The organism is Vibrio sp. PID17_43, from assembly GCF_002608565.1.
Classification (GTDB): domain Bacteria; phylum Pseudomonadota; class Gammaproteobacteria; order Enterobacterales; family Vibrionaceae; genus Vibrio.
On record NZ_LIXM01000008.1, the window covers coordinates 115,343 to 164,170 of the forward strand.

Sequence of the window (48,828 nt, forward strand, 5' to 3'; positions counted from 1 at the left end):
GTGCACACCTAGCAGAACGTGAATGGGTGCGTATGAAGCAGAACGATTCTCTGGAATGTCGTAACTGTCACCAGTTCGATTACATGGACTACTCACAGCAAGGTAAACGTGCTGCGGCCCAACACTCAACCGCTTTGGCTTCAGGCGACAAAACTTGTGTAGATTGTCATAAAGGTATCGCACACAAACTGCCTGACATGCACGGCGTTGAAGGCTGGCAATAAGGAGAAATACAGACAATGAGTAATCTTGAATCCTTTATCTGGCACTTCCTTGGATACAGCGCAATGCCAGTCATTATTCTTTCCGGCTTTATCGGAGTAGCAGCAATCTCTCTATGGCTACTCTCACTAGGTAAGGATAAAGAGGTCTAAACCGCCTCTACCAGTCAACTTTTTGCCCATTTTGTTGACGAAAAACGCCAAGCATCCACTTGGCGTTTTTGTTAATAGCACCAACTCCATACCTTCCACTAATAAAAAAGCGGCCGTAAAAGACCGCAATAACTTACTGCTATAGGGAACTGTCTACGCGCCTTCTAATGGCAGCGTCTGCTTAACGTACTCACCCGGTGCAGGGCCAATCAAAGGGTGGTTTTCAGAACCGATAGAGAAAGGCTCAACTTGCTCTTTCGTGTTGAATGTCAATAGCCATTCATGCCAATGCGTCCACCAAGATCCTTCTTTGTAGTCTGCGTTGCTGAACCATTCATCTGCAGAATCATCAAGGTTATCGTTCAGCCAATAGCCATATTTATTCTTTGCTGGAGGGTTTACAATGCCCGCAATATGGCCTGATTGACCAAGCACGAATGTCTTGTTGCCACCTGTATTCAGCGCACCGCGATAGGTACCCTGCCAAAGCGCAATATGATCTTCTTTCGTAGATATAAAATAGCTAGGAATTTTGATCTTATTCAAATCAATCCATACACCACCAATCTTCACCCCTTTATCTTGAACGAGCTTATTCTCAAGGTAAAGCTCTCGAAGCAGGAAGTTGTGTGAAGCCGCACTTACGTTGGTGCTGTCACTATTCCAATACAATAAATCGAAATCTACTGGGCTATTACCTTTTAGATAATTATCTACGTAGTAATTCCAATACAAACTGTTTTCACGTAGCAGACTGAACGTCACACTCAATGAACGACCATCCATGTATCCCTTTGCGTTATTCTGTGCCTCGACCGCACTGATAATGGTGTCGTTAATGTAAGCACCGACTTCACCCGGCTGAGAGAAATCCAACAACGTGGTAAAGAAGGTCGCTGATTTGATGCGCTTTTTCATACGCTTGGCAGCATAATACGCCACAGTACTGGCAAGCACTGTACCACCAATACAATAGCCAGCCGCATTAATTTGCTCTTGTCCTGTGATGTCTTCAATCGCGGCAACCGCTTTAACTACGCCGTCGGTGACGTAATCTCCAAACTCAACATTCGCTTGAGCTTTACCAGGGTTGCGCCATGACATCATAAAGACACTGTGCCCCTGCTCAAGCAACCAACGCACCATCGAGTTCTTCTCGGTCAAATCGAGAATATAATATTTGTTAATGAAAGGTGGTACGATAAGAAGCGGCGTAGCGTTGACCTTCTCCGTCAATGGACGGTACTGAATCAATTCAAATAAATCATTCTTAAATACCACGTCTCCTTTTGTAGTCGCAACATCGTCCCCTAGGCGAAAAGCGTTATTATTCGTCATCCGAACTTTCAAAATGTCCGCACTCGATTCGAAATCCTCTTTTAACTGCTCTAAACCAGTTAAAAGGTTTTCGCCATTTTGCTCTAGCGTAAGCTTAAGTAGTTCGGGATTGGTTGCGATAAAGTTCGAAGGAGACAGTGCGTTGATCGCCTGACGAGAAAAGAAAATGATACGTTCTTTTGTTTTTTCATCTAAACCGTCTAACGATTCAACGGTATCTAAATAGGTTTTGCTAAATAAAAGATAAGATTGCTTGATGAAGCTATACATCGCTTCGTTTTGCCAAGCTTCATTAGAAAAACGCTTGTCGCCCTTTTCTGCCTCAATAATTTGATTCTGGTTACCAATCAAAGCAACATTTTGCCAAATCTGTAACTGTTGCTCCCACCATTGCGCTTGCAAGTTCAAAAGCTTAGCTGGTTGATTCGCCACTTGCTCGAAGAGTTTGGCAGTATCTTCAAGATTCACTTCTTGCATGGCCTTATTCAAAGGAGAGTTCACGGCTGCCTTGTTGAGTTCGAGATCATGCCACCACTGTTGATTGGTTTCCTGAAGCTTAACAAGATAGTCCGAAAAGAAGTGTTGAAACATAGTCTTACTCCTATACTCGGAAAAAACAACGCCGCCCAGAAAACGGGCGGCGAAAATCTGACAAATTACGCAGGAGTAACAGTCTTTAGGTTTTCCGAAGTCATTTTTTCAACGTCTTCTTTGAACTCTTTTGCGATCGACTGCAGCTTATTGCTATCATCCATCATTTGCTGAGAAAGCTTAGTCAGAACAGCTAGCTGCTGGCTGTTGAATGCGGTAAGAGAAGTCACATCTTTGATTTCAGATGCCGATTTCATTTGATTTAAGCCCACTTCGCTGTAAGTACGAATAGCGTTCAGTTGAAGTTCAGTCAGAACTTCAACGTTCTTAGTCACTAGCTTGTTGAACTTCAGGTATGGTTCAAACGTTTTTTCAGTTTGATCACTAAAAGTTTTGAAGAAATCAGTGTACATGGTTTATCTCCTAAAGAAAGAATTAAAAATTTCCGTTTTAATAACTATTTAACGGCTTTTACAACCACAGCCGTGCCCATACCGCCGCCCACACAAAGTGAAGCAACACCGTACTGACCGTCTTGTTTGTGAAGTTCGTGTACTAGCGTAACCAGAATACGGTTACCCGACGCACCGAGTGGGTGACCCAATGCGATAGCACCACCATTAAAGTTGGCCTTATCTTGAATTGAGCTCACTGGTACTTGGTTAGTTTCTGCCAGTTTATGAATTACACCTAGCGCTTGTGCAGCAAAAGCTTCATTCAATTCATAAACATCGATATCGCTGGTTTTCAGCTCAGCTTTTTGCAGCGCCTTATTCACTGATTCCACAGGACCAAGACCCATAATCTTCGGATCTAAACCCGATTGAGCGTAGCTCACCACCTCAGCAATCGGTGTCAAACCGTGCGCTTGAACCGCGCTTTCTGATGCTAGAATGATGGCACTTGCACCGTCGTTAATGCCAGAAGCGTTCCCTGCTGTCACCGTACCTTCTCGGTCAAACGCAGGGCGCAACTTACTCAGACCTTCTAGCGTTGCATTCGCTTTTGGGTATTCATCTGTATCAAATACGACGGTTTCGCGACGTTGCGTGACTTCTACTGGTACAATTTCGTCTTTGAATTTGCCTGCTTCAATCGCTGCTACGGCTTTTTGCTGACTCGCTAATGCGTACTCATCTTGCTGTTGGCGAGATAAACCGACTTCTTTTGCTACGTTTTCCGCTGTCACACCCATGTGATATTGGTTGTAAACGTCCGTCAAACCATCAGCGATAAGAAGGTCTTTCAATTCCATGTTGCCCATTTTGTTACCGTCGCGCACAACGCTAGGCACAATGAATGGGATTTGTGACATCACCTCAACGCCTGCAGCTACAACGACTTCTGCATCGCCACTGCGAATATGAGAAACGCCATCCATGACGGTTTTCATACCACTGCCGCAAACCATATTCACGCCATAAGCTGGAACTGTTTCTGGAATACCTGCATAGAGTGCCGCTTGACGCCCAACCCCCATGCCTTGGCCAGCGGCAATCACATTGCCGACAATCACTTCATCGACCTTATCGGCAGAAAGTGAGGCAGCCTCAAGTGCGCCTTTAATCGCGACCGCAGCAAGATTACCTGCTGAGGTATTTTTTAAACTTCCACCAAATGCACCAATTGGGGTACGTTTCGCAGCAACAATAAATACTTTTTCCATCATCGATACTCCTTAGTGCATATATAGGCCGCCATTCACCGACAATGTTTCGCCGGTGATGTACGCGCCTGCGTCACTTACTAAAAAGCTCACTGATGCGGCAATTTCTTCCGGCGAAGCCAAACGCCCCATTGGGATCTGATTGGTGATAGACTCCAAGACTTCAGGCTTCATTTTCTCGACCATCGGTGTGCCGGTATAACCCGGTGCAATAACGTTTACCGTAACGCCGGAACGCGCACCTTCATAAGCAAGCGCCTTTGAAAAACCAATCATGCCAGCTTTCGCTGCTGAGTAGTTTACTTGTCCGAACTGTCCTTTCAGACCATTCACAGAAGAGATATTGATGATACGACCACTGCCTTTCTCGCACATTGCAGCAAATACCGGTTGAGTAACATTGAACAAACTGTTTAAGTTGGTGTTGATAACGTCGTTCCACGCTTGAGCGGTCATTTTTTTGAAGACGCCATCTCGAGTGATACCTGCGTTGTTAATGACAACATCAATCGTTCCTTCTTCCTGAAGTAACTGTACCAACTTATCAGAACATTCGATTGTGTTCGTCACGTCTAACTCAAAAAGGCGTACTTGATCTTTATCAAACCCTTTTTCATTAAACCATTCGGAAGCCGACTCGTAGTTTCCAGTTGAGTAAGTTGCAATTATGCGAAAACCATCATTGACTAATTGAGAAGTAATAGCAGAACCAATTCCGCCTTTTGATCCAGTGATCAAAGCCACTTTTTTCATTGTAGACCCCATTCTTTGCAGCATTAATAATTAATCTAAGTAGGACAGAGGTAAATAATTTACCAACTAACGTGTTTTTTATTCTATCGGCAACAATTCCTTTGCAGCCCTTCGCTTTAAATTAACCAAAAAATATTACATATCAATTAAAACTCTAATCACTTTGCATAAAATTGATGTAGATCTCATTCGCAATGAAATATTACAGAAATGTTAATTACATCCAACCCGTTGTTTCTAATTAGATTAAATTTAAAATAGCCCCCTTCAAATGCAATAATAAACCTTTAAATTCAGACGCTTATGAATAAAAAATCATTCGTTACATCAACTGGTGACTTGAGTTCTTACTATTATTTATTTGTGTAAATACTCTAACTAAATTATTTACCCATAATTTAAAACGGTCAAATAAACTATATTTATATTAAACTACCGATAAACATCCTAGGTAATTACATTTGTAGCCTCAAACATAACAGACGCATATATCATTTGTACTATATTATATGAATACATTAAACATTTATTGCCTGCCTATATTTGGTGCATTACGCACTAATATGTAACAAATACAAATATTTATTATCGTGTTGGTCTACCGTTATGAATAACATTTACTCAATCAAGTAGGCGGAGGCCTCACCGCCTCCGTCCTCTCACACTACCGTACTAGCGTGGGTCGCATACGGCCGTTCCAAGGTGGGCTAACTTTTGCTAACTTAAGTTCACTATTTAGCTTCAACTCCATTGTGGCTTGTCTCTCTTCGTTAGTAACAGTTCCGTTTCAGACTTCACCGCCATTGCTAACGTAGCTGTAGGATTCCTATTCTTTACAGAGACTCCGTAAACACTGAGAATCTGCTAACTGTTTCCTTAAACCTTGGTTCAGGCCTTCCCTACTTCGTAGGTACTATGCCCTCTGCTGACTTCTTCTCAATCTTCATCCAGCATCACTGCTAGCCTAGTCACAAGGACAAGTGATAAGATCTCCCGAGGTAAGATGCCACCCTTTCCCATCGCTCTACCTGATTTACATAATCACACTTCTGTTCGAGACTTTGGGCGATTCTATCTGTTGCTAGGTTACCCAAGCTGATTATGCTTACTTATCTGATTTTTGTCCGCCAAAGCTATGTTTTGCCATTTGCTTCCTTCAGATTCCACTTCACGATGGACACCCTTGCATCGGCTAACGCTACCTGCTCGACAAGATACTTAGAGGACTTTCACCTCCTAGGTTGACACCATGCTCGGTGCACAATAAACATGCTCGGTGCACAATAAAAAAGCGCCACTCGAAACGAGTGGCGCTTGCACTTTTTTTTACCTTAAATACTCAACCTTATGGCGTAGCGTCTATCTCGACTGGTAAGTAGTGTCTTGGTTCGAGCTTCAACCATTCTGGCAAAACCGTACCAATAGAGATAGATGACCATGTTCCAGACAGTACACCAATAAACATTGCCGTAGAGAAACCAGCCAAAGCTGATCCTCCCATAATCCATAGTGCACCAACAGTGATCAACGTAGTACCCGATGTCACCATGGTACGAGAGAACGTCGCCAAAACAGCTTCATCGTTAATCTGCTCAATTTTCCAATTTTGCTTCGCAACCAGCAATTCACGGATTCGGTCGGCGATGATGATGGAATCGTTCAGTGAGTAACCGAGAATCGCCAGAATCGCGGCAAACACCGTAAGGTTAAATTCCATTTGAGTGATAGCGAAAAAGCCCAACACTAAAATCACATCGTGCGCTAATGCGAACAGTGAACCACTCGCTAGTCGCCATTCGAACCGGAAACATAAGTAACCAAGAATGGTCAGGACTGACACCAACAATGCTAAACCGCCTTGTTCAAACAAATCTTGGCCTACTTGTGCACCAACAATACTGTTACTTACCACTTCCACTTGGTGTGAGATCGGCTTAAGTGTCTCTGCCACGCTTGGTAACGTTTGCCCCTCTGCCGGGACTGAGTAACGAATCACCCAGCGACCATCTTCACCCGAGCGGGTTACCGATGCCGATTCCCCCAACTTAGGCTGCAATGCTTCGAGCAGGTCAGGATTGGTTAATTGTTTATCGACTTTCACTTCGGTAACCATACCACCAGTGAAATCTAGACCTAAATGTAGCCCTTTCATCCAAAGAGCAAGTAAAGAAACGATCGTCAGAGCGACTGAAATGACCGTAGTGAAATAACGAAGTTTACGAATATTTTGTTTTAGCATTTCAACCATGATTAAACCCTCACATCACGACGGCCGTCACGGCCCCAAGCTAGATTGATCATTGCACGAGAAGCGAATACGCCAGTAAACATACTGGTCATCAGCCCCAAACCTAGCGTTAATGCAAAGCCTTGGATTGGACCATTACCGATGGCGTACAAAATCACTGCAGTGATCATGGTTGTGATGTTGGCATCTAGGATGGTTACAAATGCACTATCAAAACCTAAGTCAATCGCCTGAGCGAAACTTCGGCCTTCTCGCATCTTGTCTTTAATACGTTCAAATATGATTACGTTGGTATCTACCGCCATACCCACCGTTAGCACCAAGCCAGCGATACCAGGAAGTGTCAAAACAGCACCAGGAAGTAGCGCGATTAGACCAAGCAAACAAAGCATATTTGCACACAGTGCAACGTTTGCAACCCAGCCCAAACGGCGGTACCAAAGCGCCATGAATGTAAGTGTTAGGCCCATACCTAACGCCAACGCTGCAAAACCATTTTGAATATTTTCGGTCCCTAGAGAAGCCCCGATAGTACGTTCTTCAACGATAGTAACTGGCGCAGTCAATGAACCTGCACGAAGCAACAATGCAAGTTGCTGTGCTTCATCCATACTACCCGCTCCGGTGATACGGAATTGGCTACCTAGTTGAGATTGAATCGTTGCAACACTGATCACGCGCTCACTACGTTCAGTCATACCGCGGTCATTGGTTTTGTACTCACGATATACTGTCGCCATAAGCTTACCAATATGCGTTGCAGAGAAGTCACTCATCTTTTTGCCACCCGCGTGGTCTAGAGAGATGTTCACTTCTGACATGCCCATTTGGTCGATACCAGCACGCGCATCAACAATGTGCTCACCCGTCAGTAATGGACGCTTGGCCAGTATCACGGTTCGGTCATCATTATCTTGCAACACTAAGTCTTGGTTACTGCGAGCTTGACTCGCATCTTTTACTTCGTAAAACGCTAAACTTGCGGTTGCACCAATAACATTTTTCGCTTGCGCAGGATCTTGAACGCCAGGAAGCTCAATACGTATACTATCTTTACCTTGGCGCTGAACCATGGCTTCCGTAATGCCTAGCTCTTCAATACGATCACGCATGATCTTCACGTTTTGTTGCAAGGTCGTGGTTTCAAATTCTTGAATACTCTGCTCACTAGGTTGAAGGTCAAAACCGCGATCTGAGCTCGTCATTTGCCAACCTAGGTAATTTTGACGAATGAATTGGCTAGCCGCTTTCAAAGCATCATCATTATCGCTGTTAACCGCAATATGGTTGCCAGACTCAGCACGTACCTGCACACCACGGATACGCTGTTCACGTAGGTTCGCTTTGATCTCATCGATCAACGCATCACGTTGCTCTTCAAAGGCCTTATTTACATCAACATTAAGTAAAAATTGGACGCCACCGCGAAGATCTAGACCGAGTTTGATTGGACTAAAGCCCATTTCGTTTAGCCAATCTGGTGCGACCGATACGTATGAAAATGTAATGCTGTCACCCTTGTCTAATTCTTCATTGAGCAGAGCACGTGCTTTACTTTGTGCATCTTCCCCATCAAAAACCATGGTTGTTTTCCCGTCTTTCTCAATGATCTTAGACACGGGAATGTTGTGCTTTTTTAGAAGTTGATCGAGTTGAACGACCGACATCGCACTGTTGTTTCGGTCCGCAAACGTCACCTGAATCGATGGTTGCTCACCAAACCAAGTGGGGATTGCACTTAGCGTTAAAATAATGATGGTCGTAACAAGGACGACGTATTTCCATGCTGAGTAATGATTCAGCACTTTTGTTGTCTTTTGTGGTTTTGGTGTTTTCTTCATGTAAACATCATCCCTTCGCTGCTCAGCGAAGACTCAATTAGTTAAATTCAAGACACGACAACACACCCACCTGAACACATTCAGGTACGGAATACCCAGGGCAGTCAAGGCCCTGCAAAAAAGATTGTCATGTTAAGAACGCACGAAGCGTGCAGATTGATGGCGTTTAAATGGAAAACTGGCTATTGAGAGCGACGTACATTGCATTGGTTTCTTTCCAACCCGCAATGCGATGGTCATTAACGAAATGATGAAAAATTGACTGGTTTTGACGCCAGCTGATGTCCATTAAGCGATAAGAATAACCGGCATCAGCATAGAAAGGAGCTGTAAAATCGGTGACCGAATCAACATGTTCGTCATCGATGTTCTCACGCAGATGCGATATCCAGCGTTGAGAGTTAAATATGGCAAGTGAGTCTTGGCTTGCGTGTCCTTCAGAAACAGGTGACGGTACGGTTTCTTCCGTCAGTTCAGAAAAATCGATGGAAGGACTGGAAGTAGAGTCACTCGTCGTGAAGGACTGTAATTTTGATAAGTGAAGTACGTGAGTTTTCTGTTCTTTTTGCACAGCAGAGGCTTGCACTGGCAACAAAGCCATTGCAAGTAGCAGCAAAAACAGTTTTCTAACGTCAAACCAAGACATGGGCTCTCGCTTAAAACACAACGAGCCAAATTGTTTGACTCAGCCCTTTGATAGTATTCCCATTGGTTATTATCCACAACTAAAAAGTTCTAAATCTCTATAGCTGTCTTCGTTCCGGCCAGATCTGATACTTCAGCCCCGCAACATGAAAGAGCCTCGTATTCATCGAGAGAATATTTTGCCTGTATCCACATCTAGGTAAATTTTGTTCTCTTGTTCAAGGCCGCCACAGTAAATAAAATAAATGTTACCCTGCTTGTAAGTCACCGAACGCACCCAGCCACCCAACTCTTCAAAATCACTTGGGACGCAAGCCTGATCATCCAACAGTTGCTGAGTTTTGTTGCGAAACACATCTAAATGCGCTTTCAAATCGTCAGTTTTTTGCAAGTAAGCATCCAAAATCTCTAACCGCTCTTGCTCTTTAATGGCAGGTTCTGAATCTGATAACCCCTTGGAATCTACCCACTCCGCAGTCTCTTCTCCCCCTTCTTCATACAGGATATAATCTGACAGACGGAACCAGCCATTTGCTTTTTCTAACACTGCGACTTTTTCCCCTTTGTACAGGGAGTCAATGACGAGCGCTTGAAGATTTGGTTGGTTATAGACATTGACTCGACGCTCAGTCACATAATATTCCGTAACTTCTGAGACTCGGGACTCTAAATCCATGATAGGTTGTACTTTGTCGTTCATTTTCGGTGACGTAACAGAAGGTTCTTCCACATTTTGCGTTGTTTGTTGCTCTTCTTTCATAAAGACGAAATAGCACCCGGCACCAATACCGCCCAACAAAAACAAAATAGCGAATACGATCAGCACCTTTTTCATGTTCTTTTGATCCTTATGCAATTGAACTAACACTATTTTTGTCGTAAACAGCTATACTCATGCAAAACGAATGGACTGCTACGAAACCTATGATGATTGAGCCAAAATGGATATTAATAATACTGTTGCTTCCACTCTCGGTGCATGCAGCAGTTCAGTGTGACCACAATTCATGGAATGACAATCTTACCCAATTCAACCAGTTAGAGTCCAACTACAATCAATACGTTACGATTTACAATACGCTGTTAAATGAGCACAAGCAACGTAAGCTGTTATCCCAGACCTTTTCCCTCGAAGAACTCACCCTACTCTGGCAGTCCAAAGCCAATCAAAACATTTTCCGCGGCCAGTTGCAGGCTTCCATTCAATATAGAGATGAACTACGGAGTAAAGCAGAGAAACTTAAAAAGCTCAGCAAGGAGTCTAAATGGACGGCAAATGGATGGCAAAAGCTCGCTGCTCTGTGTCAACAATCAGGAGCAACCGCCAACCAAATCAGTGCGGAGTGGTATCGAGAAAACGCAAACCTTCTCGCTGAAGATTATACGCAACTTGCTTTACAATACGCAGGATTGGCTGGCTTATACGATCAAGAGGTCGAGACCTTAAAACAGACTCAAAATATAACTCATTGAGCCTGTTAACACTGGGATTGTTCCCTTTCTCATTACTGCATAAATAGTAATCAAAAAAACCAATAATAGAGATATTGGTCACAATAATACTTTACTTTCGAACAGTTTTTGGATACTTTGCTCATTAACAAAATTTAATAAAAAGTCATATTTGGCTGGAGATGATGCTACAAACATGGTTATCAATCGATTAAGTAACAAGGGATGTCCTAATGCTACTAACGCCAAATTTCTGTCAGTCGTTAGGCACGTTAAAGAGTTCGGTTCTATCAGTGATTTGGACTTATGCAAAATCTTTGGAGAAACAATCTGGTGTGATGGTCGAGAGTACCATTCATCAGCATTCTCATTTAAGGTAGATAGACGCACAGGGAACTGTGAAATATCGAAATACAAACACCCATAAGGCTTAAAAAGTTTACAAAGCGGAATCAGGAAACTGGCTCCGCTTTTTTCGTCTTGGGTCATTGAGGTGGGTTTGACCGAATTGTTTTTGTTCCCAAAGGGTTGGCTCTATATAGATCATCATAATCATCCTTGTCATTGCTTAGATGATCAGATCATGAAACATAAAATGAGTTCAAAAAATCCCCAAGCCGTGGCTTAGGGATTTGTGTATAAGAGACAGGCATCAATGCCACCTTTTTCACTTTAGGTTCGTTCAACCATAAATCGAAGTTTAAAGTCAACAAACGCCTCATGAAGTACTTTTTCTTTAATCGGCTTAAGCAGCACATAATTCGCACCCGCCGCCATAAACGCATCACTGGTCTCTTTTGCAGTATCTGCGGTGCAAGCATAAATTGGCGTACCTAACTTCAAGTGTTGGCGGATCTCATACGTCGTATCAATCCCACCAAGATGGGGAAGCTGATTATCCATTAAGATCAAATCGTAACAGACCTCCTTCAGGCACTCCATCGCTTCCAAACCATCTTTCGCCCAATCGACCTGCATCCTATATTTTTTACAAAACGCTTGAAGAATAAAGGCATTGGTATGGTTATCTTCTACCAACAATACTTTTAAACTTTCATCAAACAGTTCCCCCGGCAGCACTCGATTGTTAACATCATTGGCGTAAAGCGAACATTGGTGCATTTTCACTGGTAGAGTTACGATAAACGTCGTGCCATCGCCTTTACGACTACGAACTTGTACGTCACCTTCTAGTATATCCACCAGATTTTTCACAATCGTCAAACCCAGACCACTGCCTCCATACTTACGAGTTGTGGTTGCTTCTTCCTGAACAAAAGGCTCAAACACTTGTTCAAGCTTGTTAGACTCAATACCAATGCCTGTATCTGTAATCTCGATCACCAAGACACTGTCCGTTGCCCCGTAAAACTGCTCAAGCTCGGCCCGTAAACAAATCTCGCCAAAAGGAGTAAATTTGACCGCGTTGCTGACTAAATTAAATAGGATCTGGTTTAAACGAACTTGATCGGTAAAAATCTTAGCATTAGGTTCGAGCTTATTTTGAATCTTTAAATTCACACCTTTATTAGCACAAATCGGTCGGTAAATATTCTCTAGCGTAGATATTGTGTCAGCAAAGGTGAACGAGTGCTTATGAATGTTAAATTTCCCTTGCTCAATCTTAGAGAAATCCAAAATATCATTCAGAACCCCAAGAAGATGTTCACCGCTATGGCAGAGTACATCTATTTGTTTTTTCTGCTCTTGGGTGCTTAATGTATCCTTCAGCAGTTGAGCAACACCTAATATGCCATTAATCGGCGTTCGTATTTCATGGCTCATTTTAGCAAGAAAGTCCGCACGCGCTTGAGCCGACTTCTCCGCTTCTTGCCGCGCCACATTACTCTGCTTTTCAGCCTCAATAAGCGTTGTAATATCTTGTCCCTGAACAATGATGCCACTGATATCACCATCAACACCGATTGGAGAGAGGTTCCAACGATAAATTTTGTCGCCAATAGGAACATTTACCCCAGTCAGGGTCGCGCCTTGAGCCGCCATGCTCAGGTGAGGTCTAAGTTTATCTTTAAAACTCTGAAAAACGATCGGCATGGATTCATGTGCACTTTCAATCGCCAACTCTTTACGTGCTGCGGGATTGATTTGTATCAGAACCCCTCCCTCTGACCACACCATAATGGGCGATAGCGCAAAGTTAAACAGATCTCGGAAAGACTTTTTCTGCGCTTCAAGCTCTTCAAAGGTGCTTTCTAGCGTTGAACCGATGTGATCGAACTCTTCAATATCGGAACCATCAAAACGTTCAAACCCCTTCTCTTCCTTAGCAGAGCGAGTATAAGACATGAGTGATTCCAACTGCTCTGACACTCTGCTCCCAATCCATTCCTTAATGAGCAATGCCATCATGATCATCCCAACAACAGAAGCGAGCATTGCCAGTATATGTTGGATTTGCAACGTGACGACACCTTGATTGTCTTGTACTGATACAAGGCGCAACTCAGTAGTCGCCGCATTCACTTTAATTGGCGTTTCCGTTATCAACAACTGACCAAGTTTATTCTGTGAACCTCTGCGCGCCACAACCTCAGCCACATCATAATGTTCATCGCCACTCAACGAATGTGCCAACATAGCATCGTTGGCAATCAGAAGCACATTGTCTACATTGCTTTCGCTCTTCAGTTTCTCCATCAAGGCAAAATTGTTATCCAGTACCACTGCATTATAAGAAAAGCCCAGTACTTCACCCGTTTTTGGCATAAGCACTGGCACTCGTCGAATCAATATATGTTTGGAACCAATAGTGGTCTGTACATTAATGTTATACCAATTATCGCTGAAGGTTACTTTGCTGGCTAAGTTATCCAAGATGCGATCATTCACACCATAGAAGTGAGCGTTGCCATCATCCCAAATGATGCCTTTGTGATCGGCTAAAAAACGAAATTCTGGTGTATGTGCTGGGTCATTTTGATCGATGCTCAGAAAAAAATAGTTGAGTGCATCTTGATTATTACGTTTCACATAGAAGTCACGGATAACTTCACTTTTTGAGTTGCTATCGTGATGAATTTGAATGGCAGCAAAGTGGCTATCAAAAATATTGCGAATCAAAGCAGAGGTTTGCTGCTTGGTCCTATCCACTTCTTGCCAGATAATCTGTTTAGAAAAGTAGTAACTCTGAATAAAAATCCCGAGAATAATCGGAACAAGAACGAGGATAATAATTCTGGTAATAAGCGTCGCGAGTGAGCGACGCTTTTTTGTGTTTGATGTAGTCGTCATCAATTATCTGAATATCTAAAGGCACGTTTTTTGAGGGTGTCAATTCGCTCTGGCGAATCATTTTTGGTCACAATTTCAAAGTCACCGGAGTAAATGGTTGGTACGGCTTTTCCTTCCAGATCCCACTTAATGGCCTCCGCCATCGCGATGCCTGTATCATCGTTCATACGCATAACGGTGATATCTAACTCCCCTTTTTGGATTGCATCTAACTCCGCAGATCCGCCTCCCCACCCGTTGATAACAATGTCATCTCGTCCTAGGTCTGCGAGAGCTTCTACAGCTCCTAATGCGACGTCGGTTGAGCATGCATAAATGAACTCAACATCTGGGTATTTTTCTACGCTTGCCTTTGCTGCATCATAACCAGACTGCTTTGTTGCCTTGGTGTAATACGCGGATTGTAGCTCAAAGCCATTGTCGCGATTAACTTGGTGGATAAAAGTATCGCCTCTTACATCACTTATATAACCTTCAGAAAAATAGAGAACACTGTAATGACTCTTCTTAGGGAAGTGCTTACCAAATTCTGTGGCTAACTTACGGCTGCCTTCGGCATGATCAAACCCGACATACAAGAATGGCTGATGATTCTCCCACGCTCTCACAGGGGTGGTTATATTTTGTAGAATCAACTTGGTCTTTTTGGCGTCCAAGACGTGCTCCACAAATTTGCGATGCCTTGTGGTATCTAGCGTAAATATCAAATAATCAGATTTACTTTCTAGCGCTTCCATCAGTGATAAGCTTTGCTGCTTGATGTCGGCATTAGGACGGGTAAATACCTGATTAATTTGATAGCTGATATTCAGCTTATCTAAACGTTTTTCAAACGCCTTAATATTTCTGACCCAATAGTCAGAAACCTGCTGACCTGGATAGACAACGGAGATTTTTAGTGGTCGAGCTTGATTTGCCGTTACGTGAACCGGACGCTCTCGTACTGCTTCAGACAATGCCATCGTGAGTTGTTGTTGTTCAGGGAATTCCTCTAAGAACTCTTTATATGTCCAATAACCATTCAGCACTTGAGTGGCATGTGACATCGGAGAAATGCCAACCATCGAAATAAGGGAGAATAATAACGCTTTTTTCATCTATTGCTCTTTTCGCTTTTATTGAGCGTCTCTATTTTATAACCTAACCGAGTCATCCTTACTCTATTAATCTCTTCCATAACATGTCCTTTTTTATATCAATGCCTTTGATATTAAGCCTAGTAGGACATGACTGTATTATGAGTTACCAATGACCGAAATGATACCTGAAATAGATAAAAATAAACCGCCATTTTTAAGCGATTTGTCGTTTATCATTCTATAAATTCATGGGCGCTGCGTCTTCAAACCAAGTCATTCTCACTGAACCAAGCATCTTGAGGTTACTTAGGTATATAACGTGTATTAGCTGTGCATTTGAAATATCAGGTTTTGATGCTCATCAACATTGATATCTGCACCTGCATCGACAAGTAACTCTTTTTTCCTTTTGGTTAATTGTTTAATGAAGTATTCCACTTTCATCGCAGTGCTCTTGCTTTCAAACGATGATGTCCACTCTAATATGAGTGGTCCTTTTCCTTTCAACGCTTTTGCGCCTTTACCGCTTTGATGCTGCTTAAAGCGTCTTTCTATATCGTTCGTAACACCGCAATACAATGCATTGCGGTTATTGCGGATCAAATAAACACACCAGCTTTGCTCGGTAACCTGACTCATGAAAGCAGTGATTCTACCTGTACTTTGAGTGCATCGAGTTCTTCACGAAGTTGTGCTACTTCTTGCTCGAGTTGTGCCACACGCTCAGAATCAACAGAGGATGGTGTATAGGCAGAAGTGCTCAACTCACTCATATCCACTTCACCACAGAACAAATGCATGTAACGACATTCCCGCTTACCTGCCTCGCGCGGAAGCTTAACCACCAGCGGGCCTCTTTCATCGCTCGCTAGGTGTTCCAATACGATTTCCACTTCTTTAACGTCATTGAAATTTGCTAGGCGGTTAGTACGAGTACGAATTTCGCCTGGTGTTTGAGCACCGCGCAGTAACATACAGCACACAATCCCTTTTTCCTGTTTACTCAGTTTCAAATCACCAAATTCAGTATTGCAGAAACGGTGTTGGTACTTGCTTACACGACTGTTAAAGCTACTTTCATCACTGACTAGCCGACGTTCAATCAGCGCATCAACTGCATCGACTACATCGCCTTCTGACAATGACATTACCGGCTCACGATTACTTTTTTGGTTGCACGCATTAGTCAGCGCATTAAGGCTCAGAGGGTATTGATCGGGGGTTGTGACTTCTTTTTCAATCAAACAACCAATTACTCGTGCTTCAATTGCCGTTAGCTCAACTTTCATCATGCATTTCCTTATTATTTTTGCATTTGAATTTGGGTATCAGGCTAAAGCATAGCGCATAGACCTGATACCCTTTGCGAATCAGGTTCAATCTAATGCTCTGATAGAATGGACACTTTGGTCATTTTTCCATTCTCATCAATCATCATGATCTTAGAACGGTTCAGCTCAACCTCTATAATTTCGAGTTGCGTTCTTGCTGTAACATATGCCGCTTTTAGCTTTGCTGCTAAAGAGTCTTCGGTTGACTCTACTTCTTGGTTTTCGACGTGCTCCGCAGTATTACCAGAGTTCATTTCGAGCTTCATCATATTGTCTTGAATGAAGCAGATAATATAGCGTCAACAAACCGATGACAACGAGTCGTTGCATCTCCGTGTACGATAATCCAAAGCACTCAAGTTGTGCGTGTTAAAAGCACATCAGAATTGATTGATAAATGTTCAACTCAACACCACGTTTGATCTAAAGACTGTTATGCCATTAGATGTTGTGTTTTAATCGAATCAGATATTCACAAATTAGGAAAGGGAACCATGAGTAGCGTATTTGAAATCGTGAACCAAGCTCGTCGTAAAAACAAACTAAAACGTGAGCTGCTTGATAACGAAAAGAAAGTTCGTGACAACCGCAAACGTGTAGACCTTCTAGAGAACCTACTAGACTACATCAAACCAGAAATGACTCACGACGAAATCCTTGCGATCATCAAAAACATGAAAGCGGATTACGAAGACCGTGTTGATGACCACATCATCAAGAGCGCTGAGATCTCTAAAGCTCGTCGTGACATCAGCCGCCGTATTCGCGAACTGACTGAAGAAGACAAGCAAACTAGCGGTAAAAAATAAGCCTAATTAGTTTCAAGATTCAACCCCAAGCAAGTCAATCTTGCTCGGGGTTTCTTTTTGTCACTTTGTTGTACAGTGTGTACAATAAAACCACACCCCGCTCTGAAAACACTCAACTTTTCTATGTCTTCTATTTCTTCTGACATTCAGCCTACGTTAGCAAAACAGCTGTTTACTATGACATGGCCCATGCTTTTTGGTGTGCTCTCCTTGATGAGCTTCCAGCTCGTTGACAGTGCTTTCATTGGTCAACTCGGGGTTCTTCCGCTTGCCGCTCAGGGCTTTACTTTACCATTGCAAATGGTGGTCATTGGTATTCAAGTAGGTTTAGGCATCGCGACCACGGCTGTGATAGCAAAAGCGATAGGAGCTAACGATGTCCACTACGCAAAACAGCTTGGTGGCTTAGTGCTTATGATTGGCTCGATTGGTGTGGCTGTATTGGGCTTCATCATTTGGTTTCTGCGTTACCCTATCCTTTCCCTCTTAAGTGCACCAGAAACGATCATGCCAATCATCGACAGCTATTGGCCTTGGTGGTTATTAAGCTCTTGGACAGGCGCAGTGCTGTATTTCTACTACAGCATTTGCCGTGCAAATGGTAATACGATGCTGCCAGGCTCTATGATGATGGTGACCAGTGGTTTGAACCTTGTTCTCGATCCTTTGTTCATTTTCACCTTTGATTTAGGGATTAATGGCGCGGCCATTGCCACCATTATCGCATTCGGCGTTGGTATTGTTGTCGTTTCGCCGCGTGTACAGAAAAATCACTGGGCAACGTTCCAATGGCAAGATCTAAACGTGATGAAAAGTGTCACCGCTATCGGTAACATCATGGGACCTGCAATGATTAGCCAGCTACTGCCACCTCTTTCATCGATGCTAGCAACGAAACTATTAGCCGGATTTGGTACGGCGGCGGTGGCATCTTGGGCGCTAGGCTCTCGTTATGAATTTTTTGCCATTGTTTCAGTGTTAGCTTTAACTATGTCAATGCCCCCCATGGTGGGTCGCTTACTGGGCGCAAAGAACTACACGGATATTCGTTCTTTAGTCTCTATCGCGGTTAAATTCATACTCGGCTTCCAACTGTTGATTGCCATTGTGACTTTTATTGTTGCTAAACCACTCGCGCTATTGATGACCAGTGATGTTCAAGTGGAGCAAGTCTTGAACATGCACCTCGTGATCGTTCCTATCAGTTTGGGTTCGCTTGGGGTATGTATTCTGATGGTGTCTATCTGTAACGCGCTAGGAAAATCCTACACCGCACTAACCATCTCTGCACTACGCCTGTTTTTATTCTTCCTACCTTGCTTGTGGGTTGGCGCACAACTGGGCGGAATCCAGGGGCTATTGATTGGCGCTTGTATTGGTAACATTTTCGCGGGCATTGCGGCTTACCTAACTTACCGCAAAACAATACACAACCTATCAAAGCTGCAAGCCGCTGCTTAACGAGCAAAATAACGCCCTCACGATTGAGGTTTTTTTAATTAAATACAGTCAGTTGATCTGCCGGGAAAGCGACGCCGGTTTGCCTTCTTACTTCCGTCAGCACTTTGGCAACCGTCAACGAACGTTGCTTCATTTTTTCATCAATCAACCCAAGTTTAAGTTGCTGAGCAAATGCTTGTGCTTCATAGAACATATGATTTTCGGTTTGAGGCAGCGTGAGCACTTCTTTACCTTGCCCTCTCAAGATGCGCTCCACACCGCGTCCCGTAGCAATCATATCCACCAGCACACTACCTTGCTCTCCTTGAAATTCGCTTGGGATCAAAGAGTCACTCACTTTAGAGTGGAGCAGATTGACGTTAAAACCATCATACGCCAATGTCACGCTACCGCAGCCATCTACCCCCGAAGGCAGTACATGGGCACTGGCTTGGATGCTTTTGGGTTCCCCAAACAATTCAATCGCCGAGCCTACACAGTAATAACCAATATCCATGATGGAACCGTTAGAAAACTCTGGATTAAATGTATTGGGATTTTCACCATTGAGGTATTTTTGATATCTCGATGAATATTGGCAATAGCTGATTGTCGCATGCCGCAGCGGAGCGATAGTTGGCAAGCTCTCTTTCAACACTTGGAAGTTTGGCGTATACGGCGACATAAATGCCTCAAACAACACCACTTGGTGTTCTTCCGCACATTGGAACATAGCCTTGGCTAAAGCGTAATTTGACGCCATTGGCTTTTCACATAGTACATGCTTGCCAGCATTAAGCATTTGTATCGCTTGTGGTGCATGCAGCGAATTTGGACTGGCGATATACACCGCATCAATATCCGCATCCTCTCCGAGAGCGTCGAGGCTGTCATAGTAAGCTTCAGCGCCATAGGGTGAACCAAACGAACGGGCTTTATCAACGTCGCGCGAGTACACGGCATGTAGACAGAATTCTTTGGTTTGAATCGCCGCTTGAACAAATTGTTGAGAGATCCAGTTGGTCCCGATCACAGCAAGTTTGAACATATTACTTCCTTTTCATTACCGTTCTTATACTAGGGGGACAGCTTTCCTTTCGCGATTTAAACAAGCTTTAGTTCATTAAACAACTCAAATAACTCATCGAGCCTCTCTATCCGCGCCTATTTTTTGGGAGAGCCTCAAACAGCGTGACAATTGACTAGGTAAAGCCCATGCTCATTGCGTGCCTACTCGCGTTTTAAACTGTGATTGCTTACATATTTTTGAAAACAAAAATGAGTCGTAATTAACATTGAATAGTCATATCTACGCTGAATGATTAAAAGTTGCACTTCACAATGCCCACCCCATCACAATCCCCACATATACGCGACGCACATCACGAAACCTAAGTAATTATCACTTTAATAAACAGTTAAATTTGAACTCATCCTTTATCTTCACAAAAAAAGCCCACTGTTTTTCAAAAGTCAACACGTCAAAGCTGCCCCTTTGGTCACATTAATCAGCCGTAAAAAGCACCCTAGCCAACATGAAAAACTGGATTTATTTTTCCTAGCAGAATAACCAACAGCCACTTACAATCCGCACACATAATTACTACAAAACAATTACACAAACCGTTTGCTCGCTCGTGGTATTTGCCAACACAAACGAATGAGTACGGTCAGCCCAAAAACGTGAAAGGTCCAAAACAACAATGAGTCCAGAGAAATATCTCCAAGACTGGCAAACGAGCCAAACAATAGCTGAATCTGTCTCCCCTCTAATTGGTAAGTTATATCGTCAAAATGGAATCGAAGTGGTTCTATTTGGTAAGACACTTATCAATGCATCGACTATCGACATTCTCAAAGCTCACCGTATTGCAAGGCGCTATACTGGCAACCCTCTGTCTCTTGAACATACGATGCCGATCATCCAAAGCCTTAATGACATGAGTATTGCTTCTTGCCGTGTTGATATTGGCCAGCTTGCCGAGATGTACTGGAAAGCACACGAAGATACATCTGCACTGGATGACTTTTTACATACCGCTCTTCATGGTGCACATAGTGCAGACGCCCCATTAAAATCGCGTGATGTCGTTCTCTATGGTTTTGGTCGCATTGGTCGACTGTTAACTCGCCTTCTCATCGAAAAAAGTGGCCCTGGCTACCCGCTTCGACTACGTGCCATCGTGGTACGCGGCGGTAAAAAAGGTGATCTGGAAAAACGTGCAAGCTTATTGCGTCGTGATTCCGTTCATGGCCAATTCAACGGCAGTATCTTAATTGATGAAGAACGTAAGGCGTTGATCGTTAATGGTAACTACATCCAAATCATTTACGCTAATAGCCCAAGCGACGTCGACTATTCGGTTTACGGTATCAACAATGCACTGGTTGTCGATAACACCGGCGTATGGCGTGATGCTGAAGGTCTAAGCCAGCACGTAGCATGTAAAGGCGCAGAAAAAGTACTGCTGACTGCTCCGGGTAAAGGCGACATTAAGAACGTTGTATTTGGTGTAAACGAATCTGTCATTCAAGAAGACGACACCTTCATTTCAGCCGCAAGTTGTACAACCAACGCCATTACACCTGTACTTAAAGCGCTGAATGACAAATATGGCGTCCTATCTGGCCATATTGAAACGGTGCACTCATACACCAATGACCAAAACCTGATTGATAATTTCCACTCGGGCGATCGTCGTGGCCGTGGCGCTTCTTTAAACATGGTTCTTACCTCAACTGGCGCCGCAAAAGCGGTAGCGAAAGCGTTGCCAGAACTTGCGGGTAAGCTAACGGGTAATGCGATCCGTGTACCGACACCGAATGTATCGATGGCAGTCGCAAACCTAAACCTAGGCGAAGATGTGGACCGTGAGTCATTGAATGAATACTTGCGTGAAATGGCCTTAAATTCAGCGCTTTCTGCGCAGATTGATTACACAGATTCAACGGAGATTGTATCTAGTGACTTAGTCGGCTCTCGCCATGCGGGCGTTGTTGACGGCCAAGCAACGATTGCACAAGACAAGCGCTGCGTACTGTACATCTGGTACGACAATGAATTTGGTTACAGCTGTCAAGTTGTACACTGTATGGAACAAATGATGGGTGTTCGTTACCAAACATACCCTCAATAGGTGAACTTTGCTCCACAATGTTAACCACACTGCGTAACGAGCAATACCCCAGCATTTGTTTTAATATAAGCGCCCCGCGCATTACTAATAATATTTCCCCCGTTTATACGCCTGGTGACCATCAGGCGTTTTTTCGTTTTTAGACCAATTTGACATTCCTCAGACAAATCGATGTGAAATTGAATGGTATGTTCATATTTCATTCATGTTCAGGGCGCTAATCTGAACGCATAGATTGAAAGAGAGGTCATGAATATGAATCGAATTATCGTTACAGCATTAGCACTGATTACCGGCTTTGTTACTTTAGTTTTTAGCCTAATCATGGCGATTCCATTGACCATAGCTGCACTGATTACTGGCAAACGTATTGAAAAACGCGTGAAACAAATGCAACAAGAAAGGCATGAAGAGTACCATTTCAATACGGGCAAAACCGATGCAATTGAAGGCGAGTTTGAAGAAGTTCGTCGCTGATTGCTAACCACTCCCTATGTTCCTGAGCAAAATTCCTTGCTGACACCCTATCTCAACATTCTGGATAGGGTGTTTTTTTATCACAAACACAACAAAGGCGATCATTTCGATCGCCTTTTTATTATTGGGTTTATCTTTGATTACATCGCTAAATCGTCACTACTACACGGATAGCAAGCAACATAAGAACGATGCCTGAGAGTCGGTCAATCAGCACCGCTTTAGAGCGAATGCGATCCACGACACGTGAGTTAGACAGCACAAATGTGATAAAGGTGTACCATAAGCCATCCACGACAAACGGCGTTGCAACAATGATCATTTGATTACTTAAATCGTTACCGAGCGCAACAAACTGGCTGAATAATGCAATGAAAAATAGTGCAATTTTCGGGCTAAGGATCGAAATTAAAAAGCCTTCACGTGCCGATTGCGTCACCGTGGTTTCGTCGCCTGATTCCAGCTTTGCCGCGACGCCACCTTTCGAACGCAGTGCATTAAACCCCAAATAAGCAAGATAAGCCGCACCTGCCAAGCTGATGGTTTTAAACAGCAATGGGCTTTGTTGAAGTACCACCGCCAGCCCAATCAGAGTAATAAAAGCGTAGATGCCAATACCAAAGGCATGCGCCCATGCCGTCGCTAAGCCATTAATGCGTCCACCAGCTAATGAATGCTTCGCGACAATCGCCAAGCTCGGGCCCGGTGACATCGCCCCCAATAAACAAACGGTAAAAAGTGATAACCAAACTGTCAGTGTCATAAAAACCTCTCCTCTTTGACCGTCATCTATCAATAGAGGTGAAAAAATTGAAATTAAAGAGAACGTAAGGGTAATGTTTTATGCCCAAGGATGGGATGAAAATATCAGCTCGAATGGTCAACACTCCCTATTAACCTGAGTTCAGCTTAGTGACGCTCGACCCATTTTGCTCGCCAGTCGGCCGCTGCGTATTCTTCTGGCCAGTATTCAACTTGCTTGCAAATTAAACCATCCCGCACAGTGTGAAAAGTAATGACTCGGTCTTTTCGTACCCCATCACTGACGACCACATCCGTTACCACTTGCTCACCATCTGCAACAATGCGTTCGATGTCGAATGTCCATGTCCCCTCTGCTGGGTAAGCCGAGTTAAGGGCAGCAAAGTTGGTTCTGCCTCGAATCACTTCTTTGGTGAGTGGCCAAATCACCTCACAGTCTGGTGAAAGGCACTCTGCTGCTGCGTTGAAGTCGTTACTTTCCATTGTCTTCCAGAAGTTTAAAACTATCGTTTTCTCGGTCATTTTACGAACTGATTCCCTGTCGTATTGAAGAACTCCGTTAGTACAGTATGCGTCATCACATTACGAAGCTCAGGGTAGCGTTGAATATGATCTCGAATCTCATTAAGACGGGCAATATTAGGCACTTCAACAAACAGCATCATATCGGTTTCACCGCTAATGGCATGGCACCACTTCACACCGTCGATTTTGTACAGTTCATTGGCGTACGCATCGCAATTATGGCTTGAAGCAGAAGTATCAAACTTTAAGGCAAAATACGCGCAGATAGTAGACTCTTCAGAGGTAGCAATATCTGCATGATAACCGAGTATGACTTGGTCAGTTTCTAGCTTTTTGATTCGAGCCGTCACCGCTGAGCGTGACAAACTCACTTGCTCTGCGATCTCTGTCATTGATAGACGGGCGTTTTGCCGTAATAGGCCAATGATTTGATGATCAAATTTATCCATAAACTCACCAAGCTTTCCTTAATTTTTCCATTCTACTCAATTACAAGTGATTGAAAACCGACATTTTGCAGGCGTTCATCAAAATAACCGTCATTTTGACGGTCGACAACACCAATTTGTTGTACAGAATTTGGCTATGCTTGTGACTCGCAGCGCATTGACATTCAGAGATCGTTATGGAAGAACTTAAAAAAGACATCACGCTGATATCAGGGATTGGTCAACTCTCCACCACGTTAATGGGTACGGGGCTATTTATGATTCCGGCAATTGCTGCTGGCATTGCGGGGCACTTTTCTCTGTGGGCTTGGATTGTATTGTTCGTCGCGATTTGCCCCATCGCCCTCACCTTTGCACAACTTGGAAAACGCTATCCAAACGCCGGCGGCACTGCCTTTTTCGTGCGTAAAGCCTTCAACAGTAAATTAGAAAGTAGTGTGGCGTGGCTGTTTGTCAGCGTGATTCCTGTCGGAGTTCCTGCTGCGGTCGCCCTCGCTGCAGGCTTTTTGCTACAATTGTTACCAGAGGCAATCAGCAATCACTTTTTCGCTCAAATTCTCACGGTCGCTCTCTTAGTTTTCGTTAGTTTACTTGGTACTAAGTCATCAGGACGTCTGCAAACCGTTATTGCATTAAGCATTTTTGCTTTGGTTAGCGCATTTTTGTGGACAGGCGATGTTGGCTATGCCGATCTTACGATGCCAGCAATCACCATGGATTCTACTTGGTCGATTGCTGCAGCTCTCGGGGTCATGTTCTGGTGCTTTGTTGGCATTGAAGCTTTTGCACATATGGGAGAGGAATTTAAGAACCCACAACGAGACTTCCCTATTGCCATTATCGTCGGCTGCTTTATCGCTGGCACAACCTACTGGGCATGCTCAGTAGTGATCCTAAAGTTTGGCGCGTATGGCAGTACCGAGTTCGACAGCGCTTCTATCCCTTGGTTAAGTGCGCATCTTTTTGGCGACCATGCTAAATGGCTAATTAGCCTAGTCGGTTTCTCAGCATGTTTTGCTAGCATCAACCTCTACACCCAAAGCCTAGCTCGCATGGTGTGGGCACAGGCAAGGGAGTACAAGCCAACAAGTGCCATTGCACGCGTATCGGTTCGTGGCGTGCCCGCTAATGCGACGCTTCTGGTTGGTGTAATTTTGCTTGTTTCTTGCGTATTGGGCTCGCTCTCAGGATTAGATTTGGAGTTCTTCCTGAAACTTGCTAACGGAATCTTTGTTTTGGTTTACCTACTGGCCATGCTTTCAGCCTACAGATTGCTGCAAGGAGCAGGCAAGATTCTAGCCGGAATTTCACTACTCTTATGTACCGCTGTATTTATCTGCTTGGGCTGGTCAATGTTGTACGCCATTACTATTTTTGCGGTGCTTTCTCTGCCTTGGAAGCAATGGATAAAAAAGAGTCAAAGCAGACTCATTGAGTGACCAGACCAAGTTAGACGCCATTCAAACAACGGCAGGAGATCGACACCTCCACATACCAACGTTTGTTAGGTCAAATAGTGATTCATACTTCATTCTTTAACGCAGCAAATCTGATCGTCGAATAAATTGTGGAGCGCCTATGTTACAAAATGAAAAAAGCCTCGCTAGCATGAGGCTTTTGTTTGGTTCATCGCAGGTTAGCGGGAACTGAAAATAAAAACGACCGTTTTCATTCCAAATAGTACTTTCCTATCGTCATTCAGGGAAGGCTTTCAGCTCGTAAAGTCTAATAAAACTGACTCATTGATCTCTATCACTTTAGTTCCAGACTCAGTTCCATCCTGTTCTTGTGGCCAAGCTTCTGAGTCTATTCATGATACCCAATGGCGAACGCTCAAAGATGCGATGATACTAGATATACCCGTTGAGCTACTCGTTCAGACTCGGCGTATCAAGTGTTCAAAATGTGGTATCAAAACTGAGTCTATCTCTTGGGTTAAGCCATATTCTCGCCTTTCTCAGTCAAAGCCTTGCATGCCGAAGCTTTACCACACTTTGCTGCCTATCTGCACCAATGGAATAGATAGACTAAACTTAGTGATGTCAATTAGCCTCAAAAGCTCAAATCTAAGAGTCAATAAGCAGTAGTATCTACATTGTGTGGGCGGCGGCCTCTTTAGCTTCGAGCCTATATAAGGAATGAGCTATGAACAAAAAACAACTCGAAAGTGGAGAGAAATACGGCACTAGAATTGGTGGATATAACGGCTTTGTAAGGCGACTATTTTGGCCTGGAATGCCCCCAACAGAATGTGTTGATGGTTATTTAATGTTTCCATGGGGCACTGGTCCATTTTGGCCAATTTACTGTGATTTTGACACACCTTTTATTACTACGCCTCTATCATTTGGTTCAGAATTTCATTCACGAGAGGCAAGCCATTTTGTTGATGTGGTTAGTGAGCTTGCAGATGAGTCGACTGAAAAGGTGATGGCGACGATTGAAAATGTAGCAGTTATAGATAAAGAGGAACTTCTTAAATTAAGCGTCATAGAGCTTGCTAAGATCATTTTTGATGCCACTTCGAAAGATATCAAACACCCTCGTATCGACTCAACAATGGTCTTTGGTGAATATATTGATTCTATTAACAAAGCTGGAGGAAAATTTGACTCTGCTTTGGCTCTTCGAAGTCTCGCGAAGCAAATGGGCATTTCAAGAGATACGCTTAGGAAGATGCCTCTTTCAGATATCCCAACCTATATAGATGTCATTGGTAATCAAGATTCAGACACGGGAGTTAGTTATAGAACCGGTACCACGGTTTGTGCGGTAAACAGTGCTGGACAGATGACTTGTGGCGTTGTCAATGGTGTTCTAGAGGGGCTAATGTGGGGTGGCGTGATTGGGGGTGTTATCGGTGGCGCTGTTGGTGCTGCTATTGGTGCTGTAATTGGGGGGTTGCTAAGTTGGCTTTGGGGGGATTGAACCCAAAAGGAGCCACAAGGCTCCTTTTTAGATTAAGGGTGTTGATTATACTGTTTCTACCTTCACGCGGAAGAACATCGCATAAAACAACGGGATAACGACCAGTGTCAGAATGGTAGCGAAGAGCAGACCAAACATGATGGTCACTGCCATACTCTTAAAGAACGGGTCAATTAGAAGCGGAGCTACGCCCAATATCGTCGTAAACGCACCCAATAGTACGGGACGGGCACGGCTCAAGGCAGCATCGATAATGGCGCTATAAGGCGTTTTGCCTTCGCGAATTTCCACATCCGCTTGGTCCACCAATACAATTGCGTTTTTCACCATCATACCAATCAGGCTTAAGAAACCGAGGATGGCCATAAATTCAAACGGCGTCTGGAAAATCACCAAGCCGACGGTCACCCCGACAATGGCTAATGGTGCGGTCAGCCAAATCACCAATGGCTGGCGCAGTGCGTTGAACATAAAGATCACCGAGAGAATCATTGCAGCAAAACCATACGGCGCAGAAATCACCAGACCTTCATTAGCATCTTTTGACGCTTTATACTCGCCGTACCACTTCAGCTCATATCCGGCTGGCAGTTCAATCGCTTCGATCTGGCTACGAACTTGATTAAATGCATCCGCAGTCAGCACACCCGGCGCAGGATCGGCCTGAACCAAGATAGTTGGCATGCGGTCAATACGGCGCAAGATCGCATCCTGATACACCACATCAACAGAGTCCACCACCTGACTCACTGGAATAAAAGCACCTGCCGTCGGGCTGAACACTTCGGTATTTTCAATCGCGCGCTGGTGATTACGTTCGCTTTCTGGCGCGCGCACCACGATCGGGATCAGATCATCACCTTCGCGATACACACCAACATTGCGCCCCGTTAGGGTTTGTGCAATCGATTGGTTGATTTCCTGCGTTGTCAGGCCATAGCGCTGCGCTTCTTCTGCCGAATAAACCGGGCGAAGCACAGGCACCTGCTGACGCCAGTCATCCTGAACAGCAATTAAATTACTATCTGCCAGCATGATGGCTTTCGCTTGCTCAGCAAGTTGGCGCAACACAGCACTGTCTGGGCCTTTGAAACCGGCTTCAATCTTTTTACCGCCGCCGCGACCTAGCATGAATTTCCACACTTTAATCGACGCATCCGGATATTTTGCTTCCAACTCACCTTGCAGTTCCCCTAGCAGCGGTGCAATTTTGGTATAATCGTCAATATCAATCAGCAGCTGACCATAGCTCGGGTTACGGGCTTCTGGCGCATACGTCAGCATAAAACGCAACCCGCCACCACCAATAAAACTGGTGATACTGGTAACGCCCTCTTTCGCTTTCACATCTTGCTCAATGTTGGCGATCAATGCTTCAGTACGTTTAATGTCTGAACCTTGTGGTAAGTACACATCCACCACAAATTGTGGTCGTTGAGACTCTGGCATAAAGCCCGGCGGAACAAACTTCACGCCCCAGATAGCAGCAGCCATCATGCCCAGCAATAATGCGCAGCTGATGATTCGATATTTCAGAACCCAGGTTAACAGCGCTTTGTAACCACTGATCATACGACCTGGCTTCTGATCGGCGTTAACCGCCTTCACCTTCAGAAAATCGTGGCACAGCATTGGGGTTACCGTTACTGCAAACACCCAGCTCAGGAACATTGAATAGAGAATCACCCAAAACAGTGAGCCCGCGTATTCGCCCATATCAGAGGGAGAAAGACCAATGGCACTAAACGCACAGATACCGACCACTGTACCGCCGAGCAATGGCCATTTAGTGGCGTTCACCACATCAGAAACCACTTCTTTGCGGTCTGCGTTCGGATCTTGTTGAAGTCGGACCAATATGCCGTCCGTCACAACAATCGCATTATCCACCAGCATGCCAAGCGCAATGATCAGTGCCCCCAAAGAGATACGCTGCATAGCAATGTCTTCAATCAGCATGATGCACAGTGTGCCAGCCACCGTTAACAACAACACAAAGCCGATGATCACGCCGGAACGTACCCCCATAAACAGCAGTAGTACTACGAAAACAATCGCTACAGCAGCAATAAGGTTATCGATAAAATTGGCCACGGAAGCGCGCACGGAATCCGACTGCATGGAGATGATGTTCAGTTCCATGCCAAGTGGACGCTGGTTTTCTAATTCAGCCAAACGTACTTTTACCGCATCACCCATATCAACAACATTACCACCAGATACGTTGGAGATACCAAAACCAATCGCACGCTCGCCATTGTAGCGCATCAGCATTGTGGCTGGCGTTTTGTAGCCGCGAGTGATGTCAGCGATGTCACCTAAGCGAAGCACGGTATGATTGCTGCCCACGCCGACTTGCAGATTTTTTAGGTCGGCAACAGAATCAATGTTCGAGCTCGGAATAACCGGAATTCGCATGGCATCCGTTTCGATGCTGCCAGCCACAGTGACTAAGTTTTGCTTTTGCAGTACCTGGAACACTTTTTCCGCAGACATACCAAACTCAGCCAGACGCTCGCTGGAAATTTCAACAAAGATGGTCTCTTGCTGCTCTGCCAACGTCGCGGTTTTGGCAACGCCAGGCACCAAGACGATTTCACGGCGTAGTGAATCCACATAGTCTTGCAGCTGTTTGTCGCTGTAACCTTCACCCGTTACGGCAAAGAACAGCGCATAAACATCGGCAAAGTCATCATTGACGATAGACGGGCCAGCCCCCGGTGGTAACTGACGCTGAGCATCGGTCACTTTACGGCGGAGCTTATCCCACACCTGTTGCAGCTCTGCCGCACTGCCGGCGAACTCCAACTTGATCTCAACCGTCACTTCCGACATGCCTTGCATCGAGACGGATTTCACTTCTTTGACTTCCTGCAAAGACTGAACCGCCCCTTCGATCACATCGGTCACCTCGTCTGACACTTCCTGCGCAGTGGCACCAGAATAAGGCGTCACAATCACCGCCTGACGAATGACAAATTCCGGGTCTTCAAAGCGCCCGAGTTTGAGGTAGCTAATATAGCCACCAATCAGCGTCAGGGCGATCAGCACCCACACACTGGTGCGCTTGGCTATGGTATAACGTGCAATGTCCATCATTACGCTCCAGTGCGGTCATCAGTGTAAGGGCGTACTTCCATGCCCTCTCTCACACTAGAAACGCCTGCAATGATCACTCTTTCACCTTTTGACAGGTGGTCTGTCACTATGATGCGATCCTTGTTAAGTGCACCGATCTGGACGTAACGTTTTTGCGCTTTGTTCTCACTATTCACCACCCACACAAATTGTTTGCCTTGGTTATCTGGCACAATCGCGGTCAGTGGAAGCGTGATTTGCTGCTTCTGAGCCTCGTTCTTGTTGCTCACAGGGATCACTTTTACTGCCATGCCCGGCAATACATGGAACCCATTGAGTTGTTCAAAGCCAAGAACGACTGGATACGTTTGCGAAACCGAGTCTGGTACGGTTGCAAAGGTACGGAGCGTGACTGGGAATGTTTGTCCAGGAATGGAAGAGATCTCTGCCATTGCACGTGTGCTGTCGTTACCCGTTAGCATCACTTTATGAGGAATGTGGATCACGACTTCCAAATCGTTGAGATCATGAATAGTCAGTATTGGCGCGTTCGCTTGCACTTGAACATGATTATCGACCAGTTTGCGTCCCACAATGCCATCAAAAGGGGCATAGATCTGCGTGTACTCAAGCTGACGCTTCGCATCATCCATTCGGTTGCGCGCCAAATTGTAGCGTGTGGTGATCGCATCAAGATCGGCTCTTGAAATGGCTTGGCTCTTTTTAAATACCACTTGAGCACGCTCATATTCCAGCGTGGTATTTTCAAGTTCAAGTTGGGCTGACACCAACGCGTTTTTCGCATCTCTCGCATCTAAAGAAGCGAGTAACTGGCCTTTTTTCACCTCATCGCCTTCCTTCACCTCGATATTGGTCAATCGACCACCGATTTGGAAAGCGAGATCTGCACGCTCAGCCGCACGTACAATGCCGTTAAAGCTTAAATCTGCAGAGTGTTGGGTTTGTACAACTTCGGTAAGTGCCGGCTTAATCATCGGGGCGACCAAAGACTGTGTGGCCTCACTGCCACAGCCGCTAAGGCTAAGAGATGACACGAGCAGCGCAGAAATTGCACTCAATTTAAGTATCTTGTGGCCAACTTCAACTACGACCATATTTGCTTCACTCCAAAAACGTGACCGACTATTTGATCGGTGCACTGTTAAGTAATAATTACGTACAAAAGCAAAAGTAAACTTTGGAGTTTATTTTAAAGGTAATTACGTTAACGGTAAACTCAAAAGTTTACCAACTTGTTTTTGTTTGCTAGATTGTGAACGTCTAAGAAAGGAGAACTCCATGACACGCGTAGAAAAAAAACGCCTAGCGATCATCACCGCCGCGAAGGAAGAGTTCATTCAGCACGGCTTTACTGGAGCAAACATGGATCGTGTGTGTGCATTGGCCGAGGTCTCTAAGCGCACTTTATATCGTCACTTTGAAAGCAAAGAAGTGCTTTTTGAATCGGTACTTAGCGTGATTAAATCTTCTATCGGTGAGACACACGATTACCCATTTGATGGTGATAAAAGCATCCAAGAACAGCTAACGACCATTACCCATAAAGAAGTCGAGATACTTTACAAAAATTATGGTATTCCTTTTACCCGTGTGGTTGTGATCGAGTTTTTGCGCGAACCAGAAATGGCTCAACAGATCATTTCTAAGCTTTATCACTCTAAAGCACTAACAACGTGGTTTGAGCTGGCGCAGCAAGCCGGTGCAATTCGAAACATCAATATTGATTTACTTTCCGACACCTATACGAGCATTTTTAACGGGCTGTTCTTATGGCCACTCGTATTCAATATGCAACCTATGCCAACTGAAACAGAGCTCGATCAGAAGATTTCGCATTTGGTTTTCGTGATATCAAGTACCTGCGAAGCATCGGCTCAACAATAAGAAACGCCCTCTCAGAAAACAGATTCTTCAAATAACTGTGACACCTGCTGGATCAGTGCATCAATCTGGTCCAACGCGACATTGCCATAACCCAACACGACACCATGCCAATCACGCGTCTGAAAATCAGGATGCTCATAATAACTCATTGGGCGGAGCACGATACCTAGAGCTTCGGCCCGCTTTGTCCATTCATGTTCATCGATTCCCTGTTGCCATTTTAGTGTGATGTGAAGCCCAGCAGCTTGGCTAATGACACTCACTCTGGCTGGCAAATATTTCTCGATAGCCAAGCTCATCTGCTCATGCTTTGTTTTGTATAAGCGGCGCATCTTACGAATATGACGAAGCAAGCCTCCTTCCGTGATGAATTCCGCTAACGCTTCTTGAGTATGCGTTGGCGAATCACCACATAGCGCATCCTTAACCACAAGACTATCTTCGACTAAAGACTCCGGCACAACGAGATAGCCTAACCGCAAGCCGTTAAACATCACTTTATTGAGCGAATTGCACTAGGCAGAACGCAGGAAATTCGCTTGAGTAATGAAAAAGAGCTCAAAGCGACCATGCTACTTCGCATCCCACTGACCGAAGCCTCTGTGAAAATCAGTCACTTTGGCGTGAGTGATGAGGCTCAAGATATGGATATTCCCGTTTGGGCAGGTGTTTTGCCTTATCGAACAGTGGTAGGGCCGCTTCAAGCTTGTGAGGATCTTTATGAAGGGATTGAAGAGCCTGACTACCGTAGTGCCTACCCGAATCGCTGGCAAAAATAGGAGCCGATGCCCCTGCTACTTCGTTCTATTAGCTCAACATTCAAAACGCAGTGAATACTCTTTTGGCGTCACGCCGCGGTGCTTTTTAAACATTCGATTGAAACTGGCCACATTGCTGTATCCAAGCATTTGAGAGATAGCTAGCACACTGTTGCCCTTTCTTAATTGCTCTGCTGCGACGTTGCTTAATACATACCCTGAAACGGTCGAGAAATTTAGCCCAAGCTTGTGCAATCGACGCTGAAACTGCTGCTCTGAAAGCCCAAATAGCATCGATACTTGCTCTAATGTGGGTAACCCGTAATGGCGGCTATAATTCACCACTTCATAAATGATTTTAAGCTCATCCTCTGGGTCCGGCATGTTGAGCAGATCATCTAAATCGGAAAAACTCATCGCAAGGCGGTTCTCTTGACGATGCGTCACCTGCTTTGAAGCAAGACGATCGTCACTATGAATCCAGATCTCCGTTCTAGGTTGACTCCACATCACCTCACACCCAAAGTACGCTTTGTATAATGCGTGGTTCTTTCTTGAGCCCGAAATCATCACTCGCAATGGTGCATAATCTTGGCCAAGAAACGCCCGCAATACCTTTATCATAAAAGTGGCGCAGCGGATGCTATCATGCACTTTGCCCGATGCATCGACAAAAGGATTGTGATAAGTCCATTTAACGATATTCCCAGATTGCGCCCCGGCAAAAAACGCACCGGATTGCAAATTACTCACCCCATAATTCACGCGGCGAATCGTGCTGGATAAATCGTTCCCCGAAAACAGCCAACGCCCTATAGGCCCGAGCGTTTGAAGATCGACCTCCCGACTTAAATTTAATATCACATCAGCGTCACCACTCCGTGATTCTAGGTTTCGATACCACTCATTGACAGCAGGGATCGGAACCAAAGTCATTGGATTATGAAAAACAGAAGCCGGGATCCCAAGGTCTTCTGACTGCAATTTATACTTAAATAACGCGAGGTTATGAATATTTAGGATGCCCATCGCGCGAATAAATCGAACTGTTTCCACTACTAATCACATCAAATATAGCCAACAATTGATTGAATTTGTCACAAACAATCATCCTTTTCAATAAGTAAACACAATACGCCCCATATATCTTAGAGGAGCAGTTTATGAGTTTACTCAGTGTCCCATTTGTCGGAACAGGCGCAGACACCGCTTTGCATGTTGTTGCGGCCGTCGTATTAATCGCCAGTGTTGCTGGTGCGTGTTACGGCTTTTGGAAAATCCATGAATTACCAATCAATAAAGCACACAGTAAAGATCACCATCAGATAGGGCTCATCACCGCCCTCACCTGGATAGGGTTCGTCTGGCACTGGGTTTGGGTGCTCGCGGTGATCTTTGCCTTCGTTGATATGGAAAAAGCCATTCTCAATCTGCGTGATACATGGAGAAGTAAACCGCAATCAGAAACACTGCCACAAGAGGAGGCATAATGTTAGAAGGTTTAGCGGTTTGGGCACTGTTTATCTACTTGCTTCGCCTTGTTGGCATGCCTTGGAACAAAGCAACGAAGTCATTTGCTTACCTTGGTGGGGTCGGTTGGTTGATGTTTGTGTGGGTAGGTTTGATCAACTTTACGCCAATGGATCTCTCTGGTGGTTCTGTGGTGCAGTCTCCTCATATTCAACTTCGCCCCGATTCAACCAACGTCAGAGGCAAAGTCGACCACATTTATATCAAGCCTAACCAACAAGTTGAGCAAGGTCAGCTCATCTACGAACTCGACCCTACGCAATATGAAATCGCATTTAATCAAGCGAAAGTCTCTGCCGATGTGGCAGAAGTCGCGCTTGAAACGGCACAAGGCGATATTTCGATTGAAGAAGCGAATCACGAAGCGTTGGTGCAAGACCTTGAAACATCAAAAAGCCAGTTAGCTGCAGCGCAAGTTGATTTCAAATTGCAAAAGAAGATGTTAGACCGTTACGTTGAACAAAACCGCGTGGTGCAAAACACCATTACGGAAAGTGACATCGACAAACAATCGAGCGCAGTGGACATGGCGCGCCACAATGTGTTGACACTTGAGTCACAAATCAAGAAGAAGCAAGTGGATATCTCACGGGCAAAACTTGCTATTGATAAAGCCGAACTTGCGGTCGAAACCAAACGAGCAGAACTTCGCCAAGCACAAGAGCAAATCGCCAAAGCGCAGTGGGATCTCAACAGCACAAAAGTGCACGCCCCTGCCGATGGGTTTGTCACCAACTTTATTTTACGAGAAGGCCAGCGTGTCTCAGTCGCGCCTCGTATCAATATGTACACCAACGAAAAGTACGTACTGATGCGCGTGAACCACCAAGCCATTCGCAATATCAAACCGGGTCAACCGACTGAGTTCGCCTCATCGGTATATCCTGGTAAGATCTTCGCCGCAACGGTTGAGGGTATCGTTGAAGCAACCGGTGAATCACAAGGCAACCTGTTAGGCTTAGACGATTCGGTAAGAGCAACAACGGGTAAAAACTTACAGAATAAACATCACTTTGTTCGCCTAAAAATTGATGAACCTGAAGGCTATGACATTCCAGTTGGTTCTGTTGGTCTTGCGTGGGTAAGCGGTGAAAAGCCAATTGGTTTCCTTGCCTTCCTAGATGCAATTCGGGGCATTATCATCCGAATGAAGTCTCAGTTGTACTTCTTCTACTCTATCTAAACGCCCAAACCGCCAGTTTCGCTGGCGGTTTTCTTGTCATTTGTATCCAAGCACGTACTGTCCCCGTATAACAAATAGTTAGTAAATATTGGAGCAGACTCATGTCGCCAAAGGAAAGAAGCCTACCTACCCATCGAATATCAAGATTTGGCAAATTCGCCTCGCTTGCGACCCGTGTTGCTGGCAACGTGATTGCAGAAGGCACCAAGCAAATCGCAAAGGGCAACAGACCCAAAGCGAAAGATCTTTTGCTGACACCACAGAACATCGCACGCTTAACAGACCAACTCGCTCACCTGCGCGGTGCAGCCATGAAGCTTGGTCAAATGCTCTCAATGGATGCCGGTGATGTCTTGGAGCCTGAATTAGCGGACATCCTTTCTCGACTTCGCTCTAATGCCGACCCAATGCCAGCCAAACAACTGAACGGTGTGATGGAAAGCTCGTTGGGGGTCAATTGGAAAGACGATTTTCTCTCTTTTAACTTCAAACCCATTGCCAGCGCCTCGATCGGACAAGTACACCAAGCTTACAGCGATGCAGGTGACAACCTAGCAGTCAAAGTGCAATATCCTGGAATAAGAAAAAGCATCGATAGTGACGTAAACAATGTGGGGACACTGCTTAAAGTGGTTGGATTGATTCCAGAGTCTGTCGATTACAAAGGATTGCTCGAGGAAGCGAAAAAACAACTGCATGATGAAGCCGATTACGACCGCGAAGCACAGTTTGCCATTCGCTATCATGAGGCTTTGAAAAAGGCCCCTCATTTTGTGGTGCCGAAAATACACACTAAAAGCTGTTCCGACTCCGTGCTCAGCATGGAGTTCATTGATGGCTGTCCGATTGAGCAAATCGAACATTATGACCAAAATACGCGAGATTTTGTCATACACAGTCTGCTCGAATTGCTGTTCCGAGAGTTGTTCGAATTCAAGATGGTACAAACCGACCCCAATTTTGCCAACTATTTGTATATTGAGAGTACCCACCAAATCGGCTTGCTGGATTTCGGCGCGACTCGTGAGTACAGCGAACGTTTTAGTACCGGCTATCTCCAAGCCTTCGCGTCGGTCGTGAACAATGACGAACAAGGCTTGAATGATGCACTGGAGCAAATAGGATTCTTCAGCCAATCCATCTTGCCTGCTCAGCGTAAAGCCATTCTCGATCTGGTCAAAATGGCGTGCGAACCAATGTTGGTTGATGAACCTTATGATTTCAAAGCCAGTGGATTGGCACAAAAGCTCCGCGAAGCAGGCACCATTTTAAGCATGGAACAAGATTACTGGCACACACCACCAGCCGATGCCCTTTTCCTGCATCGAAAAATCGGCGGAATGTACTTCCTTGCCGCTCGTGTTGGTGCAAAAGTGAACGTTCACCATCTGGTTCTGCCATATCTCAGTTAACTCACCCTTTAGGGTGTTGTTTTTCTGCTACTTTCGCGTAACTTTGACAGCAGTTTATCAACCTACTGTCGGGGTTCTCAGTGAGCAAGTTTCAAGACCTCTCAACTTTAATAGAACAGATTGTCAAAGCGGACGAAGCGGATCAAATCACCGCACTGAATGATTCCATCGAATACGGCTTAGAACCAGGCTCCGTCGCATTGATTCTGGAAGCTTTTCCCATTGATGATCGTGTCCGTTTGTGGCGAGCACTGCCGTTAGAGTTTCACATCGATGTGTTGACCGAAATGCGTGCCGATGTGCGTTTTTCTATCATTAATGCTTTATCTGAGGTCGAACTAAAACTCACCCTTGCAAAACTAGATAATCTCTCACTGATCGAATGGGCTGACTCACTCCCTGAAGAGATCATCAATGAAGCATTGTCTCTCATCGAGAAAGACGAGCTCGAGCTATACGATCAGGCGAATGAATACGAAGAAGATGAACTCGGCCGCTGGGCTGAGCGTAAGATCATTACACTTCCATTCAACATTACGGTAGAAAAAGCACGTATGCTGATGGCTCGCTACAGCTATGACGCACCACAACATGTGTATTTAATTAACCGCTGCAAACAGTTTCGTGGTGTCGTGAACTATCACGAGTTACTGCGAGGTGAAAGCGACATTCGACTAAATACGCTCGCGATTGAAACCGTCACTGTGCTCGACAGTAAAATGAAATTACCAGAAGCCGTAGAAGCATTAGAGCACAGTGCGCTCTCAGCACTTCCCGTCACCGATGCAGACCAAACCTTAATTGGCGAAGCGGATTGGCAATTTGCACTCAGTACTCAGCGAGAGATTTACGAAGCTCGTTTGATGGCGGGTACAGGTATGGATGAAGGTGATGACTTATTCGCCCCTGTCATGAAAAGCTCTCAAAAACGTGGGGTTTGGCTTGGGATCAACCTCATCACCGCTATTTTCGCTTCGGTAACCATTGGTCTGTTTGAAGATGTCATTGCTCAAGTAGTCGCGTTAGCCGTTTTGATGCCGATTGTCGCATCGATGGGTGGTATTGCAGGTAGCCAAACACTGACTCTGATGATTCGTGCGATGGCGCTCAATCAGATCACACCTGGTAACCGTTTTGCTTTATTGAAAAATGAACTGGGCATCGGCTTTTTAAACGGACTATTGTGGGCACTAATCATTGGTGGTTTAGCAGGGCTTTGGTTTCAATCTACCGTATTAGGTGCAACCATTGCACTGGCCATCATCGTTAATATCATCACGGCAGCGTTGTTTGGCGTACTTATACCAATAGCTTTAGATAAGTTGAAGCTTGACCCCGCGTTAGCAGGTTCGGTCATTTTAACGACCGTCACTGATGTGGTTGGCTTCTTTGCCTTCTTGGGTACTGCGAGCTTAGTCATGTTATAAAATTAGCACCGTCATCTAACTGATTAATAAAGACTAGTAATACCAGCAAAGCGATTTATTCATATTATTTAAGGTAAAATGCACATGAACTGCTATGCTTATAGTGACCCTTTTTAAGCCGAGGGTCACCTAGCCAACTGACGTTGTTCGTGAACTCGACTTGTTCACGCATACATAGGCCAATCGCTTTGCTGCGGTTGGCTTTTTTTTTACCCCCCCACTATTCTTTCCTTACGTACTTAACCGGCTTGCACCACGCCACACACAAAATCATTTCATCCTTCATTGGCCACCTACGGTTAAGATAACCATAAAAAATAAACACTCCAGACCAAAAATGCCAACTAACCATCATAACCACAACCAAATTTGACAGATTGCGTTCAAATAATGAACACAACAAAAATAAACACCAAGAAAACGTTTGCTTTTTCATTCATAAAGGGACGACAGCAACAGACTTAAGAAAGAAACCATCAAATTCAAACAGGACATAACATTAACGGAAATAATACCGATTTCATTACACTTTCAGTAAAATGCAGAGGCCATTAACAAACATTTTTCACTCTAAAAAGAAATTACAAACCACTGATTTAAAACCAAAAAACAACAAAAAAACCTCAGAAGAACGTTTTAATAACAAAAAACACATTGACTATGGAATTTACATCACGATAATACGCGCCGTTTACCCAGAATTTGGGTTCGATAATTCATTTTATTTTTCTTTGCGGAGGTAAAAATGGCTGCAGACAATAACTACAGTCTTGGACCAGTTCCTAACAGTGCCAGAAAGGGTGTCGCTTCATTAACCATGGTAATGTTAGGACTCACTTTCTTCTCCGCGAGTATGTGGACGGGCGGTTCGCTCGGTACTGGCCTTTCTTTTGATGATTTCCTCCTCGCTGTTCTCATTGGTAACCTAATTCTCGGCATCTACACTTCTTTCCTTGGTTACATCGGCGCTTCTACTGGTCTTTCTACTCACCTTCTTGCTCGTTTCTCTTTTGGCTCTAAAGGCTCTTGGCTTCCTTCCGCACTGCTTGGTGGTACACAAGTTGGCTGGTTCGGTGTTGGCGTGGCAATGTTTGCCATTCCGGTTCACAAGGCGACAGGCATTGACACTAACTCCCTCATCATTCTCTCTGGTCTCTTAATGACCGCGACCGTTTACTTTGGTATCTCTGCACTGATGATTCTATCGGCGATTGCTGTTCCTGCCATTGCACTACTTGGCGGCTACTCCGTGATCGAAGCGATAAACAGCATCGGTGGTATCGCTGAGTTACAAAATGTACAACCAGTTGAGCCCCTTGATTTCTCAGTCGCATTGGCAATGGTAGTTGGTTCATTCATTAGTGCGGGTACATTAACGGCGGACTTCGTCCGTTTCGGTAAAAACCCAAAAGGCGCCGTCATGGTGACCATGATTGCCTTCTTTATTGGTAACTCACTCATGTTTGTCTTTGGCGCTGCTGGTGCAGCGGTAACCGGTCAGTCTGACATTTCCGAAGTGATGATCGCGCAAGGTTTATTGATCCCTGCCATTATCGTTCTAGGCTTGAACATTTGGACAACCAATGACAATGCGCTTTACGCATCCGGTCTTGGCTTCTCCAACATCACTGGTTTACCAAGTAAATACATTTCCATGGCTAATGGCGTGGTAGGAACACTTTGCGCACTTTGGCTCTACAATAACTTTGTTGGCTGGTTAACGTTCCTATCGCTTGCTATTCCACCAATTGGCGGCGTTATCATCGCGGATTTCCTAGTAAACCGTAAACGTTATAAAAATTTCGACGCGGCGGAGTTCCAAACTGTTAACTGGGCTGGCATTATCGCCGTTGCCATTGGTGTAGCAGCGGGTCACTTCCTTCCAGGTGTGGTTCCTGTTAACGCGGTACTAGGCGGCGCAATCAGCTACCTGACTCTTAATCCCATTCTTAATAAAAAGACACTGGCTGAACAGCCAGCGTAAGGAATCAGCATGACAACACTATTGATCAAAAACGCTACGCTAAAGGGACAGGAAGGTCTCCAGCAAATACTGATTGAGGATGGTCAATTCAAGCGTATTGAAAACAATAATGTAGAGCTAAATTACTCAGGTGACGTACTCGATGCCGAGGGCGGCATGGTTGTCGCACCTTTTTGTGAGCCGCACATTCACTTAGATACAACCCAGACTGCTGGTGAACCGAGTTGGAACATCTCTGGTACACTGTTCGAAGGGATCGAGCGCTGGGCTGAACGCAAAGAAATGCTGTCGATTGAAGACGTCAAAGCACGTGCAAAGCAAACACTAAAATGGCAAATCGCCAATGGGGTTCAGCACGTGCGTACTCACGTTGACGTTTCTGACCCTACCCTTATCGCACTAAAAGCGATGGTGGAAGTGCGTGAAGAGATGAAAGAGTGGGTCGACATTCAAATCGTTGCTTTCCCACAAGAAGGCATCTTATCTTACCCTAACGGTAAAGAGTTGCTTGAAGAAGCCGTTCAACTGGGGGCAGACGTTATCGGTGCAATCCCACACTTCGAGTTCACTCGTGAATACGGTATTGAATCCCTACACTATGTGTTCGAACTGGCACAAAAATTTGACCGCCTGATCGACGTACACTGTGATGAAATCGACGACGAACAATCTCGCTTTGTTGAAACACTGGCAGCATTAGCGCACAAATTCAATATGGGCCACAAGGTAACAGCAAGCCATACGACGGCAATGGGCTCTTACAACGGCGCCTATGCCTCTCGCCTATTCCGCCTACTGCGCATGTCTGGTATCAACTTCGTTGCAAACCCATTGGTGAACATTCACCTACAAGGTCGCTTTGACGACTACCCGAAACGCCGTGGTGTAACACGCGTTAAAGAGATGCTGAATGCCAACATCAACGTATGTTTTGGTCATGATGATGTGTTTGATCCTTGGTACCCACTAGGTACAGCGAATATGTTGCAAGTTCTGCACATGGGTCTGCATGTGTGCCAAGTGATGGGTTACGATCAAATCAATAACTCACTGGATCTGATCAGCACCAATTCAGCCCGTACGCTGAACATTCAAGACAAGCACGGTATTGAAGAAGGCAAACCTGGTAACCTACTGATCCTTCCTGCTGAAAACGGTTTTGATGCAGTACGCCGCCAAGTGCCAGTGCGTTACTCCGTTCGTCACGGTAACGTGATTGCGGAAACTCAACCAGCGACAACACACATTCATCTTGGTGAACAAGAGCAAGTAACGTTTAAACGTTAATAGCCACTCTGAATAAAAAAGAACAAGGGGCTGATACTGTCAGACCCTTGTTTTATTTTTTCATTCGTTGCGTAAGCTTTTGCTGACAACTAATGATGTTTCTCAACATGGAAGGAGAACGGCCTAAATAGACGATCTTGCCCTCTTCATCCACAATCGCGGGTTCCACTTTTAAGCCTTTCATATCTGCACCGCCTTCCACTAGCTTACGCTCTAATTCATATAAATCCTGCATTTCTTGGATTCATTTTATAATTGTCGATTTCGCGTGAATCCTATCCCTCTCACCTAGAATGAATTTTGACTGAAATAAAAAATAGCCATCCATTATACGTCTATTTTCATTATTTATAAAAACAACAAGATGAACGTAATCCAAACATATTTTCTATAAAATTTGTTGCCGGTCTCAGCAATATCCCCCTAAACGCGGACCACAATATACCTCAAGCTAACTTAATGACGGACTAGGTAAAAAAGAAGGTGCTGATTTAGCGATAGAATTGCCTGCTTCTTATTTGCATGATTGCTTCACCTACCCTAAAGATCACCCAGACCGAAAGCAAAGTTCCACAATGGTGGCGAAGAAAGCCATCTCGTTTTTAGAAAAGATTAACTATCCATAACAATACCATGATGCGGTTACTCATGCGATTGAAGCGCAAGGCGCTTCCCTGATTGTGGCAAACCATGTCAGTTACGTAGACGCGCTTATCTTAATGGGCACATCGACCCGCCCGATGCGATTTGTGATGGATAAATCAATCAGTGAACTGCCCGTTCTTAAGTACGTTTTCCGTCATGCTGGCGTCATCCCAATCTGTTCACCACGCAAATGCGCAGAGATATACGAAAGTGCTTTCGAGAAAGTCGAGCAAGCGCTTAATAACGATGAAGTGGTTAGTATCTTCCCAGAAGGTCGATTAACGTCAAATGGTGAACTGGGTGAATTCAGACCTGATGTTGAGAAGCTCCTAAGCCGAACACCTGTTCCTGTGACTACAATGGCGTTAAAAGGCTTATGGGGATCGTTCTTCAGCCACAAAGATGGACACGCATTAACTAAGCATCCAGCTCGATTCTGGTCTCGAATTGAAGTCAGTATTGGTGAATTACTGCAACCGGCAACGCTAAATCGCCATTTGTTACAAAATGAAGTGCAAGATTTGCTCATTCGCCGACAGTAGTTCAGTGCAGAATTTAGTAGGATAAAGTCAACGTCACAAATCTAGGAGGTGTTATGAAAATCATCATCTTACATGGTCTTTATATGCATGGGCTCGTCATGCAGCCTCTTAGCCAACAACTGCGTAAGTTTGGCTACGAAACAAAGGTGTTAAGTTACAACACCGTATCAATTAATGAAGAATCACTGTTTGACTCTATTGATCATGCACTTAATCCTTTCGCTGCTAACGTATTGGTGGGCCATAGTTTGGGGGGGTTGATGATTAAACGCTACCTCGCAAACAGGCAGCCAACTACTAGCTTGATTTCGCATGTCGTCGCGATTGGTTCTCCGCTGAAAGGGGCGTCCATCGTAACTCGCATTCAGGATCTTGGTTTTGGTGTCATGTTGGGTAATTCGCCTCATCATGGCCTCAATATGCATGAAGATGTTTGGGCTTTCCCGCAAAAGCTCGGCAGCATCGCTGGCACCATGCCGATTGGCGCACGACAAATCCTGATGCACAAAGACCACACACTCTCAGATGGAACCGTCACCGTAGAAGAAACTCGACTAGATGGCATGCAGGATCATATCGAAACAAAGCAAACCCATACCAGCCTAATCTATAACACCTTTGTGCCAGAACAGATCGATCATTTTATTCGTACCGATCATTTCAATCGATAGCACACTTTTCCATCAAATAGTTACCTTCGACTTTTCAATTCTTAGTGTACGCAGTACTATCTCTACTCCGACCGCTCATGCTGAGTCGTCGGAGTTTTATTTCCGACTAAACAATAATGTTAAGTTCGGACTCAATGTTCTCAGGGCGGGGCGAAATTCCCCACCGGCGGTATACTCTTTTGAGTGAGCCCGCGAGCGCTCGATTTATCGAGGTCAGCAGATCTGGTGAAATGCCAGAGCCGACGGTTATAGTCCGGATGAAAGAGAATAAGAATACACCAGCATATTTACTCAATGTATTTATCAAATTATTGAGAAGTTCTGGTGCGTTTCTTTTTGATCGCGTTTTTTGTTAAGTGCGGGTTTATGCCATTCATTAGCGCGTAAACTTGTGGTTATAATGATAAACACAACGATCTCTCATACCGCCCTGATTCTGGTGATATTTAGGAGTTAACCATGAATCAGTCATCACTACTTGCCGAATTTGGCAACCCAATCACACGTGTTGAAAACGCACTTATCGCTCTCAAAGAAGGCCGTGGCGTGCTTCTTCTTGATGATGAAGATCGTGAAAACGAAGGCGACATTATCTATTCAGTTGAGCACCTAACAAACGAGCAAATGGCACTGATGATCCGCGAATGCAGCGGCATTGTTTGTTTATGCCTGACCGATGCTCAAGCAGACAAACTTGAACTTCCACCAATGGTTGTGAACAACAACAGCGCAAACCAAACCGCTTTCACTGTTTCAATAGAAGCGAAGCAAGGCGTAACAACGGGTGTTTCTGCGGCCGACCGCGTGACAACCATCAAAACCGCAGCGAATCCAAATGCAAAGCCAGACGACTTGGCTCGCCCAGGTCACATATTCCCACTTCGCGCTCGCCCTGGTGGTGTAATGACTCGCCGTGGTCATACCGAAGGTACGGTTGATCTCATGCAGATGGCGGGACTACAACCTGCAGGTGTACTGTGTGAAGTCACAAACCCAGACGGCACAATGGCAAAAACGCCGGAAATCGTCGCATTTGGCCGCCTTCATAACATGCCTGTACTGACTATCGAAGACATGGTCGCGTACCGTAATCAGTTCGATTTGAAACTCGCATAAGCACTTAGCTATCAAACTGTTCTAAGCCGCATATTCGTGCGGCTTTTCTACCCGTCGCTCTATCCTACCGTCCAACGTTTCACTTTATGCATACTCATTTGGCTTAAAGGGGCTGAATTCCGAGCATTGGCACGTCTGCAAGCCAAGTCGTTCTCACTTAGGTTACTTGGTTAGATAAGTACTACGCTTACTAATGCCACCGAACAATAACGATAAGGAAGACTGCTATGGCGACGACACGTTCTACCATGTTACAGCTGGGATATTTAGGCCTCATTCCTTTTCTGTTTAGCTTAGTACTCATCCTTACTGACACCGTATTGTTTGACTTAAACGGCCAGCAATTTTTCATCACATACAGCGCCGTTATTTTGAGCTTTTTGTCTGGCAATTTATGGGGCAACGGCATCGACCATTATTACCATCGCCTTAGTCGTAATGCATTGATACTCAGTAACCTATTCGTCTTGCTCGCTTGGGCCGCCCTATTGCAAAGCAACAAGAATCACATGGTGGCAACGCTACTCTTAGCCATTGGTTATGTCGCAGTTTGGTACGCAGAAAAACTAATAAGAAAAGTAGAGAAAGAAGTAGAGCCAAAAGGCTATCAACTAATGAGAGGAAAGCTCACTGCTGGCGTTGTGTTAATGCATGGTCTGGTATTAATTACATAAAAATGACGACCTCCGAGGTCGCCATTTTTGATTTTGCGTCAATGCTTACAGGGTAAGTAAGTAGTTCACCAACTCATTGTACTCATCGTAACTGCGGATCTCGTTCGCAAGCACAATGTACTTGTTATTCACTAATACACCAGGTACCCCTGTCAGAGTACTCTCTTCAAATTTCTTATCGAACTGCTTTTGCATCGAGTTTACAGCAAAGCTATTGTATGCCGCGTCAAACTTCTTCGCATCCACACCATTATCGACAAAGATCTGCTTTAGTTCGACTTCATCGCGTGGGGCTTGGCGCATTTGGTGGATCTGCGCGAACATAACCGGAACCATGCTTTTCTCAACACCTAACGACACCATCGTTGCATACGATTTTGCCATTGGCACCGCCATATCACTGCCCATAAAGGCAACGTGAACTTTCTCAAAGCTTGCATCTTCTGGTAGTGCTGATTTTAAGTTCTCCACCACTGCTTCGAATTTATAACAGTGTGGGCAGTAAAATGAGAAAAACTCCGTAACGGTGGGTTTGCTGGCTTTTTCCACATCCAAGACTTTGTAATGCTTACCTTCTTCAAATTGCGCAGCGTGAGTGGTAAATGTCAGTAAAAGAGTGCTGCATAGCGCGAGTAGTTTTTTCATGTTTGATTCCTTCTGACACACGAGTGCCATATTCACTAATTAATAAGAATCCAGCGGTACTGGAGAATGATGAATGTGGGAATCAAACAATTGGAGGGCGGTAAGTTTTATAAACCACGGCCACGGCTTTCGGCGTTGATGATTTATCGATAAGAGCAAGCTGGTGGGGCAGCAGCATCAAGTCATCATGCAACAAGTTGATAGGCATTTTAACGATACATAAAGAACTGCAGCTTGTATGAGCTTGCTGTCCTTTCTCCATCAGGTGGTCACTGTGATGCGATTCAACACAATCGCTTTTGTTCACCCTCTGGTGCTGCTGAAGATCAAATTTTTGCTCTTGAGCACACAGTGCCTCTATCTGCACCTTCGCCGCACGCACACTAGAGGCAAAACCCGTTAGCAGCATGGCTAGCAGGCAAAGCATCGTCGTCGTGAATGTGCGGTTAAAACTCAACATACAACATCTTCAAAATACGGTGAGTCTTCATCATACAGAAACCGTTCTTGCTTACAAGTGAGACACTCCACAACCCATACAGAAAACGTATTCATCCGTAGTCTCCATCGAATACCGTTCGATAAGGCTTGAAATTCCTGTGAAGCCTGAGTAATAGTTAGAACGGTTTTTGAACAAACAAGGAAGAGTTAATGCTTAAAAAGAGATTCTTTAAAACGAAAGATGAAGTCGAAGTCACGTTCGAGCTAGACAAAAATCAGTGGCAATCGATTCAAATTGCAGGCGATTTTAACAACTGGCAACCAGAACCCATGAAACTCGTAAAGAAAAGTGGCCAGTTTAAATTTAAGACACGCTTGCCGAAGGAGCAAAATATTGAATTCCGTTACCTGTTTGATGACGAAGAATGGGAGAACGATCCATACGCCGATGCTTATGTGCCTAACGGCTTTGGTAGTGACAACAGTGTCGTCTGTACCGCGGCGGAATCTTCATAACATTTCATTCAACCTTCTACAGGCGCATTCGTGCGCCTTTTTTATGTCTATTATAAAGCAAGGTAATTCGCTATTGTTTCCAGCCAACAACAGTGTTTTAGCTAAAGTGATATATATCAACAAATGTCATTTCCTTAATATTACCCACATTGCAGCGAAACAACTGCTTTCAAACAAAGCGATTTTCAAGCAAGAATAAAAAGGAAACAAAAGATGAAAAAACTGATCGTAATTACGGGTGCAAGCTCAGGTATTGGTGAAGCTATCGCACGTCGCTTAAGCGATGAAGGCCACCCTCTTCTTCTTCTGGCTCGCCGCGTAGAACGTTTGGAAGCACTGAACTTACCAAATACACTCTGTGAGAAAGTAGACGTAACAGACAAATCTTCTTTTGAAGCCGCTATTGCGAAAGCAGAAGAGAAATTTGGACCAGCAGATGCGTTGGTGAACAACGCCGGTGTAATGTTACTTGGTCAAATTGATGCTCAGGATGCTTCAGAATGGAAGCGCATGTTTGATGTGAATGTGCTTGGCCTGTTAAACGGCATGCAATCGGTTCTTGCTCCGATGAAAGCCCGCAATAGCGGTACGATTATCAATATCAGCTCTATCGCAGGTAAGAAAACCTTCCCAGATCACGCGGCATACTGTGGTACTAAGTTCGCGGTGCACGCTATCTCCGAAAACGTGCGTGAAGAAGTGGCGGCGTCTAACGTTCGTGTTACCACTATCGCACCGGGTGCTGTAGAAACGGAACTGCTTTCTCACACTACGTCTCAAGACATCAAAGATGGTTACGATGCATGGAAAGTAGACATGGGCGGCGTACTTGCTGCTGATGACATTGCTCGTGCCGTTGTGTTTGCTTACCAACAACCACAGAACGTCTGTATCCGTGAAATCGCATTGGCACCGACTAAACAACAGCCATAGTTTCACATCGCGGCCCCTGCCAACGGGCCGCTTGTCTACTCTCATTCTCGCGTCTCTGGCATTATGTTTACACTGATTAAAAATTAGCCACACTAGCTACAATCTTGATTCATGAGCTATAAACTGTCTCAACTGCATAACATTCGTGCTTTTCCCCTGCAAATTTCACAAATATTTCACGCTCTACCCGTTACTCGTCTATTTGCAATTTAATGCCTTTTCATTTTTGGGGGCTTTGTCCCTCGAAGCCCCCGCTTTTTTAAATGGGGGGGGAGGTTAAAGGCAACACTACTTTCGTTTCCCATCACCGTGACCTACACTGCACTTTTGGTATGAAGATCATGCTCTCATGATCACTACTACGGCATACGTTCTCATCCTCAGATGGCAGCACGCCTAGCATGCTCCCCTAGTTCCATCATTTTGCTTAGGTTTTCCGTCTGAGCCCAAGTGAATGCAAGCATAAAAATAAGATTGACTAAAAAATCAACAAAATAAAAGCTAGTAAGCATTACAAACAAAAGAATAAGGAAGTCATTCTGTCATGCTGCCTACAAAACCGATATTACGCTCGCTACTCACCACCGCCTGGACTCTGCCTTTGATGCTGAGTGCTTTTTCCGCTTTCGGTGCCGATAAGGTTTACCGACTTAAACTCGCAGAAACTTGGGGACCAAATACCCCGATTCTCGGCGATGCCAGCAAAAATATGGCGAAATTAGCCGAAGAGATGTCCAATGGACGCTTGGTGATTCGTATTGATTCCGCTAACAAGCACAAAGCGCCATTAGGTATTTTTGATATGGTCAAATCAGGCCAATACGATCTGGGTCACTCAAGCTCGTATTACTGGAAAGGAAAAGTGCCCAATACCCTAATGCCAGTCAGTTAAGCTGACTGGCTTTCTTTTTATTGGGGTATTTCTTTGCCTTTGCTTTTATTGCTCTCGGATATATCCGATCTTCTCGTTTAATGGGCAAGACA

Annotated in this window: 46 protein-coding genes, 5 pseudogenes and 1 riboswitch (1 of these 52 running past the window's edge); of the genes and pseudogenes, 27 read left to right on the forward strand and 24 right to left on the reverse strand. The window is 44.7% G+C overall.

Annotation, left to right across the window (positions count from 1 at the left end):
- Positions 1-224: the 3' end of a NapC/NirT family cytochrome c gene (locus AK965_RS07625; protein WP_099079053.1), read on the forward strand. It extends 355 nt beyond the left edge of the window; 224 of the gene's 579 nt are visible here — the last part of the coding sequence; the start codon falls outside the window, past its left edge; the stop codon is at positions 222-224.
- Between the two features lie 15 nt (positions 225-239).
- The gene (locus AK965_RS07630; RefSeq protein ID WP_009841022.1) at positions 240-374 is read left to right on the forward strand and encodes a TIGR02808 family protein; all 135 of its coding nucleotides are present in this window, start codon (positions 240-242) and stop codon (positions 372-374) included.
- Positions 375-527: 153 nt separating this feature from the next.
- On the opposite strand, the gene phaC is transcribed toward AK965_RS07630, so the two are convergent.
- The 8 genes from phaC to AK965_RS07670 all read right to left on the reverse strand — a co-directional run bounded on the left by phaC (position 528) and on the right by AK965_RS07670 (position 10,291).
- On the reverse strand, positions 528-2,303 hold the full coding sequence (gene phaC, locus AK965_RS07635; protein WP_099079054.1) for a class I poly(R)-hydroxyalkanoic acid synthase: 1,776 nt from the start codon (positions 2,301-2,303) through the stop codon (positions 528-530).
- A gap of 65 nt (positions 2,304-2,368) precedes the next feature.
- A complete protein-coding gene (locus AK965_RS07640) occupies positions 2,369-2,716 on the reverse strand; it encodes a phasin family protein (protein ID WP_099079055.1) in 348 nt (115 codons plus the stop codon).
- 44 nt (positions 2,717-2,760) lie between these two features.
- On the reverse strand, positions 2,761-3,969 hold the full coding sequence (locus tag AK965_RS07645) for an acetyl-CoA C-acetyltransferase (protein WP_099079100.1): 1,209 nt from the start codon (positions 3,967-3,969) through the stop codon (positions 2,761-2,763).
- 12 nt (positions 3,970-3,981) lie between these two features.
- A complete protein-coding gene (locus tag AK965_RS07650; protein ID WP_099079056.1) occupies positions 3,982-4,722 on the reverse strand; it encodes an SDR family oxidoreductase in 741 nt (246 codons plus the stop codon).
- Positions 4,723-6,067: 1,345 nt separating this feature from the next.
- Positions 6,068-6,970, reverse strand: coding sequence for a protein translocase subunit SecF (gene secF / locus AK965_RS07655; protein ID WP_099079057.1), 903 nt, complete (start codon positions 6,968-6,970; stop codon positions 6,068-6,070).
- A 2-nt stretch (positions 6,971-6,972) separates the two neighbouring features.
- On the reverse strand, positions 6,973-8,811 hold the full coding sequence (gene secD, locus AK965_RS07660) for a protein translocase subunit SecD (protein WP_099079058.1): 1,839 nt from the start codon (positions 8,809-8,811) through the stop codon (positions 6,973-6,975).
- A 166-nt stretch (positions 8,812-8,977) separates the two neighbouring features.
- Positions 8,978-9,457, reverse strand: coding sequence for a hypothetical protein (locus tag AK965_RS20430; protein ID WP_099079059.1), 480 nt, complete (start codon positions 9,455-9,457; stop codon positions 8,978-8,980).
- 162 nt (positions 9,458-9,619) lie between these two features.
- Positions 9,620-10,291 (reverse strand): SH3 domain-containing protein, encoded by a 672-nt coding sequence (locus AK965_RS07670; protein ID WP_099079060.1) that lies wholly within the window; start codon positions 10,289-10,291, stop codon positions 9,620-9,622.
- An 89-nt stretch (positions 10,292-10,380) separates the two neighbouring features.
- Between AK965_RS07670 and AK965_RS07675 the strand changes: the two genes are divergently transcribed.
- Together AK965_RS07675 and AK965_RS20920 are read left to right on the forward strand one after the other, a co-directional pair.
- Positions 10,381-10,929 (forward strand): ATPase, encoded by a 549-nt coding sequence (locus tag AK965_RS07675; protein ID WP_099079101.1) that lies wholly within the window; start codon positions 10,381-10,383, stop codon positions 10,927-10,929.
- A 175-nt stretch (positions 10,930-11,104) separates the two neighbouring features.
- On the forward strand, positions 11,105-11,335 hold the full coding sequence (locus tag AK965_RS20920; RefSeq protein ID WP_099079061.1) for a hypothetical protein: 231 nt from the start codon (positions 11,105-11,107) through the stop codon (positions 11,333-11,335).
- A 245-nt stretch (positions 11,336-11,580) separates the two neighbouring features.
- Here the strand turns inward: AK965_RS20920 and luxQ are convergent, their stop codons facing one another.
- The 5 genes from luxQ to AK965_RS07705 all read right to left on the reverse strand — a co-directional run bounded on the left by luxQ (position 11,581) and on the right by AK965_RS07705 (position 16,824).
- A complete protein-coding gene (luxQ, locus tag AK965_RS07685) occupies positions 11,581-14,160 on the reverse strand; it encodes a quorum-sensing autoinducer 2 sensor kinase/phosphatase LuxQ (protein WP_099079062.1) in 2,580 nt (859 codons plus the stop codon).
- Positions 14,160-15,257 carry an autoinducer 2-binding periplasmic protein LuxP gene (locus AK965_RS07690; protein WP_099079063.1) on the reverse strand — a complete coding sequence of 366 codons (1,098 nt, stop codon included), beginning with the start codon at positions 15,255-15,257 and terminating at the stop codon, positions 14,160-14,162. The genes luxQ and AK965_RS07690 overlap by 1 nt, the downstream gene beginning before the upstream one ends.
- Positions 15,258-15,563: 306 nt before the next feature.
- Positions 15,564-15,878, reverse strand: coding sequence for a GIY-YIG nuclease family protein (locus AK965_RS07695; protein WP_099079064.1), 315 nt, complete (start codon positions 15,876-15,878; stop codon positions 15,564-15,566).
- On the reverse strand, positions 15,875-16,528 hold the full coding sequence (locus AK965_RS07700; protein WP_099079065.1) for a YceH family protein: 654 nt from the start codon (positions 16,526-16,528) through the stop codon (positions 15,875-15,877). The genes AK965_RS07695 and AK965_RS07700 overlap by 4 nt, the downstream gene beginning before the upstream one ends.
- A gap of 92 nt (positions 16,529-16,620) precedes the next feature.
- Positions 16,621-16,824, reverse strand: coding sequence for a hypothetical protein (locus AK965_RS07705; protein WP_253252674.1), 204 nt, complete (start codon positions 16,822-16,824; stop codon positions 16,621-16,623).
- Positions 16,825-17,064: 240 nt separating this feature from the next.
- Here AK965_RS07705 and AK965_RS07710 point away from each other — a divergent pair, with 240 nt between their 5' ends.
- Both AK965_RS07710 and AK965_RS07715 read left to right on the forward strand, forming a co-directional pair.
- Positions 17,065-17,379, forward strand: a complete 315-nt coding sequence (locus AK965_RS07710) for a DUF496 family protein (RefSeq protein WP_005442423.1) — start codon at positions 17,065-17,067, stop codon at positions 17,377-17,379.
- 123 nt (positions 17,380-17,502) lie between these two features.
- On the forward strand, positions 17,503-18,840 hold the full coding sequence (locus AK965_RS07715) for an MATE family efflux transporter (protein ID WP_099079067.1): 1,338 nt from the start codon (positions 17,503-17,505) through the stop codon (positions 18,838-18,840).
- Between the two features lie 34 nt (positions 18,841-18,874).
- On the opposite strand, the gene AK965_RS07720 is transcribed toward AK965_RS07715, so the two are convergent.
- Positions 18,875-19,867 carry a Gfo/Idh/MocA family protein gene (locus AK965_RS07720; protein ID WP_099079068.1) on the reverse strand — a complete coding sequence of 331 codons (993 nt, stop codon included), beginning with the start codon at positions 19,865-19,867 and terminating at the stop codon, positions 18,875-18,877.
- A gap of 655 nt (positions 19,868-20,522) precedes the next feature.
- Here AK965_RS07720 and AK965_RS07725 point away from each other — a divergent pair.
- Positions 20,523-21,956, forward strand: coding sequence for a glyceraldehyde-3-phosphate dehydrogenase (locus AK965_RS07725; RefSeq protein ID WP_099079069.1), 1,434 nt, complete (start codon positions 20,523-20,525; stop codon positions 21,954-21,956).
- Between the two features lie 255 nt (positions 21,957-22,211).
- A complete protein-coding gene (locus AK965_RS07730; protein WP_099079102.1) occupies positions 22,212-22,433 on the forward strand; it encodes a hypothetical protein in 222 nt (73 codons plus the stop codon).
- 148 nt (positions 22,434-22,581) lie between these two features.
- Here AK965_RS07730 and AK965_RS07735 read toward each other — a convergent pair whose 3' ends face one another.
- From AK965_RS07735 to AK965_RS07745, 3 genes are all read right to left on the reverse strand, one after another.
- Positions 22,582-23,196 carry a LysE family translocator gene (locus tag AK965_RS07735; RefSeq protein WP_099079070.1) on the reverse strand — a complete coding sequence of 205 codons (615 nt, stop codon included), beginning with the start codon at positions 23,194-23,196 and terminating at the stop codon, positions 22,582-22,584.
- Between the two features lie 146 nt (positions 23,197-23,342).
- Positions 23,343-23,717 carry a nuclear transport factor 2 family protein gene (locus AK965_RS07740; protein WP_099079071.1) on the reverse strand — a complete coding sequence of 125 codons (375 nt, stop codon included), beginning with the start codon at positions 23,715-23,717 and terminating at the stop codon, positions 23,343-23,345.
- Entirely contained in the window at positions 23,714-24,169 is a 456-nt protein-coding gene (locus tag AK965_RS07745) for an Lrp/AsnC family transcriptional regulator (protein ID WP_099079072.1), read from the reverse strand. Before AK965_RS07745 ends, AK965_RS07740 begins: the two co-directional genes overlap by 4 nt.
- Before the next feature lie 176 nt (positions 24,170-24,345).
- Here AK965_RS07745 and yjeH point away from each other — a divergent pair, with 176 nt between their 5' ends.
- The 3 genes from yjeH to AK965_RS07755 all read left to right on the forward strand — a co-directional run bounded on the left by yjeH (position 24,346) and on the right by AK965_RS07755 (position 27,097).
- Positions 24,346-25,608, forward strand: coding sequence for an L-methionine/branched-chain amino acid transporter (gene yjeH / locus AK965_RS07750; RefSeq protein WP_099079073.1), 1,263 nt, complete (start codon positions 24,346-24,348; stop codon positions 25,606-25,608).
- Positions 25,609-25,911: 303 nt separating this feature from the next.
- Entirely contained in the window at positions 25,912-26,256 is a 345-nt protein-coding gene (locus AK965_RS20925) for a transposase family protein (protein WP_367379303.1), read from the forward strand.
- Between the two features lie 58 nt (positions 26,257-26,314).
- On the forward strand, positions 26,315-27,097 hold the full coding sequence (locus tag AK965_RS07755) for a hypothetical protein (RefSeq protein ID WP_099079074.1): 783 nt from the start codon (positions 26,315-26,317) through the stop codon (positions 27,095-27,097).
- A gap of 45 nt (positions 27,098-27,142) precedes the next feature.
- On the opposite strand, the gene AK965_RS07760 is transcribed toward AK965_RS07755, so the two are convergent.
- Together AK965_RS07760 and AK965_RS07765 are read right to left on the reverse strand one after the other, a co-directional pair.
- Complete coding sequence (locus AK965_RS07760) at positions 27,143-30,193, reverse strand: efflux RND transporter permease subunit (RefSeq protein WP_099079075.1); 3,051 nt, start codon at positions 30,191-30,193, stop codon at positions 27,143-27,145.
- Between the two features lie 2 nt (positions 30,194-30,195).
- Positions 30,196-31,290, reverse strand: a complete 1,095-nt coding sequence (locus AK965_RS07765) for an efflux RND transporter periplasmic adaptor subunit (RefSeq protein WP_099079076.1) — start codon at positions 31,288-31,290, stop codon at positions 30,196-30,198.
- 184 nt (positions 31,291-31,474) lie between these two features.
- Between AK965_RS07765 and AK965_RS07770 the strand changes: the two genes are divergently transcribed.
- Complete coding sequence (locus AK965_RS07770) at positions 31,475-32,080, forward strand: TetR/AcrR family transcriptional regulator (protein ID WP_099079077.1); 606 nt, start codon at positions 31,475-31,477, stop codon at positions 32,078-32,080.
- Between the two features lie 11 nt (positions 32,081-32,091).
- Here AK965_RS07770 and AK965_RS07775 read toward each other — a convergent pair.
- A pseudogene (locus AK965_RS07775) lies at positions 32,092-32,583 on the reverse strand (aminotransferase class I/II-fold pyridoxal phosphate-dependent enzyme); the annotation flags it as partial.
- On the opposite strand from AK965_RS07775, the pseudogene AK965_RS07780 reads away from it, so the two are divergent.
- Positions 32,572-32,859, forward strand: a pseudogene (locus tag AK965_RS07780) (pyridoxamine 5'-phosphate oxidase family protein); the annotation flags it as partial. The pseudogenes AK965_RS07775 and AK965_RS07780 overlap by 12 nt on opposite strands.
- A 33-nt stretch (positions 32,860-32,892) precedes the next feature.
- Here AK965_RS07780 and AK965_RS07785 read toward each other — a convergent pair.
- The gene (locus AK965_RS07785; protein WP_099079078.1) at positions 32,893-33,894 is read right to left on the reverse strand and encodes an AraC family transcriptional regulator; all 1,002 of its coding nucleotides are present in this window, start codon (positions 33,892-33,894) and stop codon (positions 32,893-32,895) included.
- Between the two features lie 107 nt (positions 33,895-34,001).
- Here AK965_RS07785 and AK965_RS07790 point away from each other — a divergent pair, with 107 nt between their 5' ends.
- From AK965_RS07790 to AK965_RS07820, 6 genes are all read left to right on the forward strand, one after another.
- The gene (locus AK965_RS07790; RefSeq protein ID WP_099079079.1) at positions 34,002-34,328 is read left to right on the forward strand and encodes an MFS transporter; all 327 of its coding nucleotides are present in this window, start codon (positions 34,002-34,004) and stop codon (positions 34,326-34,328) included.
- Positions 34,328-35,551: an HlyD family secretion protein gene (locus AK965_RS07795; protein ID WP_099079080.1), complete on the forward strand. Its 1,224-nt coding sequence runs from the start codon at positions 34,328-34,330 to the stop codon at positions 35,549-35,551. The genes AK965_RS07790 and AK965_RS07795 overlap by 1 nt, the downstream gene beginning before the upstream one ends.
- Before the next feature lie 101 nt (positions 35,552-35,652).
- The gene (locus AK965_RS07800) at positions 35,653-36,963 is read left to right on the forward strand and encodes an AarF/ABC1/UbiB kinase family protein (protein WP_099079081.1); all 1,311 of its coding nucleotides are present in this window, start codon (positions 35,653-35,655) and stop codon (positions 36,961-36,963) included.
- A gap of 80 nt (positions 36,964-37,043) precedes the next feature.
- Positions 37,044-38,390, forward strand: a complete 1,347-nt coding sequence (locus AK965_RS07805) for a magnesium transporter (RefSeq protein WP_099079082.1) — start codon at positions 37,044-37,046, stop codon at positions 38,388-38,390.
- Between the two features lie 745 nt (positions 38,391-39,135).
- Positions 39,136-40,374 carry a cytosine permease gene (gene codB / locus AK965_RS07815; protein WP_099079084.1) on the forward strand — a complete coding sequence of 413 codons (1,239 nt, stop codon included), beginning with the start codon at positions 39,136-39,138 and terminating at the stop codon, positions 40,372-40,374.
- A 9-nt stretch (positions 40,375-40,383) separates the two neighbouring features.
- Positions 40,384-41,661 carry a cytosine deaminase gene (locus AK965_RS07820; RefSeq protein ID WP_099079085.1) on the forward strand — a complete coding sequence of 426 codons (1,278 nt, stop codon included), beginning with the start codon at positions 40,384-40,386 and terminating at the stop codon, positions 41,659-41,661.
- 52 nt (positions 41,662-41,713) lie between these two features.
- On the opposite strand, the gene AK965_RS07825 is transcribed toward AK965_RS07820, so the two are convergent.
- Complete coding sequence (locus tag AK965_RS07825; RefSeq protein ID WP_099079086.1) at positions 41,714-41,896, reverse strand: hypothetical protein; 183 nt, start codon at positions 41,894-41,896, stop codon at positions 41,714-41,716.
- A gap of 238 nt (positions 41,897-42,134) precedes the next feature.
- Here AK965_RS07825 and AK965_RS20665 point away from each other — a divergent pair.
- The 5 genes and pseudogenes from AK965_RS20665 to AK965_RS07850 all read left to right on the forward strand — a co-directional run.
- Positions 42,135-42,284, forward strand: a pseudogene (locus AK965_RS20665) (phosphohydrolase); the annotation flags it as partial.
- A 42-nt stretch (positions 42,285-42,326) separates the two neighbouring features.
- Positions 42,327-42,848, forward strand: a pseudogene (locus AK965_RS07835) (1-acyl-sn-glycerol-3-phosphate acyltransferase); the annotation flags it as partial.
- Between the two features lie 53 nt (positions 42,849-42,901).
- Positions 42,902-43,519, forward strand: a complete 618-nt coding sequence (locus AK965_RS07840) for a cobinamide adenolsyltransferase (protein WP_099079087.1) — start codon at positions 42,902-42,904, stop codon at positions 43,517-43,519.
- Positions 43,520-43,651: 132 nt separating this feature from the next.
- A riboswitch (FMN riboswitch) is annotated at positions 43,652-43,792 on the forward strand.
- 186 nt (positions 43,793-43,978) lie between these two features.
- On the forward strand, positions 43,979-44,635 hold the full coding sequence (ribB, locus tag AK965_RS07845) for a 3,4-dihydroxy-2-butanone-4-phosphate synthase (RefSeq protein WP_099079088.1): 657 nt from the start codon (positions 43,979-43,981) through the stop codon (positions 44,633-44,635).
- Positions 44,636-44,862: 227 nt separating this feature from the next.
- Complete coding sequence (locus tag AK965_RS07850) at positions 44,863-45,309, forward strand: DUF3429 domain-containing protein (RefSeq protein ID WP_099079089.1); 447 nt, start codon at positions 44,863-44,865, stop codon at positions 45,307-45,309.
- Between the two features lie 45 nt (positions 45,310-45,354).
- Here the strand turns inward: AK965_RS07850 and AK965_RS07855 are convergent, their stop codons facing one another.
- Both AK965_RS07855 and AK965_RS07860 read right to left on the reverse strand, forming a co-directional pair.
- Entirely contained in the window at positions 45,355-45,954 is a 600-nt protein-coding gene (locus AK965_RS07855) for a thiol:disulfide interchange protein DsbA/DsbL (RefSeq protein ID WP_099079090.1), read from the reverse strand.
- A gap of 82 nt (positions 45,955-46,036) precedes the next feature.
- Positions 46,037-46,414: a hypothetical protein gene (locus tag AK965_RS07860; protein WP_099079091.1), complete on the reverse strand. Its 378-nt coding sequence runs from the start codon at positions 46,412-46,414 to the stop codon at positions 46,037-46,039.
- A 191-nt stretch (positions 46,415-46,605) separates the two neighbouring features.
- On the opposite strand from AK965_RS07860, the gene AK965_RS07865 reads away from it, so the two are divergent.
- The 3 genes and pseudogenes from AK965_RS07865 to AK965_RS07875 form a co-directional block, all read left to right on the forward strand.
- Positions 46,606-46,911, forward strand: a complete 306-nt coding sequence (locus tag AK965_RS07865) for an isoamylase early set domain-containing protein (protein ID WP_099079092.1) — start codon at positions 46,606-46,608, stop codon at positions 46,909-46,911.
- A 213-nt stretch (positions 46,912-47,124) separates the two neighbouring features.
- A complete protein-coding gene (locus AK965_RS07870; RefSeq protein WP_099079093.1) occupies positions 47,125-47,844 on the forward strand; it encodes an SDR family oxidoreductase in 720 nt (239 codons plus the stop codon).
- Positions 47,845-48,448: 604 nt separating this feature from the next.
- Positions 48,449-48,721, forward strand: a pseudogene (locus tag AK965_RS07875) (ABC transporter substrate-binding protein); the annotation flags it as partial.
- Between the last annotated feature and the right edge of the window lie 107 nt (positions 48,722-48,828).

Excerpts from the sequence above, each read along its gene's own strand:
- luxQ (WP_099079062.1), bottom strand. The coding sequence starts at position 14,160 with ATGACGACTACATCAAACACAAAAAAGCGTCGCTCACTCGCGACGCTT.
- phaC (WP_099079054.1), bottom strand. The coding sequence starts at position 2,303 with ATGTTTCAACACTTCTTTTCGGACTATCTTGTTAAGCTTCAGGAAACC.
- AK965_RS07850 (WP_099079089.1), top strand. The coding sequence starts at position 44,863 with ATGGCGACGACACGTTCTACCATGTTACAGCTGGGATATTTAGGCCTC.
- AK965_RS07870 (WP_099079093.1), top strand. The coding sequence starts at position 47,125 with ATGAAAAAACTGATCGTAATTACGGGTGCAAGCTCAGGTATTGGTGAA.
- AK965_RS07705 (WP_253252674.1), bottom strand. The coding sequence starts at position 16,824 with ATGAACTCTGGTAATACTGCGGAGCACGTCGAAAACCAAGAAGTAGAG.
- AK965_RS07865 (WP_099079092.1), top strand. The coding sequence starts at position 46,606 with ATGCTTAAAAAGAGATTCTTTAAAACGAAAGATGAAGTCGAAGTCACG.
- AK965_RS07710 (WP_005442423.1), top strand. The coding sequence starts at position 17,065 with ATGAGTAGCGTATTTGAAATCGTGAACCAAGCTCGTCGTAAAAACAAA.
- AK965_RS07860 (WP_099079091.1), bottom strand. The coding sequence starts at position 46,414 with ATGTTGAGTTTTAACCGCACATTCACGACGACGATGCTTTGCCTGCTA.
- AK965_RS07720 (WP_099079068.1), bottom strand. The coding sequence starts at position 19,867 with ATGTTCAAACTTGCTGTGATCGGGACCAACTGGATCTCTCAACAATTT.
- secD (WP_099079058.1), bottom strand. The coding sequence starts at position 8,811 with ATGAAGAAAACACCAAAACCACAAAAGACAACAAAAGTGCTGAATCAT.
- AK965_RS07755 (WP_099079074.1), top strand. The coding sequence starts at position 26,315 with ATGAACAAAAAACAACTCGAAAGTGGAGAGAAATACGGCACTAGAATT.
- AK965_RS07735 (WP_099079070.1), bottom strand. The coding sequence starts at position 23,196 with ATGACACTGACAGTTTGGTTATCACTTTTTACCGTTTGTTTATTGGGG.
- yjeH (WP_099079073.1), top strand. The coding sequence starts at position 24,346 with ATGGAAGAACTTAAAAAAGACATCACGCTGATATCAGGGATTGGTCAA.
- AK965_RS07675 (WP_099079101.1), top strand. The coding sequence starts at position 10,381 with ATGATGATTGAGCCAAAATGGATATTAATAATACTGTTGCTTCCACTC.
- codB (WP_099079084.1), top strand. The coding sequence starts at position 39,136 with ATGGCTGCAGACAATAACTACAGTCTTGGACCAGTTCCTAACAGTGCC.
- AK965_RS20920 (WP_099079061.1), top strand. The coding sequence starts at position 11,105 with ATGGTTATCAATCGATTAAGTAACAAGGGATGTCCTAATGCTACTAAC.
- AK965_RS07725 (WP_099079069.1), top strand. The coding sequence starts at position 20,523 with ATGAGTCCAGAGAAATATCTCCAAGACTGGCAAACGAGCCAAACAATA.
- AK965_RS07840 (WP_099079087.1), top strand. The coding sequence starts at position 42,902 with ATGAAAATCATCATCTTACATGGTCTTTATATGCATGGGCTCGTCATG.
- AK965_RS07855 (WP_099079090.1), bottom strand. The coding sequence starts at position 45,954 with ATGAAAAAACTACTCGCGCTATGCAGCACTCTTTTACTGACATTTACC.
- AK965_RS07745 (WP_099079072.1), bottom strand. The coding sequence starts at position 24,169 with ATGGATAAATTTGATCATCAAATCATTGGCCTATTACGGCAAAACGCC.
- AK965_RS07765 (WP_099079076.1), bottom strand. The coding sequence starts at position 31,290 with ATGGTCGTAGTTGAAGTTGGCCACAAGATACTTAAATTGAGTGCAATT.
- AK965_RS07795 (WP_099079080.1), top strand. The coding sequence starts at position 34,328 with ATGTTAGAAGGTTTAGCGGTTTGGGCACTGTTTATCTACTTGCTTCGC.
- AK965_RS07690 (WP_099079063.1), bottom strand. The coding sequence starts at position 15,257 with ATGAAAAAAGCGTTATTATTCTCCCTTATTTCGATGGTTGGCATTTCT.
- AK965_RS07650 (WP_099079056.1), bottom strand. The coding sequence starts at position 4,722 with ATGAAAAAAGTGGCTTTGATCACTGGATCAAAAGGCGGAATTGGTTCT.
- AK965_RS07770 (WP_099079077.1), top strand. The coding sequence starts at position 31,475 with ATGACACGCGTAGAAAAAAAACGCCTAGCGATCATCACCGCCGCGAAG.
- AK965_RS07640 (WP_099079055.1), bottom strand. The coding sequence starts at position 2,716 with ATGTACACTGATTTCTTCAAAACTTTTAGTGATCAAACTGAAAAAACG.
- AK965_RS07820 (WP_099079085.1), top strand. The coding sequence starts at position 40,384 with ATGACAACACTATTGATCAAAAACGCTACGCTAAAGGGACAGGAAGGT.
- ribB (WP_099079088.1), top strand. The coding sequence starts at position 43,979 with ATGAATCAGTCATCACTACTTGCCGAATTTGGCAACCCAATCACACGT.
- AK965_RS07740 (WP_099079071.1), bottom strand. The coding sequence starts at position 23,717 with ATGACCGAGAAAACGATAGTTTTAAACTTCTGGAAGACAATGGAAAGT.
- AK965_RS07670 (WP_099079060.1), bottom strand. The coding sequence starts at position 10,291 with ATGAAAAAGGTGCTGATCGTATTCGCTATTTTGTTTTTGTTGGGCGGT.
- secF (WP_099079057.1), bottom strand. The coding sequence starts at position 6,970 with ATGGTTGAAATGCTAAAACAAAATATTCGTAAACTTCGTTATTTCACT.
- AK965_RS07730 (WP_099079102.1), top strand. The coding sequence starts at position 22,212 with ATGAATCGAATTATCGTTACAGCATTAGCACTGATTACCGGCTTTGTT.
- AK965_RS07790 (WP_099079079.1), top strand. The coding sequence starts at position 34,002 with ATGAGTTTACTCAGTGTCCCATTTGTCGGAACAGGCGCAGACACCGCT.
- AK965_RS07645 (WP_099079100.1), bottom strand. The coding sequence starts at position 3,969 with ATGGAAAAAGTATTTATTGTTGCTGCGAAACGTACCCCAATTGGTGCA.
- AK965_RS07825 (WP_099079086.1), bottom strand. The coding sequence starts at position 41,896 with ATGCAGGATTTATATGAATTAGAGCGTAAGCTAGTGGAAGGCGGTGCA.
- AK965_RS07700 (WP_099079065.1), bottom strand. The coding sequence starts at position 16,528 with ATGAAAGTTGAGCTAACGGCAATTGAAGCACGAGTAATTGGTTGTTTG.
- AK965_RS07630 (WP_009841022.1), top strand. The coding sequence starts at position 240 with ATGAGTAATCTTGAATCCTTTATCTGGCACTTCCTTGGATACAGCGCA.
- AK965_RS20430 (WP_099079059.1), bottom strand. The coding sequence starts at position 9,457 with ATGTCTTGGTTTGACGTTAGAAAACTGTTTTTGCTGCTACTTGCAATG.
- AK965_RS07695 (WP_099079064.1), bottom strand. The coding sequence starts at position 15,878 with ATGAGTCAGGTTACCGAGCAAAGCTGGTGTGTTTATTTGATCCGCAAT.
- AK965_RS07760 (WP_099079075.1), bottom strand. The coding sequence starts at position 30,193 with ATGGACATTGCACGTTATACCATAGCCAAGCGCACCAGTGTGTGGGTG.
- AK965_RS07800 (WP_099079081.1), top strand. The coding sequence starts at position 35,653 with ATGTCGCCAAAGGAAAGAAGCCTACCTACCCATCGAATATCAAGATTT.
- AK965_RS07715 (WP_099079067.1), top strand. The coding sequence starts at position 17,503 with ATGTCTTCTATTTCTTCTGACATTCAGCCTACGTTAGCAAAACAGCTG.